The organism is Acinetobacter bohemicus ANC 3994, assembly GCF_000367925.1.
Classification (GTDB): domain Bacteria; phylum Pseudomonadota; class Gammaproteobacteria; order Pseudomonadales; family Moraxellaceae; genus Acinetobacter; species Acinetobacter bohemicus.
Genome location: NZ_KB849168.1, coordinates 110,521 through 168,191, shown reverse-complemented (window position 1 = coordinate 168,191; position 57,671 = coordinate 110,521). Strand labels below are relative to the sequence as shown.

General features: G+C 41.2%; 56 protein-coding genes (2 of these 56 only partly in view). 32 read left to right on the top strand and 24 right to left on the bottom strand.

From position 1 onward, the window contains the following. A protein-coding gene (locus tag F994_RS08530) for an AraC family transcriptional regulator (RefSeq protein WP_004649897.1) crosses the window boundary here: on the top strand, positions 1 to 227 show its 3' end. The gene continues 784 nt to the left of window position 1, outside the view; only the last 227 of its 1,011 coding nucleotides appear in the window; its start codon lies beyond the left edge, outside the window; its stop codon occupies positions 225 to 227. 143 nt (positions 228 to 370) lie between these two features. On the opposite strand, the gene truA is transcribed toward F994_RS08530, so the two are convergent. From truA to asd, 5 genes are all read right to left on the bottom strand, one after another. Beyond that, positions 371 to 1,168: a tRNA pseudouridine(38-40) synthase TruA gene (truA, locus tag F994_RS08525; RefSeq protein ID WP_004649896.1), complete on the bottom strand. Its 798-nt coding sequence runs from the start codon at positions 1,166 to 1,168 to the stop codon at positions 371 to 373. 12 nt (positions 1,169 to 1,180) lie between these two features. Beyond that, complete coding sequence (locus F994_RS08520; protein ID WP_004649895.1) at positions 1,181 to 2,149, bottom strand: asparaginase; 969 nt, start codon at positions 2,147 to 2,149, stop codon at positions 1,181 to 1,183. 48 nt (positions 2,150 to 2,197) lie between these two features. Next, the gene (locus F994_RS08515) at positions 2,198 to 3,520 is read right to left on the bottom strand and encodes a hypothetical protein (protein WP_004649894.1); all 1,323 of its coding nucleotides are present in this window, start codon (positions 3,518 to 3,520) and stop codon (positions 2,198 to 2,200) included. A gap of 70 nt (positions 3,521 to 3,590) precedes the next feature. Continuing rightward, the gene (locus F994_RS08510; protein WP_004649893.1) at positions 3,591 to 5,030 is read right to left on the bottom strand and encodes a FimV/HubP-related protein; all 1,440 of its coding nucleotides are present in this window, start codon (positions 5,028 to 5,030) and stop codon (positions 3,591 to 3,593) included. Between the two features lie 143 nt (positions 5,031 to 5,173). Continuing rightward, complete coding sequence (gene asd, locus F994_RS08505) at positions 5,174 to 6,295, bottom strand: aspartate-semialdehyde dehydrogenase (protein WP_004649892.1); 1,122 nt, start codon at positions 6,293 to 6,295, stop codon at positions 5,174 to 5,176. 184 nt (positions 6,296 to 6,479) lie between these two features. On the opposite strand from asd, the gene F994_RS08500 reads away from it, so the two are divergent. Further along, the gene (locus F994_RS08500; protein ID WP_004649891.1) at positions 6,480 to 7,607 is read left to right on the top strand and encodes an endonuclease/exonuclease/phosphatase family protein; all 1,128 of its coding nucleotides are present in this window, start codon (positions 6,480 to 6,482) and stop codon (positions 7,605 to 7,607) included. A gap of 397 nt (positions 7,608 to 8,004) precedes the next feature. On the opposite strand, the gene F994_RS08495 is transcribed toward F994_RS08500, so the two are convergent. The 3 genes from F994_RS08495 to F994_RS08485 all read right to left on the bottom strand — a co-directional run bounded on the left by F994_RS08495 (position 8,005) and on the right by F994_RS08485 (position 12,088). Next, positions 8,005 to 9,111: a glycosyltransferase family 4 protein gene (locus F994_RS08495; protein ID WP_004649890.1), complete on the bottom strand. Its 1,107-nt coding sequence runs from the start codon at positions 9,109 to 9,111 to the stop codon at positions 8,005 to 8,007. 33 nt (positions 9,112 to 9,144) lie between these two features. Continuing rightward, positions 9,145 to 10,080, bottom strand: coding sequence for an LpxL/LpxP family acyltransferase (locus F994_RS08490; protein WP_004649888.1), 936 nt, complete (start codon positions 10,078 to 10,080; stop codon positions 9,145 to 9,147). Between the two features lie 112 nt (positions 10,081 to 10,192). Continuing rightward, positions 10,193 to 12,088 carry an ATP-binding cassette domain-containing protein gene (locus F994_RS08485; RefSeq protein ID WP_004649887.1) on the bottom strand — a complete coding sequence of 632 codons (1,896 nt, stop codon included), beginning with the start codon at positions 12,086 to 12,088 and terminating at the stop codon, positions 10,193 to 10,195. Between the two features lie 33 nt (positions 12,089 to 12,121). Here F994_RS08485 and F994_RS08480 point away from each other — a divergent pair, with 33 nt between their 5' ends. The 13 genes from F994_RS08480 to F994_RS08420 all read left to right on the top strand — a co-directional run bounded on the left by F994_RS08480 (position 12,122) and on the right by F994_RS08420 (position 23,944). Further along, positions 12,122 to 12,367, top strand: coding sequence for a SlyX family protein (locus F994_RS08480; protein ID WP_004649886.1), 246 nt, complete (start codon positions 12,122 to 12,124; stop codon positions 12,365 to 12,367). Between the two features lie 98 nt (positions 12,368 to 12,465). Beyond that, a complete protein-coding gene (locus tag F994_RS08475) occupies positions 12,466 to 13,464 on the top strand; it encodes a hypothetical protein (protein ID WP_004649885.1) in 999 nt (332 codons plus the stop codon). A 70-nt stretch (positions 13,465 to 13,534) separates the two neighbouring features. Continuing rightward, positions 13,535 to 13,984 (top strand): ammonium transporter, encoded by a 450-nt coding sequence (locus F994_RS08470; protein WP_004649884.1) that lies wholly within the window; start codon positions 13,535 to 13,537, stop codon positions 13,982 to 13,984. A gap of 36 nt (positions 13,985 to 14,020) precedes the next feature. Beyond that, positions 14,021 to 16,660, top strand: a complete 2,640-nt coding sequence (gene topA / locus F994_RS08465; RefSeq protein ID WP_004649883.1) for a type I DNA topoisomerase — start codon at positions 14,021 to 14,023, stop codon at positions 16,658 to 16,660. A gap of 88 nt (positions 16,661 to 16,748) precedes the next feature. Beyond that, entirely contained in the window at positions 16,749 to 17,210 is a 462-nt protein-coding gene (locus F994_RS08460) for an NUDIX hydrolase (protein WP_004649882.1), read from the top strand. A gap of 133 nt (positions 17,211 to 17,343) precedes the next feature. Next, positions 17,344 to 18,102 (top strand): hypothetical protein, encoded by a 759-nt coding sequence (locus F994_RS08455; protein WP_004649881.1) that lies wholly within the window; start codon positions 17,344 to 17,346, stop codon positions 18,100 to 18,102. A gap of 131 nt (positions 18,103 to 18,233) precedes the next feature. Then, positions 18,234 to 18,806 (top strand): HdeD family acid-resistance protein, encoded by a 573-nt coding sequence (locus F994_RS08450; RefSeq protein ID WP_004649880.1) that lies wholly within the window; start codon positions 18,234 to 18,236, stop codon positions 18,804 to 18,806. A gap of 82 nt (positions 18,807 to 18,888) precedes the next feature. Further along, on the top strand, positions 18,889 to 20,043 hold the full coding sequence (locus F994_RS08445) for a glycerate kinase family protein (protein ID WP_034696983.1): 1,155 nt from the start codon (positions 18,889 to 18,891) through the stop codon (positions 20,041 to 20,043). 169 nt (positions 20,044 to 20,212) lie between these two features. Beyond that, on the top strand, positions 20,213 to 22,201 hold the full coding sequence (locus tag F994_RS08440) for an ATP-dependent helicase (RefSeq protein ID WP_004649878.1): 1,989 nt from the start codon (positions 20,213 to 20,215) through the stop codon (positions 22,199 to 22,201). Positions 22,202 to 22,297: 96 nt separating this feature from the next. Beyond that, on the top strand, positions 22,298 to 22,576 hold the full coding sequence (locus F994_RS08435) for an RNA recognition motif domain-containing protein (protein WP_004649876.1): 279 nt from the start codon (positions 22,298 to 22,300) through the stop codon (positions 22,574 to 22,576). A 44-nt stretch (positions 22,577 to 22,620) separates the two neighbouring features. Then, positions 22,621 to 22,983 carry an ASCH domain-containing protein gene (locus F994_RS08430; protein WP_004649875.1) on the top strand — a complete coding sequence of 121 codons (363 nt, stop codon included), beginning with the start codon at positions 22,621 to 22,623 and terminating at the stop codon, positions 22,981 to 22,983. 74 nt (positions 22,984 to 23,057) lie between these two features. Then, positions 23,058 to 23,561: a DUF6586 family protein gene (locus F994_RS08425; RefSeq protein ID WP_004649874.1), complete on the top strand. Its 504-nt coding sequence runs from the start codon at positions 23,058 to 23,060 to the stop codon at positions 23,559 to 23,561. 104 nt (positions 23,562 to 23,665) lie between these two features. Next, a complete protein-coding gene (locus F994_RS08420) occupies positions 23,666 to 23,944 on the top strand; it encodes a hypothetical protein (protein ID WP_004649873.1) in 279 nt (92 codons plus the stop codon). Positions 23,945 to 24,008: 64 nt separating this feature from the next. Here the strand turns inward: F994_RS08420 and F994_RS08415 are convergent, their stop codons facing one another. The 4 genes from F994_RS08415 to F994_RS08400 all read right to left on the bottom strand — a co-directional run bounded on the left by F994_RS08415 (position 24,009) and on the right by F994_RS08400 (position 27,883). Beyond that, positions 24,009 to 25,727, bottom strand: coding sequence for a cation:proton antiporter (locus F994_RS08415; protein WP_004649872.1), 1,719 nt, complete (start codon positions 25,725 to 25,727; stop codon positions 24,009 to 24,011). 141 nt (positions 25,728 to 25,868) lie between these two features. Beyond that, entirely contained in the window at positions 25,869 to 26,024 is a 156-nt protein-coding gene (rpmG, locus tag F994_RS08410; RefSeq protein WP_001205031.1) for a 50S ribosomal protein L33, read from the bottom strand. Positions 26,025 to 26,036: 12 nt separating this feature from the next. Further along, complete coding sequence (gene rpmB / locus F994_RS08405) at positions 26,037 to 26,273, bottom strand: 50S ribosomal protein L28 (protein WP_004649871.1); 237 nt, start codon at positions 26,271 to 26,273, stop codon at positions 26,037 to 26,039. Positions 26,274 to 26,434: 161 nt separating this feature from the next. After that, complete coding sequence (locus F994_RS08400; protein WP_004649870.1) at positions 26,435 to 27,883, bottom strand: coniferyl aldehyde dehydrogenase; 1,449 nt, start codon at positions 27,881 to 27,883, stop codon at positions 26,435 to 26,437. Between the two features lie 116 nt (positions 27,884 to 27,999). Between F994_RS08400 and F994_RS08395 the strand changes: the two genes are divergently transcribed. The 5 genes from F994_RS08395 (at position 28,000) to F994_RS08375 (ending at position 31,680) form a co-directional block, all read left to right on the top strand. Next, positions 28,000 to 28,701, top strand: coding sequence for a TetR/AcrR family transcriptional regulator (locus F994_RS08395; protein WP_004649869.1), 702 nt, complete (start codon positions 28,000 to 28,002; stop codon positions 28,699 to 28,701). A 78-nt stretch (positions 28,702 to 28,779) separates the two neighbouring features. Further along, entirely contained in the window at positions 28,780 to 29,646 is an 867-nt protein-coding gene (gene purU, locus F994_RS08390) for a formyltetrahydrofolate deformylase (protein WP_004649868.1), read from the top strand. Between the two features lie 209 nt (positions 29,647 to 29,855). Next, the gene (locus F994_RS08385) at positions 29,856 to 30,632 is read left to right on the top strand and encodes an energy transducer TonB (RefSeq protein ID WP_004649866.1); all 777 of its coding nucleotides are present in this window, start codon (positions 29,856 to 29,858) and stop codon (positions 30,630 to 30,632) included. A gap of 20 nt (positions 30,633 to 30,652) precedes the next feature. Next, a complete protein-coding gene (locus F994_RS08380) occupies positions 30,653 to 31,276 on the top strand; it encodes a MotA/TolQ/ExbB proton channel family protein (protein WP_004649865.1) in 624 nt (207 codons plus the stop codon). Continuing rightward, entirely contained in the window at positions 31,276 to 31,680 is a 405-nt protein-coding gene (locus F994_RS08375) for an ExbD/TolR family protein (protein ID WP_004649864.1), read from the top strand. Before F994_RS08380 ends, F994_RS08375 begins: the two co-directional genes overlap by 1 nt. 385 nt (positions 31,681 to 32,065) lie before the next feature. Here the strand turns inward: F994_RS08375 and msrA are convergent, their stop codons facing one another. The 5 genes from msrA to thyA all read right to left on the bottom strand — a co-directional run bounded on the left by msrA (position 32,066) and on the right by thyA (position 35,827). Continuing rightward, entirely contained in the window at positions 32,066 to 32,590 is a 525-nt protein-coding gene (gene msrA, locus F994_RS08370; RefSeq protein WP_004649863.1) for a peptide-methionine (S)-S-oxide reductase MsrA, read from the bottom strand. Positions 32,591 to 32,709: 119 nt separating this feature from the next. Then, the gene (locus tag F994_RS08365) at positions 32,710 to 33,171 is read right to left on the bottom strand and encodes an META domain-containing protein (RefSeq protein WP_004649862.1); all 462 of its coding nucleotides are present in this window, start codon (positions 33,169 to 33,171) and stop codon (positions 32,710 to 32,712) included. 101 nt (positions 33,172 to 33,272) lie between these two features. Next, the gene (locus F994_RS08360) at positions 33,273 to 34,334 is read right to left on the bottom strand and encodes an Lnb N-terminal periplasmic domain-containing protein (protein ID WP_004649861.1); all 1,062 of its coding nucleotides are present in this window, start codon (positions 34,332 to 34,334) and stop codon (positions 33,273 to 33,275) included. Positions 34,335 to 34,362: 28 nt separating this feature from the next. Beyond that, positions 34,363 to 34,875 (bottom strand): dihydrofolate reductase, encoded by a 513-nt coding sequence (locus F994_RS08355; RefSeq protein ID WP_004649860.1) that lies wholly within the window; start codon positions 34,873 to 34,875, stop codon positions 34,363 to 34,365. Between the two features lie 109 nt (positions 34,876 to 34,984). Then, a complete protein-coding gene (gene thyA / locus F994_RS08350) occupies positions 34,985 to 35,827 on the bottom strand; it encodes a thymidylate synthase (RefSeq protein ID WP_034696958.1) in 843 nt (280 codons plus the stop codon). 459 nt (positions 35,828 to 36,286) lie between these two features. Here thyA and F994_RS08345 point away from each other — a divergent pair, with 459 nt between their 5' ends. Then, complete coding sequence (locus tag F994_RS08345; protein WP_004649858.1) at positions 36,287 to 36,817, top strand: hypothetical protein; 531 nt, start codon at positions 36,287 to 36,289, stop codon at positions 36,815 to 36,817. Positions 36,818 to 36,931: 114 nt separating this feature from the next. Here F994_RS08345 and F994_RS08340 read toward each other — a convergent pair whose 3' ends face one another. From F994_RS08340 to F994_RS08330, 3 genes are read right to left on the bottom strand one after another with little or no spacing between them, the layout of a single operon-like run. Beyond that, a complete protein-coding gene (locus F994_RS08340) occupies positions 36,932 to 38,335 on the bottom strand; it encodes an efflux transporter outer membrane subunit (RefSeq protein ID WP_004649857.1) in 1,404 nt (467 codons plus the stop codon). A gap of 12 nt (positions 38,336 to 38,347) precedes the next feature. Next, positions 38,348 to 40,327 (bottom strand): MacB family efflux pump subunit, encoded by a 1,980-nt coding sequence (locus tag F994_RS08335; protein ID WP_004649855.1) that lies wholly within the window; start codon positions 40,325 to 40,327, stop codon positions 38,348 to 38,350. A 2-nt stretch (positions 40,328 to 40,329) separates the two neighbouring features. After that, positions 40,330 to 41,652 carry a MacA family efflux pump subunit gene (locus tag F994_RS08330; RefSeq protein ID WP_004649854.1) on the bottom strand — a complete coding sequence of 441 codons (1,323 nt, stop codon included), beginning with the start codon at positions 41,650 to 41,652 and terminating at the stop codon, positions 40,330 to 40,332. 654 nt (positions 41,653 to 42,306) lie between these two features. Here F994_RS08330 and F994_RS08325 point away from each other — a divergent pair. Then, the gene (locus tag F994_RS08325) at positions 42,307 to 42,756 is read left to right on the top strand and encodes a bacteriohemerythrin (RefSeq protein ID WP_004649853.1); all 450 of its coding nucleotides are present in this window, start codon (positions 42,307 to 42,309) and stop codon (positions 42,754 to 42,756) included. Here F994_RS08325 and holA read toward each other — a convergent pair. From holA to F994_RS08305, 4 genes are all read right to left on the bottom strand, one after another. Further along, positions 42,753 to 43,751, bottom strand: a complete 999-nt coding sequence (gene holA / locus F994_RS08320; protein WP_004649852.1) for a DNA polymerase III subunit delta — start codon at positions 43,749 to 43,751, stop codon at positions 42,753 to 42,755. The two genes, F994_RS08325 and holA, sit on opposite strands and share 4 nt — an antisense overlap. Positions 43,752 to 43,767: 16 nt before the next feature. Continuing rightward, positions 43,768 to 44,304, bottom strand: a complete 537-nt coding sequence (locus F994_RS08315; RefSeq protein ID WP_004649851.1) for an LPS-assembly lipoprotein LptE — start codon at positions 44,302 to 44,304, stop codon at positions 43,768 to 43,770. Positions 44,305 to 44,482: 178 nt separating this feature from the next. Continuing rightward, positions 44,483 to 47,107 carry a leucine--tRNA ligase gene (gene leuS, locus F994_RS08310; RefSeq protein WP_004649850.1) on the bottom strand — a complete coding sequence of 875 codons (2,625 nt, stop codon included), beginning with the start codon at positions 47,105 to 47,107 and terminating at the stop codon, positions 44,483 to 44,485. A gap of 149 nt (positions 47,108 to 47,256) precedes the next feature. Continuing rightward, positions 47,257 to 47,610, bottom strand: coding sequence for a DUF4124 domain-containing protein (locus F994_RS08305; protein WP_004649849.1), 354 nt, complete (start codon positions 47,608 to 47,610; stop codon positions 47,257 to 47,259). Between the two features lie 795 nt (positions 47,611 to 48,405). Between F994_RS08305 and F994_RS08300 the strand changes: the two genes are divergently transcribed. From F994_RS08300 to pilW, 10 genes are all read left to right on the top strand, one after another. Continuing rightward, the gene (locus F994_RS08300; RefSeq protein WP_004649847.1) at positions 48,406 to 50,133 is read left to right on the top strand and encodes an acetolactate synthase 3 large subunit; all 1,728 of its coding nucleotides are present in this window, start codon (positions 48,406 to 48,408) and stop codon (positions 50,131 to 50,133) included. Continuing rightward, complete coding sequence (gene ilvN / locus F994_RS08295) at positions 50,130 to 50,621, top strand: acetolactate synthase small subunit (protein WP_004649846.1); 492 nt, start codon at positions 50,130 to 50,132, stop codon at positions 50,619 to 50,621. The genes F994_RS08300 and ilvN overlap by 4 nt, the downstream gene beginning before the upstream one ends. A gap of 121 nt (positions 50,622 to 50,742) precedes the next feature. After that, positions 50,743 to 51,759 (top strand): ketol-acid reductoisomerase, encoded by a 1,017-nt coding sequence (gene ilvC / locus F994_RS08290; RefSeq protein WP_004649845.1) that lies wholly within the window; start codon positions 50,743 to 50,745, stop codon positions 51,757 to 51,759. A 280-nt stretch (positions 51,760 to 52,039) separates the two neighbouring features. Then, positions 52,040 to 52,846: an XAC2610-related protein gene (locus F994_RS08285; RefSeq protein WP_004649844.1), complete on the top strand. Its 807-nt coding sequence runs from the start codon at positions 52,040 to 52,042 to the stop codon at positions 52,844 to 52,846. Between the two features lie 468 nt (positions 52,847 to 53,314). Beyond that, entirely contained in the window at positions 53,315 to 54,598 is a 1,284-nt protein-coding gene (locus tag F994_RS08280) for a glycosyltransferase family 4 protein (RefSeq protein WP_004649843.1), read from the top strand. A 31-nt stretch (positions 54,599 to 54,629) separates the two neighbouring features. Then, entirely contained in the window at positions 54,630 to 55,181 is a 552-nt protein-coding gene (locus F994_RS08275) for a phosphatase PAP2 family protein (protein ID WP_004649842.1), read from the top strand. An 88-nt stretch (positions 55,182 to 55,269) separates the two neighbouring features. Then, positions 55,270 to 55,470 (top strand): Fe-S cluster assembly protein IscX, encoded by a 201-nt coding sequence (iscX, locus tag F994_RS08270; protein ID WP_004649840.1) that lies wholly within the window; start codon positions 55,270 to 55,272, stop codon positions 55,468 to 55,470. 119 nt (positions 55,471 to 55,589) lie between these two features. After that, positions 55,590 to 56,021, top strand: coding sequence for a nucleoside-diphosphate kinase (ndk, locus tag F994_RS08265; RefSeq protein WP_004649839.1), 432 nt, complete (start codon positions 55,590 to 55,592; stop codon positions 56,019 to 56,021). A 123-nt stretch (positions 56,022 to 56,144) separates the two neighbouring features. Next, the gene (rlmN, locus tag F994_RS08260) at positions 56,145 to 57,380 is read left to right on the top strand and encodes a dual-specificity RNA methyltransferase RlmN (RefSeq protein WP_004649838.1); all 1,236 of its coding nucleotides are present in this window, start codon (positions 56,145 to 56,147) and stop codon (positions 57,378 to 57,380) included. Between the two features lie 46 nt (positions 57,381 to 57,426). Next, positions 57,427 to 57,671 carry the beginning of a type IV pilus biogenesis/stability protein PilW gene (pilW, locus tag F994_RS08255; RefSeq protein WP_004649837.1) on the top strand. The gene runs 535 nt beyond the window's last position, so 245 of the gene's 780 nt are visible here — the first part of the coding sequence; its start codon is at positions 57,427 to 57,429; its stop codon lies off the right edge, out of view.

The window sequence follows — 57,671 nt, the reverse complement described above, 5'->3', positions numbered from 1 at the left end:
CCCCACGCCGTTTACGCACGCAGCTGAGTGAAGCGAATACCAGTTTTCAGCAAATTCTTTCGGATTATCGTTGTCGTTTGGCAAAAAAGCTGTTGGCGAATACCGCTGAAAGTGTGGAAAGAATTGTGTATTTAACTGGTTTTTCAGAACCGAGTACTTTCTATCGTGCCTTTAAGCGTTGGACCAATGAAACGCCTGTGGAATATCGCAAACGTAAGCAGCGTTAATTTTTTGGATTAAAAAATCCCCCTAAGTCCCCTTTTAATAAAGGGGGATTTTTCTAAACACTTTTTAAAGCCAAGAATTCCTCTCCTTTGAAAAAGGTGAGAAGCACAGCTTCGCAAGAGGGGAGGTCTAATAACTTGAATTATTATTCAGGCATATTTAACCAATGTGGGCCTAAAGGCGCTTTAGGTAAATCAAATTGTTCTGGGTAGTGTGCTTGAATAAAATATAAGCCATCAGGTGGGGCCGTAATGCCTGCTGCTTTACGGTTCTCAGCAGCAAAAATTGTGTCAATATGGTCAATTTCATACATGCCTTGTCCAACTTCGAGCAAGCATCCTACGATGTTTCGCACCATATGATGTAAAAAACCATCGGCTTGAATATCGAGCACTAAATAGCAACCATGACGAATTAAACGGCAATGGCTTACATGACGTACAGGTTGCTTAGATTGACAAGAGCTGGCACGAAAGCTTTCAAAATTATGCGTCCCTTCAAATTTTTTCGCAGCTTCAATCATTTTATCCACATCAAGTGGGTAATAGGCATGGGTGACTTGTTGATAAAGCAGTGCAGGTCGGCTAGCTGAATTGTAGATGACATAACGGTAACGTCGTGATTGTGCTTTAAAGCGAGCATGAAAGTCCGGTTCCATCGCTTTAATCCATTGGATGGCAATGTCTTTGGGTAAAGTGCTATTCGCCCCCATGAGCCAGCCCCGTATTGGACGAATCGCCGAAGTATCAAAATGTGCCACCATATTGGTGGCATGTACACCGGCATCGGTTCTTCCCGCACCATGAACAATAATCGGTTCATTGGCAATTTTACTCAGCACCGTTTCAATGGTTTCTTGCACACTGCGGACACCCGCTTGCTGGGTTTGCCAACCTCGATACTCAACCCCAGAAAACTCAATACCGACCGCAAAACGCTGCATACTTACCTCTATTTACATTGAATCATGCCAGTGGGCATGCCACTGGTCTACGCTGTCATATTGTAAATACATTTTCAGTGCTTTTGCATAAAGATCTGCATGACCTAAGCAATCACTGATGATGATATTGGCATGTTGTATCCACTCACTGATGGCATAGCGTTGGTCAATCGTGCCAAAAGGGACTTGAGTGGTCAGAATGATGGCGCAGCCCTGCGTTTGAATGGCCTGAAGTGTAGAGATGAACTCTGCATTGACAGCTAAATTGCCTGTACCAAAGCCTTGTAAGATCAGCGCATGAGGAGTTTGTTGTTGTAAATTTTTTAAGTTCGCAATGTGTTGCTCAATTGCTAGAGGTTGCAGCATGAAACTCAGGCAGTTAAATGTTGCTGCTCTCGCAATATCATGTTCATGCACGATATAGCTGTGCTGAATCGTTGCCAAATTTACTTGGGCATTTTGACCTGCAAAAGCATTTAATTCCGTTGTATGTTGTTTTAACGCCGTTTGCGCATGAAGCAGTTGGTGATGAAAGGCCAAATAGACACCCACTGGGGTGGTCACTACCGCATCCAGAGCAAAATTAAGGTTATCCATGGCATCGGTAAATTCGCGGGTCTGTGTAGCCGAGACATTTAATAATGGATATTGGCTTCCAGTCAGTACCACATGGGCCGATTGACCGATAAAGCGTGCCAGTGTTGCACTGGCATAGCTTAAAGTATCAGTGCCGTGAATCACGACAAAATGTTGATAATGTTTAAGTTGTAGGCTTTGGATCAGCTGAATGAGCTTAAGCCAGTCCGTTGCAGTGCAAGCGCTACTGTCTTTGATGCTGGGTGCAACAAAACATTCAATTTCAAGATTTAAAGGAAGAATGCGTTGTAACTGGGGGATAAAATCTTTAGCAGGCATTGGGCTAAGTGGCTCGCCAATACAGCCAAAGGTTCCACCCATATAAATTAAGGCTATTTTTTTCATAATAAAAAAGCAGTCAATGATGACTGCTTTATAGTAGAGCGAAATAACTTAAGATGCTATCTGATTGCGTAACTGATCGGCTTGTTGGCGTTGTTCAGGGGTATATTCAGCTTCATGTTCTATTAATAATTCATGTGCCGATTCAAAGGCGCCTAATTGAATATATTGTGCTGCAAGCTCTAAATTCAGGCTGATTTCATTCACATCAATCAGTTCAGGGAAGGAGAGCACGAGCGGATCATTTTGGTCTGCTTGAGATGCAGATGAACTGATATTGCTAATATCAAAACTTACACCTGAAGCTTTCACTGGCGCTGTTTCTACCGAAAGTGGTTCATTTGGCGTTACAGGTTCGAGATTAAAATCTAAACTCGGTTTAGTTTCTTCGGCGACCGTTTTTGCTTCAACAGCTGCAATAGTTTCTGTATGAGAGAAATCAAAATCAAATTCAGGTTTTTCTTCAACTGCTGCTTCAACTGCAATAGTCAGTTCAGCAGGTTGAGCAGACTGTTCTGCTACTGGTGTATCTAGGCTAAAGGAGAAATCTAAAGGTTGGATTTCTTCTACTACAGCTATCGGTTCTGGCTGTGGTGCAATGCTAGGTGTAGGGTCTAAAGATAAAGAGCTAAAGTCTAAAGGTTTAATTTCTTCAACTGTTGAGATTGGCGCTTCGGTTTTGGCAGTTTCGATAGGCGCTTGATCAAGAGAAAAGGTATTGAAATCTAAAGGTTTAATTTCTTCAACGTGATCGGTTTGGGCTGGACGTGTTTCTTGGTGTAGCTGATCAAAAGATGCAGCATTTGCCGTTACCGATGGCGCAGCAGAATTATTGCTCATGAGCGCATCGAAATCGGCAGTATTTTTTTGTTCAACTGCTGGTTGCGCTGACGATTCCATTTTGAAATCAATCGTATCTCTAGAGCTTGCCACTTTGTGGTCATGGGCCGCTTTTTTAGCCAGTGCTTGCTCTAAAAAATCGTCTAGTTCTAATGAACGTAAATGATTAATCAGTTGGTTAATGGCAAATTCATCTTTTTGTAAGATGTGAATATCGAGTAATAATAAATACAGCTCATGCTGTGAGTTGTCTTTATTTAATGCTTGATTAATCTGTGCTTCAGCAGCAAAAAAATTGTGTGCACTGATTAATGTGCCAATTTTATTGCGTACATCATCCGCTAAAGCAGTGGTCTTTTTCTTTTCCACCACAGGATCTGACACAATTTGAGTTTTTTGAGGTGTCTTTTTAGTTGCGCTTACTTTTTTCGCTTTCGCTGTTGAAGTTTGTTCCGCTTGTTTACCGGTTTCACGCTTTTTTAGGACAACTGCGATCACTAATAACAATATAAACGGAATCACATAAATCAGCATGTTTTTACCCCTTACAGGATTGAGTTGTTATCAATGAAACTCATCCAAAAAAATCAAATTGTATAACACTTTAGTGTGTTGGCTTTTTCTCTACTTGTTGTGCTTTCAATTGTTGTTGCAATTGGGCAAGACGAGTATTCAATAATTGAATTCTGTGATCCTTGTGACGCAATGCCAGTTCTAACTGTGTTACGTTTCTCTGTAATTTAACGGTTTTTTTACGAGATGTCATAACTTTTAATGATAACTCGTTTGAAGTTTGATTTCTTTCTGTGTTCTTCTTAGCAGAACCGCTGGCTGAATCTTGTTCTTTCTCTGCGACTAAGCTCATCTCCGCTTGATTTAAGCGATATTTGGCTTTACCCGATTGTTTAGAAGATGGATTTGTCACATTGGCGACACTGACTTTTTGCTCTTCTTTTTGAGGATTCCCAGTGTTGAGATTTAACGCAACGCCACGACGTAAACGATTGATATCACCTTGAATAAAGGCGTGTTCATTATTGCTTTTGATTTGTTTCATCACCTCGCCAATCGGACGATTTTGCTCAGTGGCTACACGTGAAGCGATGGCCCATAGAGATTCATTGGATTGCACCACATGCTTTGTGGTTGGTGCTGCCATTGCTGTGGCATTTTGATGTGGCGCAGGTTTTTGTGCAGCAGGGGATGCTTCTGCTTTTACTTTGGTTGCCGCTTGTTGCGCAGGGATATTTACTTTTTTAGGCTCAGCGACTTTTTGCGTCGGGGATTGCGCATATTGTTTGGCTAATGGGTCTGCGGAGAGCATTGTGTTGGATGCTTTTGGCTGATTTTTTACCGTATTTTGCTGTGCTGTTACGGTATTGGGTTTAACCGCTACGACATCCTTTGATGTTACGGCTTGAGTTGCCAGCATGGTCATGGATGAGACAGGCAATGGTGCAGAGCTGGTCACATTAAGGTTAGGTGGAGCAGTCTTGCGCACCATTAATGGTGCTTCGAATGATTGGTGTGCGATGGCTGCTACTTTTTTAATTTGATATTGCGTGCTTTCAGGGAGTTGCAAAGCAATCTCTTTTTCACTCACGATGCTGATTGGTGTTAACGGTTTTTCATTGCCTTGAGTACGTGCTTGAGTATTGGTCGTGCTGCGTTGCAGCGGCATTTTTATATGCTGCAATCGTGTCGCATTGCCTTCTTTAATTTTAATAATAATATTCAGTTCAGCTTCGGTGAGCGGACGTGAAGAGGTAATGGTAATCACGCCGTTACCCGAGCCATCACGACGGGTAAAGAAATTAAGATGTCCGGGAGGTTGATGTGTTACACCTAAAGAAAGAAGTTCATCGACTGTCGCTAAGCTGGCTTGTATTGGTGCATTAGGATCAGCTTGGCGAAAATTCATTTCGGCATAGAGTAATTCACCTGGTGCAGATTGAATCTGAATAGGATCAATCGTAATCGCATGAATATTCTGCGAAGCAATAATGGCTAAAATGGCGATCTTTAATTTTTTGTATGCAGTCATTTTAATCTTTAGCTCGGTTTTGTATCGCACTGCGAATGTTGTAGATTAACGAGATGTTGAAGAGTTGTAAAATATTAACATAAAGAATACATAAAAAAAGCCGATCACAATAGATCGGCTTTTGATTTTTAAATCTTTAGCAATTACGCATTTTGATATTCAATTAAGATGCGCAGCATACGGCGTAAAGGTTCCGCAGCCCCCCAAAGCAATTGATCACCAACAGTGAACGCGCCAAGGTATTCTTTACCCATATTGAGTTTACGTAAACGACCGACTGGAACCGTTAAAGTGCCAGTGACTGCAACAGGTGTAAGGTCAGTCATAGACGCTTCACGGGTATTTGGAACCACTTTTGCCCATGGATTGGATTGACGAATCATATCTTCAATTTCATCCAGCGGTACATCTTTCTTTAACTTCAATGTTAAAGCTTGAGAGTGACAACGCATGGCACCAATACGAACACAATGGCCATCAATCGGCACGATGATTTGTTGATTACCTAAAATCTTGTTGGTTTCAACTTGTGCTTTCCATTCTTCTTTCGACTGACCGTTGTCTAACTGTTTGTCGATATAAGGAATGAGTGAACCTGCTAATGGCACGCCAAAGTTTGTAGATGGGAAGCCTTCACCACGTTGCAAGTCAGCAATTTTAGAATCAATATCTAAGATTGGTGAACGTGGATCATCTAACAAATCTTTGGTGTTGTTATATAAATAACCCATACCTGAAATCAATTCACGCATGTTTTGCGCACCCGCACCCGATGCTGCTTGATAAGTCATAGCCGTCATCCACTCAACCAAATTGTTTTGGTAAAGCGCGCCCATGCTCATCAGCATCAATGAAACGGTACAGTTACCGCCGACGAAGGTTTTGGTGCCTTTGACTAAGCCGTCTTTGATCACGTGCATGTTGACAGGATCAAGCACAATGATGGCTTCATCTTCCATACGCAAGGTAGATGCAGCATCAATCCAGTAACCGTTCCAGTTTTCCGCTTTTAATTTCGGGAAAACTTCAGAGGTATAATCACCACCTTGACAGGTAATAATGACATCCATTTGCTTCAGACTATTAATGTCTGATGCATCCATAAGTGCTGGGGCAGTCTTACCACCAAAAGCAGGGGCTTCACCACCTGCATTACTGGTAGAAAAATAGAATGGCTCAAAATGAGCAAAATCATTCTCTTCAACCATACGTTGCATAAGGACGGAACCAACCATCCCGCGCCAACCGACCAGACCTACTTTCATGTCACTTCGCCTCGGTGCGTTAAAATAAAAAGGAGATTCGAGTGTATCAAAAGAGCGCACAACTGCAAGCGCTACACAATGAAAACAGCAATATTGTTGTGTAATATATCTTGTTTATGTTACATGCAAAACTGATATAAATTTATGAATCATGAAAGAATTAAGAATATAAGAGAAGCACATCATGATCTGGGTCGAAGCGTTAGCTGTTGTGGTGATTTGGTTGAGTTTTTGGTCACTGATTCCACGTGATGAATGGTGGTTTCGTGGTGCAGATTTTCCACGCTTACAAATTTTAGTTTTTGGGTTGATTGCTTTTGTGCTGCTGTTGGTCTGGGATCAGCCGTGGGATATCTGGCGTGAACTTATTTTTATTGCCCTGATTGCAGCACTGGCGTATCAACTTAAAATGGTGCTGCCTTATACCTTTATTTGGAAAAAGCAGGTCAAACAGGTTCGTCAAAATCAGTTGAATTCAAAGCAGCAAATCTCGGTGATTGTGTCCAATGTACTGACGCCAAATCAGCAATATCACTTGCTGATTGCACAGATTCAGCAACACCAACCCGATTTAGTCCTGACTTTAGAGTCGGATCAAATCTGGCAAAATGAACTGGCAGTGATTGAAAAAGATTATCCCTATCGTGTCCCTGTGCCCTTGGATAATTTGTATGGCATGCATTTATATAGCCGCCTTGAATTAAAAGATTCTGAAATTAAGTTCATTTTAAGTGATGAAATCCCCTCGATTCATACCACGGTGATTTTGCGTTCAGGCCAACCTGTGCAGCTTTATTGTTTGCATCCGAAACCGCCCAGTCCAACTGAAGCCAAAGATTCAACCTTACGTGATGCAGAATTGCTGATTGTCGGGGATCAAGTTAAAGATTTGGATCAAAGCTGTATTGTGATGGGCGATTTGAATGATGTGGCATGGTCACGAACAACACGGCTTTTTCAACGCATTAGTGGTTTACTCGATCCGCGTGTGGGGCGACATTATGTCAATACCTTTCATGCCGATTACCCGCTGCTCAGATGGTCTTTAGACCACGTGTTTCATAGTACTGATTTTGCTTTGGTCGAAATGAAACGCTTGCCTCATATCGGGTCGGATCATTTTCCAGTACATGTGGTTTTGCAAACGGGGCGTATTTTCGATCAGCTTCAAGAAGAGCTTGAACAAACTGATGCAGATGAACAAGAGGCGCAACAAGCCATTCAAGAAGGAATTGAACAAGCAGAAAAAGAAGAAAAAATGGTCACCGATGAAATTGCACAGGATTATAAAAATGAGACTAAAGTGCCTTAAAGGGATGATCGGGGGATTAGGGGAAAAGTGTACGAAATGGCTTACATTGATTTAGGTCTATGGCGAATAGTCCTGCTTTTAAATTTTACTTAGTATGCACACATCAGCCAAGGAGTTGGGAACGGAACATCCCATTATGGAAGACGATGCTGGTGGATAGTCATCATGGACATGATGCAGCAATGGATGGCCACAAGATAATAAAAACAAAATTTGAAAGCACAACCTTATAAACCCGAGTTTTGCAGGATGCAGAACTCGGGTTGTGTTTTTATAGCAGATGCTAAAAATAAAATTTCAGCGATGCCATAAAATTGAATTAATCACATGAGGCAGTGCTGATTTTAAAGAATCGAATATGGAACATTTTTTGATTGATGCAAGTCATGGAATCAACTTAATCTAAATTTAAAACATGTTTATATAAATTAATGGTTCGATCACACATCTCTTTTAAACTAAACATCGTGACAGGTTCAACGGCTTGAGGTTCATCGATATGCTGCTGAACGGCATGCAATAATGCAGCTTGATCACCTACGTCGATTAAACCTTGCGGATAAAGATGAGATAAAATTTCTGCTACACCACCACGATTCCAACCAATCACAGGTGTTCCCACCGATAAAGCTTCTAAAGCAGTACGTCCAAAAGTTTCAGCTTGATTGGATAAAGACAGCACCACATCGCTAAATGCCAGCCATTCACGTATATCTGAACGATGCCCAACAAAAGTAATCTTCTCTCGTAAGCCCTTAGATTGAATGTTGCTTTCCAGTTCTTCTAAATAGGCCTGTTTTTTAGCATCAGCGCCACCGACTACGACCGCATGCAAGTTTGGATATTGGTTTTGCAATTGTTGCATAAGTTCAATTAACGTTTCATGTCCTTTTAAACGGGTAATACGTCCAGGCAGACAAACTAGAAATTTATTTTCCAGTTGCGGGAAATCTTTAAAGGTTTGATTGATCCAGAGTGCAGAAGGTTGGTAACCGTGAGGAAATTCTTGCGGTGAAATACCGCGATAAATTCGGACAATATGTTCGGGCGGGCAGTTTTGATAATGTTCGGTAATATATTTCACCACACTGTCAGACACGGCAATGACTTTTTCTGCTTGCGTCATAATGGCACTATAACGATTGGTCGAATAAAAACCATGCACTGTAGAGATCAGATGCGGACGTTGATTGGCTGGAATACCTTTAAGGGCAAAATGCGTCAGCCAAGCCGGTACGCGTGAACGAACATGCACAATATCAGGTTGATGCTGCTGAATCAGTTTGCGCAATGGTCGGATTTGCCACAGGCTGGATAAAGATTTTTTATGAATGGCTAAACTCAGGTGCTGCGAGCCTTCCGCTTCAAGTTGAGCGACCAGACGTCCACCATTTGAAACAACAATTGATTCATGACCTGCTGCAATCAGTGCACGTGCAATTTCCAATGTGCCACGTTCAACGCCACCACTGTTTAATTCTGGAAGAAGTTGCATAATTTTCATTGGTATTCTCTTCAACTTTTTTTAAAGGTGGTGTTAGTAAATTTCGTCATAGCCTTCAGGGCGAGTTTTAAAACGGCGGTGGAACCACATATATTGAGTCGGTGCGATGCGCAGCTGATTTTCAATAATTTTATTTACCAGCGTGGCATCTTCAAGTTCATTGTCACTCGGGATGCTAGCGACCATAGGCTCAAGCAGTACATGGTAACGAGGGTCTTTAATGTCACCATCGCGATAGAAATACAAAGGCACGGCAACTGCTTTTGACATTTTAAGTAAACGACGATGTGCCGTGACTGTCGCGGCAGGTACGTCAAAAAAAGGCGCCATAATGCCTTGTTTTAAACCATAATCTTGGTCGGGACTATACCAAATGGCCTGACCATTTTTAAGATTTCGGATTAAGCCGCGCATATCATCATGGTCAATTTGATGGTCATAAATGGTGGCACGGCAGCGGTAAATGAGCATATCGAGGAGGGGGTTATTCTGCGGACGATACACAACACCCAGCTCAAAGTACTGTGCGCACAGATAGCCGCCTGCATCTAATAAGGTGGAATGTGTCCCCAGCAGTAACACGCCCTTGCCATCAGCTTGTGCCTGATGTAGATGCTCTAAACCTTCAATACTGACCCGATCTTTAAACCATTGTGGACAATACCACGCATTTAAGGTTTCAAAAATTCCCAGCATTTGATCGACAAAAACTTGTCGGGCATGCGCTTGGAGTTGTTCAGCTGTCCATTCGGGAAAACATACTTCTAAATTTCGAAGCGTGGTGTGACGACGTGATTTTAGTTTGTTAAATGCAATATGGCCTAAAAAAGTGGCTAAACGATGCTGAATTGCCCACGGTAAAATCGCCAAAATCATGAGGAAAATAATACCCATCCAGATGCCCCAATATTGTGGCAACAGAAATGACCATTGAAATGTACCCGGTTGATAGTTGGTTTTTTTACTCATTGTTTCGTGCGATGATCTGAATTAGACAGGAATGTAGTGTAGCACGAACATAATTCTGAAATAAAAAGGCATCTGTAGATATCTCTACAGATGCCCATTGAAACAGGATGAATTAATTGCCTTTCGACATGTTGTCTAATTCTTCCCAACGTTCTAATTTTTCAAGCAATAGCTCATCAATTTCAGCTAAGCGTGCAGAAATTTTTGCCGCAGCGTCAGCATCAGAGACAAACAATGAACCATCCGCAAGTTTTTCATTCAAGCTGGCTTGCTCTGTTTCTAAGGCTTCCATTTCAGCAGGCAATTGCTCTAAAGCCCGTTGATCTTTATAGCTAAGCTTTGCTTTCTTCGGCACAGCGGCTTCGGCTTTAGCCAGGGCTTTTTTCACATCACTTTTTTGATCAACCGCAGTTTGATCAGGGCGTTGTTCTAGATAGTCCTGATAACCACCGACGTACTCATCGATATGACCTTTCCCATCAAAGACCCAAGTCGAGGTCACGACATTGTCCATGAATGCACGGTCATGCGAGATGAGAAGTAATGTGCCTTTATAACCACCGAGCATTTCTTCTAATAGCTCTAAAGTCACCATGTCCAAGTCATTGGTTGGCTCATCCATGACGATTAAATTTGATGGCTTAAGCAGTAGTTTGGCTAACAGAATACGGTTACGTTCACCACCAGACAATGCTTTTACTGGGGTACGCGCGCGTTCAGGTGAGAACAAGAAATCTTGCAAGTAGCTGTAAATATGACGACGACCGCCATTTACATCGACAAAATCCGAACCTTCAGACACGTTGTCTTTAACCGATTTTTCAAGATCTAGTGCATTACGTAGTTGGTCAAAATAGGCCACTTCAAGTTGTGTACCTGTTTTCACTGTTCCACTATGTTCAAGTTCACCTAAAATGGCTTTGATCAGGGTTGTTTTGCCCACACCGTTGTCACCGACTAAACCAATACGGTCACCACGCAGCACTAATGCAGAGAAATCTTTGATAATTGGTTCTTGGTCGCCAAAAGCAACACTAAGATGTTCAATATCGAAGACCAACTTACCTGAACGATTGGCATCTTGCGTTGCCATGCTCACTTTGCCTTGTTGTGAACGACGTGCTTTCGATTCTTCACGTAAATCTTTCAGCGCACGAACACGACCTTCGTTACGGGTACGACGCGCTTTAATGCCTTGGCGAATCCACACTTCTTCTTCAGCTAAACGCTTATCAAATAACGCATTTTGCTTTTCTTCAGCTTCCATTTGTTGCGCTTTAAGATCAAGGTAACGTGTGTAGTTACCTTCATAGCTACGCAAAGTACCACGATCAAGCTCAACAATACGGGTGGCAATGCTGTCAACAAATGAACGGTCATGCGAAATAAACAGCAGTGTTAAGTTGTTTTGATCGAGGAGGAATTTTTCTAACCACTCAATACTTTCAACGTCCAAATGGTTGGTTGGTTCGTCGAGTAAAAGAACGTCAGGTTGCGTTAAAAGCGCACGTGCCAAAAGAACACGACGTTTACGACCACCCGATAAATCGGCTAGATCAGCATCTGGGTCAAGACCCATCTTGCTTAAGATAGAGTTAACTTTAGTTTCTAAAGCCCAACCATCCACTTGATCAAGTTTGTGCTGGAGTTCACCCATGCGGTCACAGGCATCCATATCACCCAAGACACATGCATCACTGGCTTCATGATAAGCTCTGAGGACTGTAGCGGCTTCACCTGCGCCATCTGCAACAATATCAGCAACTTTACCCGAGTCCATGGGTACATCTTGAGCCAGCATGGAAATGGTGATGCCATTTTGTATAGAAACTTCACCACGATCTGGTAGTAAACTTCCCTCAATGAGTTTAAGTAAAGTAGACTTACCTTCACCGTTACGGCCAATCAAACAAACTCGTTCACCGCGTTCCAAATTAAAGTTCGCGCCGTCGAGCAGGGAAGGTCCGCCAAACGCAAGTTGGACATCCCTTAATGTAATATAGGCCATACTGTTTCCTGAAATCCAAAGTGAGGACTTAAAATGACTAAACAAAAAAATCTTAATGATCAGGCGTCATTGTCCGCACCCTTAGAAGATTTGCAAGTGCGAATTACATTTTTAGATGATTTAGTTGAACAATTGAATGACCAAGTCACGCGTCAAAATGCCGAAATAGCTGATTTAAAGAAACAAATGCAGTTTTTGTATCAACGTATTGAATGTGCAGATTTATCTGATGGGATTGCTGCTTTTGATCCCATGAGTGATCGACCACCGCATTATTGAGTCAATCTTTATCGGTCTTTTTGCTGAATTGATTTGACCTTTTAAGCCAAGCTCGCTCTAATGCGTGCTCAAAGTTTGCTTACTTGTCTATTGAGATTATGTCCAACAAAGTCGTTCTTCTTGATCTTGAAAATAATATGCCAACGGCACAGCTGTTGCGCGACATTATTCAACACTATGCGGTAATTTACCTATTTAACTGCACCGGAAAATTTGAATATTCACTGGAAGATTTAACCGAGTTTTCAAGTTGGGTCAGCAGTGGCCAAGTGGTGATTTTAGAAACCGCAGAGGTCGATCAAAAAGAATTTGAATATGCTGTGGTGGTTGGACAGCTCATTGCCTTGCTCGAACCGGACACGTGTATTGAAGTCATTTCTGCCATGCCCAGCAGTGAAATGTTACTTGAAATGATGCAGTCTTCAGATATGAACTGTAGCCTGATTCACGTTCAGGCTGAGCAATCTTCTTTTAATTCAAAATATAAAATTCCAACTGTCGAGACAATTAAGCAAAAACCGAATCTACTGTTGGTGAAAAAATATTGTGATGTTTTGGGTGGAATGAAAGGAAAACCCAACTCGATTGAGAAACTTAAAAATTCGATCAGTAATATTTTGCAAGTGGCCAGTGAACAAGTCCAGCCTCTGATCGGTTTGTTGATTAACTTAAAAATTGTAAAACGCTATGATGAGCAAATTAGCTTTCGTAAAAAAGTGTTGAAACAATGGATGCAACTTGATTTAGATGCAGTGATGCCCTTAGAAGAAGTGCAAAATACGAGCGAAATTTTGGCTCAGCGGCAACGAGAGTCTGGGTCAGATGACGAGCTAGAACATTCAAATACGCTTCATCATGCACAAAAAGATTTGTTTAAAAATTTCTCGAAAATTGACCCTGTTCAGGTGGTCGTTGCGCGTAAATTACGTGAATTAAAATCAGACAAGCCGAAAGATATTTATGCTTTACGGGATTTGTTAGAACAAATTTTCCCAAAATCGGATGTTCGATTGTTGCTTAAAGAATTGATTGAGAAAGGATATATTTATTGGGATGGCAGTGAAGTACTGTATAGCCATGAAATGTTCCTCAATTAATTTCATCGCTGAAACTTGCGTTTTATATTCAGCTTATGCAACTCTAATAAAGGAATAACAAGGTTGTACTATGGAAAATACGGGTATTTGGGTAATTGGCTTCATTATTCTTTTTGTTTTAGGCTCTATTTTGGGTCTTCGCGTCAGTCCGCGAGAAAAAGCATTGGGAATGATGCGTGAGAAAGCGCGCAAGATGGGGTTGCATCCACGTTTAGTGGCGGCTCCCGATTGGACTAAAATTCCAATGGCCTCCTCAAGCCGTGCCAGTATGGTTGCCTATTACAGTGTTTTAATTCCGGATGCTCGTTTGCCCCTAATGCGTGCACGTGTTGAAGATCAACAGCTCAAAGTGGTGCAGGGGAATGATAAGTTTAACGCTTTACCCATTGCATTAAAGGGCATTTATGCTATTGATATGCAGGCAAACTGTGTAGGACTCTATTGGGATGAAGAATCTGACCTTCGAGCAACACAGTTAGATGACATTAAAACTTATTTACAGTCTTTGGCTGAATTTTAATTTATATACCTATTTAAACAGGAATGACGGTTGACTATGGCGAACGCTCCTCGGTCCACATCCAAAAGCACCACAGCAAAATCACCGAGTGCTGCGAAAAAACGTGCCTTAGTGATTGTGGAGTCGCCTGCAAAAGCGAAAACAATCAATAAATATCTTGGTCCAGATTACATTGTAAAATCATCAGTCGGGCATGTCCGTGACCTACCTACGGGTGGTTCTAAAAGTACAGAAAAAAAACCTGTATCACGCGTTAAACTGACCGATGAACAGAAAGCTGAAAAATCACAAATGGCCTTGGTCAATCGTATGGGTGTAGACCCTGAACACGATTGGAAAGCGCATTATGAGGTGCTTCCGGGTAAGGAACATGTAGTTGCGGAACTGAAAAAACTGGCATCGCAAGTCGATGAAGTCTATCTCGCAACGGATATGGACCGTGAAGGGGAAGCGATTGCTTGGCATTTAAAAGAAGTGATTGGTGGTGATGATTCACGTTATCAACGTGTGGTCTTTAACGAAATTACCAAAAATGCCATTCAAGAAGCCTTTAAGCATCCCTCACGTTTAGATATCGACAAAGTTAATGCCCAACAAGCACGTCGCTTCTTAGACCGTATTGTGGGCTTTATGATTTCGCCATTGCTGTGGGAAAAAATTGCCCGCGGTTTATCGGCAGGTCGTGTACAGTCGGTTGCGGTGAAATTGGTGGTTGAGCGTGAACGTGAAATTCGTGCCTTTATTCCTGAAGAATATTGGCAGGTTTTTGCAGACACCAAATCGAAAAAAGACGACATTCGTTTAGAAGCAGTGAAACAAGGTGGTAAAACCTTAAAACTGCAAAATAAAGCCCAAACCGATGCTTTATTAAAAATTCTCAATGATGCGGAATATAAAGTTTCTGTTCGTGAAGATAAACCCACCAAGGTTAATCCAAGCGCGCCGTATATCACCTCGACTTTGCAACAAGCGGCCAGCACGCGTTTAGGTTTTTCTGTCAAGAAAACCATGACCATGGCACAGCGTTTGTATGAAGCGGGTTTTATTACCTATATGCGTACTGACTCGACCTTCTTAAGTGATGATGCGGTCAGTATGGTCCGTGATCATATTGAAGCTGAGTTTGGGGCAAAATATTTGCCTGCGAAACCGAATAAATATGGCAATAAAGCCGGTGCACAAGAAGCCCATGAAGCGATTCGTCCATCCAATGTTGCGCTAAAAGGCGATAGCCTTGTGGGTGTCGATCGTGATGCACAGCGTTTGTATGACTTGATTTGGCGTCAATTTGTGGCATGTCAAATGACCTCTGCGGAATATTTATCTTCTACGATTTTGGTCGATGCCAATGGGGTAGAACTTAAAGCCAAAGGTCGTACCTTGGTGTTTGATGGTTTCACCAAAGTACGTGGTGCCAACAAAGCCGATGATGATGTGTTATTGCCTGCGGTTAAAGTCGGTGAAATTCTTAAACTTGAGAAACTTGATCCATCTCAGCACTTTACTAAACCGCCTGCACGTTTCACTGAAGCGTCATTGGTCAAAGAACTTGAGAAGAAAGGCATTGGCCGTCCTTCAACCTATGCGGCAATTATCTCCACCATTCAAGATCGTGGTTATGTGAAGTTGGATAACCGTCGTCTCTTTGCCGAGAAGATGGGCGAAATCGTGACCGATCGTCTTGATGAAAACTTCAATAACTTGATGAATTACGCGTTTACCGCTGATCTTGAAGGTCAGCTGGATAAAGTTGCGGATGGTGAGCGGAATTGGAAAGAGTTACTGGATAATTTCTACGGTGACTTTAAAAAACGTTTAACCACTGCACAAGGTGAAAACGGTATGCGCCGTAATCAGCCTGTGGAAGTGGATGCGGTGCATTGTAAAGAATGCGACCGTCCGATGCAGATTCGTACGGGAACAACGGGTGTATTCTTGGGTTGTTCTGGCTATAACTTGCCACCGAAAGAACGTTGCAAAGGTACATTGAATTTGACGCCTGTTGAGTCGCTAGCGGTGTTGTCGGATGATGACAGTGCAGAAACAGCCGATTTGATGTCGAAAAAACGCTGCCCAATTTGCGAAACGGCAATGGACAGTTATGTGATTGATGGTGGTCGTAAATTGCATATCTGTGGTAATAACCCAGATTGTGAAGGTTTTGAACTTGAAGAAGGTGAGTTCAAAATTAAAGGTTACGATGGTCCAAGCATTCCATGTGACAAATGTGACGGTGAAATGCAATTGAAGACCGGTCGTTTTGGACCCTACTTTGCTTGTACCAGCTGTGACAACACACGTAAAGTCCTGAAAAGTGGTCAGCCTGCACCACCGCGTGTCGATCCAATTAAAATGGAACACTTACGCTCAACCAAGCATGATGACTTCTTTGTACTTCGTGATGGCGCGGCAGGTTTGTTCTTGGCAGCAAGCAAATTCCCGAAAGTACGTGAAACACGTGCACCGAAAGTAGCAGAACTGCGCTCAGTTGCAGATCAGCTTGATCCGAAATATCAATTCATTTTACAAGCACCTGATGTTGACCCTGAAGGGAATCCTACCTTGGTGAAATTTAGCCGTAAAAATCAAGTGCAATATATTGGTTCTGAAAATGCTGAAGGTAAACAGACCAAATGGAGTCTGGTCTACCAAGATGGAAAATGGGTTGAAGCTTAATACTTCATTAAGTCAAAAATGCTAACTTCGGTTAGCATTTTTATTTCTAATTTTAAAAGTTCAAATGACCTTTTTTAAAGGAATGAATATGATTCCAATTCGCTCAATCATTGTCTCAGGGGTTGCCTTATCCAAAATAAATGGCGAGATAAAAATATTGCTCATGAAAAGGAATAAAGGTGGTTTTTGGTGCCATGTTGCAGGAAAAGTTGAAGTAGGTGAAAAGGGCTGGCAAGCCATTATCAGAGAATTTCATGAAGAAACAGCCATCGAGGTTCAACAATTATACAGTGCGGATTATTTGGAACAATTTTATGAAGCAGAGCTCAATGTCATTGAACTCATTCCAGCATTTGTGGTGTATTGTGAGGAAAATCAAAAAATAACCCTCAATGAAGAGCATTCAGAATATATGTGGTGTACTTTAGATGAAGCTGTAGAAAAGGTTAATTTTGATGGACAGAGAAAATTGTACCAATATGTCTGGAACAATTTTGTTAAAAGACCACCCTTTGAATTATTAAAAATAGATATACAGCGGCTTTCATAAATTCTCTTTATGCATCTTGTATTTTGATTGAAATAAGCATCAGTCTTATCTAAAGAGAAAAATAAATAGACTGCCACTGGTGATAAAAGAAACCAATGAATTAGATACTCATTTTGGGGATGGATTTTGCTTTATGTGGAAAAATATTCGAATTTTATGTTTGTTGATCGTTTTACTGATTGTCGCAGTCAATGCGTACCGTGACCAGAATCAGGATTGGAATAAACCCATCATTGTTTTATTACATCCTGTGAATGCGGATGGACAAGGGGCGACGCAACAATATATTCAGCAATTGTCAGTAAATGACCTGAGTGATGTACAAGAATATTTGAAACAAATGTCGACTCAGTACCGTAGGCAACCGATTTCGATTTATTTCCAAATGGGACGTGAGCTTAAACAGCGGCCCCCAAAAGTGCCTGAAAATGCAACGATGCTCGATAGTATTTTATGGAGTTTAAAATTCCGTTTTTATGCATGGAAGCAGCATGAAAGTAGCGATGGTTCACCCAGTGTAACGTTATTTTTAAATTATTATGATCCCAAACAAAGCAAAGAATTAAAGCATTCCACTGCTTTGCAAAATGGACGAATTGGTTCGGTCAATTTATTTGCGTCAAAAAAACAAGCAGAGCAAAACAAAGTCGTCTTGGTACATGAGTTATTACATGCCTTTGGTGCGACCGATAAATATGATTTAGCAACAGGAGTGCCACTGTACCCCATTGGCTATGCATATCCAAATCAGCAGCCGTTATTTCCACAAGCCAAAGCTGAACTTATGGCAGGGCATATTCCTGTGTCTGTAGACAAAAGCAAAATGCCAGATCATTTAGGACAGACGTTGATTAATGAAATCACGGCAATAGAGCTGGGTTGGCAAAAATAATCTAGATAATGCTGAATTTATCCACAGTTTTGAAAAAGTGCTGTGGGTAAAAGATGCAGATTTTAAACAGACAACAGTTTGAAAATAGTCAACAATAAATTTATTCCTAAACAAAAGACTTGAGAATAAGCATGAAAACAGTAGGAAATGATTTAGTTCGACATCAGCTGCATGAAAATCGAAAGTGGTATTTGGGTCTGGGAATTTTACTGACCTTGTTTGGCATTGTATTGTTGGCATCTTTACCTTTTGCAACGCTCTCGGCAGTATTTTTGTTTGGTGCGTTGATGATGATCGGGGGAATTATTCATTTCATTGCAGCATTCAAAATTTTTGATGGTGGCTTTCGTTGGTTGTGGGCATTGTTTGGCGTGTTGTATTTAGTCGCAGGATATTATGCGTTTACCACACCAGTCAAAACAGCCATTGTCCTGACCAATATTTTGGCCATTATTTTGATTGTCGCAGGCGTGATTCGTCTTTTTAATGCTTTTATTTTTCGTGCATTTCAGGGCTGGGGTTGGACGTTGTTTTCAGGTATTTTAACCTTGCTGACAGGGATTATTATTTTGATGTCACCAGAGGCACCTTTCTGGGTACTGGGTTTATTCCTTGCCGTGGATATTTTATTTCAGGGTATCAACTATTTGACTTTGGCTTCGTATATTAAAAGAGAAGTCCCGAAAAGTTCCGCAGATGTTTAACTCAAATTCGACCAAAGAGCGCTATATGCGCTCTTTTTTATTGCTTATGATAGAGGGAAATCCAACTACACAATTATGTCTTATGGCTAAAACCTTTGTTCTTGCACCAGATTCGTTTAAAGAAAGCCTGAGCGCTGAACAGGCTTGTCAGGCGATGCAGTATGGTATTGAAAAAGTATTTACTGATGCGACCTTTATTCATGTGCCGATGGCAGATGGTGGTGAAGGCACCGTGGATGCCTTAGTGGCCGCATTGGCGGGACAACAGATTTTCTGTGAAGTCACGGGGCCGTTACCGACACAAAAAGTTCAAACGTATTTTGGCTTGCTGGATGATGCTCAAACAGCTGTGATTGAAATGGCAAAAGCCAATGGAATTCATCTGCTGGAAAAATCACAGCGCAATCCTTTATTGACCACAACATTGGGAACGGGGGAGATGATTAAAGTTGCTTTAGATTATGGCGTTGCTAAAATCATCATTGGTTTAGGCGGTAGTGTTACCAATGACGCAGGTGCTGGCATGGCGCAAGCCTTAGGGGCAAAGTTTTATGATATCTATGGTGGTGAAGTTGCTGTCGGTGGTGGGCAACTGACACAAATTCATCGGATTGATCTTTCTGCTTTAGATGCTCGTTTAAAGCAGGTTGAAATCATGATTGCCAGTGATGTGAATAATCCTTTATGTGGTGAACAGGGTGCATCGTCTGTGTTTGGAGCGCAGAAAGGGGCAACACCTGACATGGTGAAACAGTTGGATCAAAACCTCAGTCATTTTGCTGATTTGGTTGAGCAGCAATATGGACTGGATATTCGAAATGTCGCAGGTGCGGGCGCAGCCGGTGGTTTAGGTTTTGCTCTTATGGCATTTGCCGGAGCAAAGATACGTTCAGGCGTGGAACTGGTAATTGAGCAAACCCAATTGGCTGAGAAAATTGCTCAAGCAGACTATGTCTTTACCGGTGAAGGTGGCATTGATTTTCAAACCAAATTTGGTAAAACACCATTTGGTGTGGCACAAGTGGCAAAGCGACTGAATAAACCTGTGATTGCTTGTGCAGGCTATGTGGGTGAGGGCATAGAGGAACTCTACGTAGAAGGTTTTACTGCGATTTTTGGTATTATGGATGGTGCCTGTGATTTGCAAACAGCTTTGGACAATGCTGAGAAGAATTTGCAAAGAACCTGTCAGAACGTGGCTAGACTTTTATCTGCTCAGCAGCCGAATCTTTCATGAGCTTAAACATTTGATTGGATTTAAGTTGCATGTGTAGATGGCGTCCATGCGACCTTGTTAATGATTGAATCTATGTGGTGTGAGATCTTCAGGCAATCAGGCTTTACTCAGCTTTTACAAAAGCGCTTATGCTACTATCGCACTTTTAAAATCTGAGATTTGAAATCGTATGTCACTCGCACAGCTCATTGATGAGTTAAACCCTCAACAAAAGCAAGCAGCAACAACCGAGACCAAACATAGCTTGGTGCTTGCAGGGGCAGGCTGTGGTAAGACCAAAACGATAGTGGCACGTGCAGCCTATCTGATTGATCAAGGTGTGCCAGCCAATCAAATCCAAATTCTCACCTTTACTCGCCGTTCAGCCAGTGAAATTGTTGCACGTGTCGAATTGGCTTTGGGCGAGCAAGCTAAAGGCTTACGTGCATCGACGTTTCATACCTTTTGTATGTATTTATTGCGCCGTATTCCTCAAGCATTTGGTTTGGAACAATTCACGATTATTGACCGTGATGACCAAATTATGATGTTTCGTTTAATTCGCGGTAAAGATGATAAAAACAACCCGAATCAACTGCCAAAACCAAAAGAACTTTGTGATCTGTATTCTTTTGCCCGTAATACCCGTCAAAAACTCAGCCTAGCGTTAGAAAAACAGCATCCTGAACATATCGTGTTTAAAGATCAAATTGCCGCAATTATGCAAGAGTACGAAGCACGAAAACGGGCACGTAGCTTCTTGGATTATGATGATATTTTGGCGATTGTGGCTTCGGCTTTAGAGCAATCTGAAGGCTTGGTTGACTATGTCTCTTCCATTTGCCAACACATGTTGGTCGATGAAATGCAGGATACCAATCCACTGCAATGGGCTTTGCTTGAGCCACTCAAAGATAAAGTAAGTTTGTTTTGTGTGGGCGATGATGCGCAATCGATTTACGGTTTCCGTGGTGCCGATTTTGAAAATATTCACCATTTTAAAGAGCGTGTGCCTGATGCGCAGATTTTTAAATTGGAACAAAATTACCGCTCGACCCAAGAAATTTTAGACTTGTCGAATTGGTTGCTGGATCAAAGTGAAATCAAATATGACAAACGCTTAGATGCACATCGAGGTGAAGGCGTTAAGCCGAAAATGCACATTTTCCCCAATGAATTTGATGAAGCAAAATGGATTGCGATTGACATCAAAGAGCGTCATTACTTAGCTGGAAATGCATGGCGTGACCATATGGTATTGGTGCGTTCAAGTTTTGCCGCACGTCATATCGAAGCCGCCTGTATTCAAGCCAATGTGCCGTATCGTTTTATTGGTGGCATGAAGTTACTTGAAACTGCACATGTGAAGGATTTATTAAGTCTATTACGTGTGATTGCCAATCCTTTGGATGATATTGCATGGATGCGCTTCTTGACGCTGTGGAATGGCGTGGGTGATGTGGGCGCAAGTCGTTTAGCACAACAACTTTTGCAACAAGCCGATATGGATGGCATTTTTGAAAAGTTGGAAAAATTTGCTCGGATTCCCGCACAGACGTTACTGATCATGAAGCAAATGAATGTTTTGCGCCATGAAGTCAAAGAGTCGGTCAGTCTCGGCATTCAAGCCATTGAAGCGCAGCTTGCTGAAAATTATAAAAAGGACTGGAATCGCCGTCAGGGTGATTTTGAGTTAGTGAAACAATTGGCGTCGAAACATTCACAGCTCAGTGAATTTTTAGAAGAATATGTACTTGATCCAGTGTCGATTAGTGAAATTGAACGCCAGTCAGAAGATGACGTGGTCACACTAATCACCATTCACTCTGCCAAAGGCACAGAACAGAAGATTTGTTATGTGGCCAATGTTACTGCGGGACAATATCCACATGCACGTGCGCAAGGCAGTTTTGATGATGTGGAAGAAGAGCGCCGTGTACTTTATGTGGCATTGACCCGTGCACAAAATGAATTGATTTTGACCAAGCAGAGTTTAAACCTTTGGGCACGTGATCAGGTCGATGAACAGGGTCGTAAAGTGGAAAGTTATTTTCTCAATGATTTAACCCGCAATTTATGCACCATGGAAACCCATCATAAAACCCGTCAACAAACGGTAAAAAGTGCTTTAATCGAACGCCAATCGATTAATTTAGATTTTGGCATTAATCTCGATTAAACTATCACAATTGCGTTATTTTGTTTTTATTGCGAAGTTCAAAAAGTCGAGTAGGCGAGTGCTTTTTGATGATTTTGCCTATTTAAAGGTTGTGAGATGAAAATTTTAGTTCGTAATTTAGAACGTACAGTAACAGAAGCTGAATTACTGAAGCTATTTCAAGAATTTGGTACTGTGAATGCGTGTAATTTGGTTTTAGACCCTGCAACAGGTAAATCTAAAGGTTTTGCCTTTGTTGATATGCCACATGGTCGTGAAGCCGTGAGAGCGATTAAAGGCTTAAATACGCTTCGTTTGCACGGACACGGTATTCGTGTAAAACAGGCCGAAAATAAGCCTGAAGCAAAAGCTGAAGTGAAGTCAGACGCAAAATAAAGATAAAAAAGGAGCGATGGCTCCTTTTTTATGGGTAAATGAAAATGAAAAGAAAATTTTCAGCACTCTCCATTGTGGCACCCAATGCTATGCGCATCGCACAGGGCACGAAAACTTTAGAGGTTCGCTCATGGCAACCTGAGCACCTGCCTTTAAAAGATTTATTGATTGTCGAAAATAAAACCTTTTTAAACCATACTGGTGCTGAAGAACTGGGTGTTGCGGTGGCGTTGGTCGATGTCGAATCAGTTCGCATCTGGCAACCTGATGAAGTTGAAGCCGCATGTGCACGTTATTGGGCAGCAGGTTATTTTGCTTGGCAACTGAGTCATGTTCGCCCCATCAAGAATCAGGTTGAAGTGCCTGCAAAGCGGAAAATCTATTTAATTGAAATGGATCATGCATAATTTTTATTGTGAATTGATGCAAATAAAGTTTAATCTTAGCTGTGTAAAAAACGTCAAAATTTAGGAATATCATTATGTCTCGTGTTGCTCGTTTCCATGCTGACCGTACCAATCAAAAACTGTATTTTGCACGTCTTTCATGTCAGCAAGCAGAGCAAATCGAACATATTCAACAAGTACAGGCACATCGTGAAGCTGCCGTCTTTCACTTGCATGGAGCGGTGTTGGCTTTTTTACAAGAATTGGTTCGTTATTATCGTTTAAATGATTTTGCACCGACTTTAAAGTCCATTGAAGAGCATATGGCCGCAAAGGGACAAGTTTCTCCAGAAGTGACAGTCATGCAGCAATTGGCAAAACACGGTTTTATTGCAGAATTAAAGCGTGCATATCGTATGTGTCAATATGCACCTGAACCGAGTGCGCCAGAACCAGAAAATGAAACATCATCAAATTTAATTATTAAAGTGACGCAAACGCCGCAAGCATGGCTGCCTGATACCAAAATTTTACGTGAATGGCACCGTGATTTAACCCAGCTGATTGATGGTTTTCGTAACGAAATGGTTGAGTTTTAATCTTTGCGATCTACTCTTGAAGTTTTTAGCATTGACCTTATATAAATAGTCTACGTAATGCAAAGTGCAACAGCCTTTGCCACCATGTTGAACATGGAGGATATATGTCTATAGAACAGTTGAAAGAATTATTTGGTAATCAAGAAGCGATTTTAGAATTGGTTCAACTTGAAGGTGGCGAGTTGGCATTGCGAAATGCAGGCTCTGAAAAAGAACCCTTAGTTAAAATTCAGTTTAATGATGAAGTGAAGATGCTGTTGGGCGATCAGATGCCAGTGATTGCACAACATATGGTGCAAGCTGCTTTATATGCTTTGATGGAAAAGCAAGTCAATGAATTACATGCAGAAATAGTGGATGAACAACCTCAGTATTTGAGTTGATTTTTTCCTATAAAAAACGCACCAATGAGTGCGTTTTTTATTACAAAATTTTTATCACAAAAATCTAATGTGTCGGATCTTGATGATGCGCAATCTGGATTTGATTGAGAATATGATTGGTCATATTTTTTGCCATTTCCTCTTTGGCAAAATACACCTCACCAATCGCCTCACGACGAATCACTTCCGCTTCCTCCTTGCTTTCAGCACAGACCAGCACCTGAATTTGCGGATTCAAGGTTTTGGCAATATCGACAATTTTATGAATATCTAAAATATCCATAGGTGAGAGCACCAGCAAACGCGCATGTTGAATATGCGCCTGAATCAGTACGCCTGCTTCTGTGGCATGACCCGAAACGGCGGCAATGCCTTTCTCACGTAAATTTTCGACAATTTCGCGGTTTTCTTCCGCAATCACCACTTTAATGCCATCTTGCATTAAGGCACGTGTAATACGACGCCCCACTTCACCGTGACCGACAATGACCACTTGATCGCGTAAATATTCTTGAGAGACTTCATCGGGCAGCATAGAGAGTGGATCACCACTACGTTCGAGTAAGCGTGCCAAGTGTGAGCGCTCTCGAATCCAGTTTTGAATGGGTTCGATCGCAGAAAACACAAAAGAATTTAAGGTGATTGAGATCAGTGCACCAGCAAGAATTAGATTTTGACCTTCCAGTGATAAGAGGTGTAGAGACACACCCAAGGTCGCCAAAATAAAGGAGAACTCACCAATTTGTGCCAGACTGGCACCTACAGTTAAGGCGGTATTGATTGGGTAGCGGAAGAACAACACCAATGCCATGGCCGCAATGGTTTTACCAATCATAATAATCCCAACCACAGCAAGTACATGCAGCGGTTGTTCAAGCAAAATTCTTGGGTCGAACAACATGCCGACTGAAACAAAGAATAGAATGGAGAAAATTTCACGTAGGGGTAAGGTTTCTTCTTCAGCACGGTGACTAAAGTCCGACTCTTTGACCACCATCCCGGCAAAGAAGGCACCGAGTGCCATGGATACGCCAAAAACTTTATAGGCACCAAAAGCAATGGAGACCGCGGCAGCAACGACAGTGAGGGTAAAGAGTTCACGCGAACCTAGGCGCGCGACAATTTGCATAATAAAGGGCACTAAGCGTTTGCCAATAATCAACATAAAGGCAATAAAACCCGCAACTTTAAGCAAGGTAATGGCTAAGGTCATCCAGATATTTGCAGTAGGATCAGATCCTGCAATTGGGGTGCCGCCCAGTAAAACGGCTGTGGCAGGCAGGAGAACCAAGACCAGAACCATCACCAAGTCTTCAACCAATAACCAGCCTACGGCAATTTTCCCGTTGACGGAATTGAGTAAACCCCGGTCTCCTAAGGCTTTGAGTAAAACCACAGTACTGGCACAAGAAAGACTTAAACCAAAGACCAAGGCAGAACCAAAACTCCAGCCCCACATCATGGAAATGCCTATTCCCAGTAAGGTTGCTACAGCAATTTGTAAAATTGCTCCGGGTAGTGCAATGCGACGTACCTGCATCAAATCACTTAAGGAGAAATGCATACCCACACCAAACATAAGGAACATGACCCCAAGTTCAGCCAATTGGTTGGCAAGATGCATGTCGGCGACGATACCGGGTGTATTTGGACTCAGAATAATACCGGCAATCAGATAGCCAATCAGGGGAGGGAGGCGTATACGAGCGGCAATATAGCCAAAAACAAGCGCAAGTCCAAAGCCAACGGCCAATAATATAATGAGATCTATGTCATGAGGCACTAAAAACTCCTTAAGCCTACGTTAAGGGTAAAAAGGATAAGCACAAAAAATGCCAAAAGATTATTTTAAAGTTTATCAAGTGGGGCAAAAAAAATGCAAAAAAAAACGACCCAAAAGGTCGTTTTTTTAAAAAAGCAAAAATTATTTAATTTTAGCTTCTTTGAAAATTACGTGTTGACGGATTTTTGGATCAAATTTTTTGATTTCCATTTTTTCCGGCATAGTACGTTTGTTCTTAGTAGTGGTATAGAAATAACCTGTACCAGCTGAAGAAACTAGACGAATTTTATCACGCATGGTTCAGACTCCTTAGATCTTTTGACCTTGAGCACGAAGGTCAGCAACAACCTTTTCGATACCCAATTTGTCGATAATACGCATACCTTTAGTGGTTAAACGAAGACGTACAAAACGTTTTTCGCTTTCTAACCAGAAACGGTGGTGATGCAGGTTCGGCTCGAACCGGCGTTTGGTTTTGTTGTTTGCGTGCGATACGTTGTTACCAACGATTGGACGCTTGCCGGTAACTTGGCAAACCTTAGACATGGTGAACTCCATTGCTAGACAGCACCGATTGTGCGCTAGTCATTAAAAGTAAACGGATGAAATCATTCAAGGGGCGTTTTATACCAAAAATACGCTTAAAAGACAAGCGAATTTAATAAAAACGCAGCATGATTATGTGTGATAGATCATGCCTTGATCAGTTATCGAAGAAGGGTCTTTGAAATTAGTCGATGAATCGGCTTGTTAAACGGTGGAAGAATAAATTTTAAGCTATACAGCTTAGGATTAGACATCACTGACCGTTCATGTGACAAACTGAAGAAACCTTCTGGACCATGATATTTCCCCATACCTGAAGCACCGACCCCACCAAAAGGTAAGTCATCTTGTGCAACATGGGTCAAAACCGTGTTTTGTCCGAAATGCCCTGAATGGGTACGCTGTGCGACATAATCAGCACGCGCTTGATCAAAGTCGAAGTAGTATAATGCAAGTGGACGAGGACGGCTATTAATAAACTCAATAACATCGTCAATTTGATCATATTCTAGAATAGGTAGAATCGGGCCAAAAATTTCTTCTTTCATAATCTGCATGTCTGTGGTTACGCCTGTCAGTAACGTTGGCGCAATTTTCCGAACTAAGCTTAAGTTTTCATGTGCAGGATTAATTTCAATAATTTTAGCACCCTGATTGCGGGCATCTTCTAAATAACCTTGTAGGCGATTGTATTGTTTGTCATTGATAATAGAGGTGTAGTCTTGATTATATTCAATATTGGGATACATCTCTGCGACACAGGCACTATAGTGTTCAATAAATTCAGCCGTTTTGCCTTTTGGGAGGAACATATAGTCGGGTGCAACACAGGTTTGCCCTGAATTCCATAATTTACCCGCAGCCAGACGTTGTGCGACATCTTGTAAATCGATAGAGGGATGAACCAATACCGGTGATTTTCCACCAAGCTCTAAAATAACAGGCACTAGATTTTGTGCTGCTGCGGCCATGACCGTTTTGCCAATTTCGGTGGAACCAGTGAAAATAATTTTATCGAAGGCTAAATGGCTAAAAGCATCGGAAATTTTCCCACCACCATTGATGACTGCGACCAATTCAATCGGAAATGCTTCATTGAGCGCTTTTTCAAGCACCTGACCAAACTCGCTCGATGCACTTGAGATTTTGATCATGGCATGGTTACCAGCCGCAATGGCACAAATAAGCGGGCCAATAGACAACAATAAAGGATAGTTCCAAGGGGTAATAATGCCTACAACACCTAAAGGTTGATATTGCACCCAAGCTTTTGCCGGTTGATGAATAATTCCAACATGGCGTTTCGAAGGTTTCATCCAATGGGTCAAATGCTTGCTATAATACTTAATATGTTCAAGACAGGTGAGCAGTTCCCCGATTTTGGTTTCACCAATGGAACGGTTACCATAGTCTTGATTAATTGCTTCAGCAAATTGATCTTGATACTTAACTAAGATACGCTTTAGACGTGCTAAACGATCAATGCGTTCTTTTGCTGTTGCTAAAGGATGGCGTTGATAGGCATATTTTTGTTGTTCTAGCACATCATGTAAGTGCTGAATATCAGAAGAATGTGGTGTCATTGAAGTTGTTTTTGTTTGACTGTTCATGACCGATTACCATTAAATAAAAAGCGATTAATTTATTTTTTAGAGTAAAAGCTCTAAATAGTCAAGTTACTTTATGTGTTAGCTAGCTAACCTATTGAATGAATGGTTACTTTAGGATGTCTCACTCCAAAACGGTGAAAACCAAAGAACGTATTTTACAGCTCAGCTTACAGTTATTTAATGAGCGCGGTGAGCGTTCTGTGACAACAAATCATATTGCAGCTGAACTGAATATGAGTCCGGGTAATTTGTATTACCACTTTCGTAATAAAAATGAAATTATCAAAGAGTTGATGGAGCAGTATCAAAAAGAAACTTTGGAAATGCTTGCATTACCAGATGATCGCTTGCTTGATGCCAATGATAAGATTCGTTATTTTCAAGTGCTGAGCAGTCAGCTTTGGGCTTATCGTTTTCTGCATCGTGATGTTTATCATTTGGTTGAAAATAATGAAGATTTTCGCAAGATGTATCCACGGTTTGCCGGTCAGGTGATGCAGCAGGGGCAGAAAATTTATAAAGCCTTTGTCAATGCCGGATTAATGCAAATGACGGACTCGGAAATTGAGGCCCTCATTATTAACTTGTGGATTGTTTTGACCAACTGGACCAACTTCTTATATATGTCGGGTCATATTACCGATTCAAATACTTTAGAAGAAAAGTGGGTTTGGCAGGCCTTACGTCAAATGGTGTTCCTAGAAGGGGCGTATTTGCGTGGTGAAAGTCGTCAAACTTATGAACATTTGCTGGAAACGCTAGGGCCTTCAGAACTTTTTGAGAGTTTATCCTCAAGCAAAAATCACGATGCTCCATAGCCTATTTAGAAAGCCTTAAAAAAGCGTTAGAATGCTCGGCTTGTTTTTCAATTTAACTGATTAGTGATATAAACCAACATGAATATGACCACTGCTAACACAGCACGTTTACTGATTACTTGCGAGGACAAACCAGGGATCGTGCAAGCTGTATCGAGTTTTTTGTATCATCAAGGCGCAAATATTACCGCACTTGATCAATACGCGACTGAAGCTCAGGGCGGGCGTTATTTTATGCGTGTTGAGTTTGAACTGGATAACTTGCAAAGCCGTAAAGAAAGTTTAACCCACACTTTTGCCAGCAATGTTGCCGAGCGTTATAACATGCATTGGCGTTTGGCGTTGGTGAGTGATGTTAAAAAAGTTGGCGTTTTAGTTTCTAAAGTCGATCATGCTTTGCTTGAGCTGTTGTGGCGTCATGCGCGTGGCGGTTTACCGTGTGAAATTACCACTGTGGTTTCAAATCACGAAGATTTACGTGAATCAGTTGAAAATTTTGGTATTCCTTTTGTCGTTGTCCCTGTAAATAAGGACAATAAAGAAGAAGCTTACGCAAAAATTGATGAGATCATGCAGGGCAACGACTTACTTGTGCTTGCGCGTTATATGCAAATCTTAAGTGAAAGCTTTGTTTCTAAATGGGAAATGAAGATTATTAATATCCATCATTCATTTTTACCCGCCTTTGTCGGTGCCAACCCGTATAAGCAAGCCTATGAAAAAGGGGTGAAACTGATTGGGGCAACAGCACATTATGTGACGGCTGATCTGGATCAAGGTCCAATCATTGAGCAAGATGTAGAACGGGTCAATCACGATTTTACCGTTGATCAATTACGTGAACTTGGACAGGATGTCGAGCGCAATGTTTTGGCGCGTGCGGTGAAATGGCATCTTGAAGATCGTATTATTGTGGATGGTAATAAGACGGTTGTTTTCCAATAATTTTTTTAAAATGATCAATTCAAAAGGTATGCTTTAGGCATGCCTTTTTTGTTTTTGATTCAAAAAACTCATTAAAACTTTCCAATTAATAGTTGCAAATGAAAACACTTCTCATTTATTATTGGGCTACTTTAATTGTACTAACCGATGAGTTTGATTGTTTAAGTCTTTATTGATCGACAATCGCTTGAATTAGGTAACTGATTTTAATGAGTCAATCTTCTGCTCTACATATGCAAACTCCCAATCCGATTAAAAAGAAAATTATCACCGCACTTATTGCTGTGGTGGTCGGTCATATGGGCGTTTTATGGGCGGTGGGGCAAATGAAGACCCCGGAACTCAAATCGATTGAGAAAGAACCCTTAAAAGTTCGTTTTGTTAAAATTCAAGAGCCACCAAAAGAATTACCTCCAAAGCCTAAAGCTGAACCGAAAAAAGAGAAGCCGAAGCCTAAAGAAGTAAAACAAGTTAAAATTGTAGAAAAACAACTTCCTCCACCGCCGAAAAAGGTCGAGAAAGTTCAACAAGTTAAAAAAGCAGAAACAGCAAAACCAGTTGTGAAACCCGTTGAGGCGAAACCAACCCCATCTCCAGTTGTAACGACCACTGTTTCTGAAACAAAAGTGATTAAATCTGCACCAGCGCCTGCACCTGTTGCACCCCCAGCGCCATCAACACCGCCTTCCCCGAAAAGTGTATCGATTGGTGACTCTGGTGCACAGTGGAGTCGTACGCCTAAACCGTTATATTTCGATAAAGACTTAGACGGTCAAACGCGTACAGCCATGGTGTATCTAGAAGCGAATGAAAAAGGAGCGATTACTTTGGTACGTATCGTACGCTCAACGGGTCTTCCAGCTTTAGATGAAAAGATTTTACGCGCAGTGCGTAGTTCCAAATTCAAACCGTACAAAGAAAATGGCGTGGCTTCTCCAATTAAGACTAACCTACCATTTGAATTGGCATTCAATCCACGCGGCTAACATTTATTAGGAGTTCGAGTATGAATTTTTCAGTTTATTGGCAACATGCCGATGCAGTGAGTAAAACCCTGTATTTCGTGTTATTGGCAATGTCGATTACGACATGGACGATCTTCGTTTTACGTTTGATGGGGACTCGCCAACTGAAGCAACAAGCTTATGCTCAACTTTCTCAAGCGTTAAGCAAGTTAAAAGCAAAATTTGCTCCTCTTAATTTTGAGCAACGTAAAGCTGTTGCAGAACAAGCTTTATTGCGTCAAATTTCTGCTGAAAAAGCACAGGCTGAAAAAGGCGTTGCCGTTCTAGGTACGATTGCTTCATTGGCACCTTTTGTCGGCTTATTTGGTACTGTCTGGGGTATTTTCCATGCCTTGGTTGCGGTAGGTAAAAGTGGTCAAGCCGGTTTAGCACAAGTTGCAACACCTGTCGGTGAAGCGTTGATTATGACCGGTTTAGGTCTAGCAGTCGCTATTCCTGCGGTACTGGCTTATAACATTTGTGCACGTGCGAACCGTAGCTTTGCACATGAGTTACAAGACCAAGCACACGGTTTATTAATTGACACTATGTTGCAACAAGATTCTGCTGCACAAAAAGTAGAAGCGAAAGCAACACAACAAGGTTTAGTTGGAGGTCAAGCTTAATGGGCTTTCAATTGGGTGAAGACAACGATGCAGGCATGAATGAGATGAATCTCATTCCACTCATCGATATTATGTTGGTATTGATGATCATCTTCTTGGTGACAGCAACCGTTGCTAACCCATCAATTCCATTAACCTTACCAAAAACCACAGCGGAAATTACTCAGCCGCCGCCTAAAGCAATCACCGTGAGTATTAATGCCAACGGTGAAGTGGCTTGGAATGCCGAAGTAATTAGTTTAGATGAGTTACAAACGCGTTTGAATGAAGCGGGTCAAGCTGAACAGAAGCCAACGGTTCAATTACGTGCAGATAAAGAAGCACGTTATGATACTGTTGCACAAGTCATGTCACGTGCGAGCGAAGCCGGGCTCAGTGATATTGCTTTCCTCAGTGATAACTAATCTGATTATTTAAAAAGTGACCTCAAAGCCTAATGTCAGTCAGCTAAGGAGTTTCGTCATCACCTCCTTAGCTTTTTAGTTCTTCACAACGGAGTCTTATATTTTTAAATCAAATACTTGGAGCTCATCTATTACTTTGGATAAGCCCAAAGTAATCAAAGGCATTGTCATCCGCAAAACTCGTCAAATCCCTTTTATTGATTAATAAATCGCAGAAACTGTATTTTCCCAAATGTAGTCTTGCCTCGAACAGTTGCGGATGACGTTTCCACGTATCGAATAACATCATGAATTTAAAAAATAAAATGCCAGTCAATTTCTTAATTGACTGGCATTAACCTCAAGGTCGCTTTTTTTATCGCTCAAATTTGCCCCAAAATAGACTTTATTCAGACTTCAGTAGGTTTTGAAACTTACTGCGTAATTTCATTAATTTTGGTGGAATCGCAAAGTTACAGTAGCCTTGTGCTGGATTGCGGGCAAAAAAGTTTTGGTGATATTCTTCAGCAGGGTAAAATTTTGGTGCAGGGCTTAGTTCAGTCACTATATTTAAACCCTCCGCTTTGAGTCGATCAATGCTTTGTTGTGCTTGCTGTTGCTGTTCATCATTGAGGTAATAAATCACAGAACGATATTGTGTACCGATGTCATTGCCCTGACGATTTAACGTGGTTGGATCATGAGTGGTAAAGAACACATCTAAAAGTTGTTCAAAGCTAATTTGTGTTTCATCATAATCAATCAAAATGACTTCTGCATGGTTGGTGTCGCCGCGACAAATATCGTCATAATTGGGATGGTCGGTATGACCACCTGCATAACCACTGACGACTTTTTGCACACCTTTAAGCTGTAAAAATATGGCTTCGACACACCAAAAACATCCACCACCAAATAACGCTTGTTGCATGGTTTTATCCTGTATTTGTTTATTGTTTTTTAATATAGGGACTTTTTATGAAGCTACAATGTCTTTATTGATGATTAAAAGTAAAAAGCCTGACTGAACAGACTCTTTATCGCCGCGATTTAGCGCGGTTGAACTGAACTTTTAAACTGAATCAGGACATTGCCATGACGATCAAGCAGTTTGAGTGTTTTACCAAATACTTGATAGTTCGCCACTTGATCTAATGCTTGGTTAAATTTTTGCGAGACATTGTTGTTGTCTAAACATGCCATTTTTGTTCCGGCCATTTGACTCAAGACCAAGGTATCTCGTCCAGCTTCATAGCTGCCCATAATACGATTACAGCCATCTGCGCCAGTTACGCGCTTTGTTGCTGCATCAAATTGTAAGCTTGGAATGTTGTGTGCGGTCGGTGTGGTTTTAATTTCGGTATTGCCAAGATGTGTTGCAATCCAAGTTTTGTTTTGCAATTGAATTAAGTTTGCAGTTTCAATGGTCGCAGAGGCATTGGGCACCGTTTCACAACCTGTAACAGCCAGAGTTGCAGCAATGATGCTGATCGCTAATAATTTTTTTAACATTTTCATGTCTCATTTTTTAATTTAACTTCTAGGCTATATAAGCAAAAAAAGATGGATTTAACTAGCTTTAAATGTATGTTTTTTATTTTGAAGTTGCAATTTTACTGCGGATTCTCGATTTTTCTTTGTGGTAAATTTTGTCGAATAAGCGCTGAATATTGTGTGCTAGAAAGATGATTTAATTCGCTGACCCGTGGGTTGATATGTGCTTTTTCATACCACTGTTTCATGCTAAGGTCATGTGAAATCGCGTTTAAGTCATAAAGATAATTGGGTAAATAACCTGAAGCCAGTAGACGATAATCGGTCGGTAAATGCTGTTTAGATATCGCTTGCACCATATCAAAGACCAGCGTGGTGCAGTTACTGGTGAGGGTGTTATACCATTTGGGTTGTTGTTTTAAGTCATTGGCTTTGTGCAGGTATTGTTCAAATAAAGCGCGACTTTCCGCTTTCGACATGTTGATGGGAAAGAAATAGACCTGTTCACCACGGCTATTACTACGCGTATAAATTAAATCTTTTTCATCCGCAGCCACAAGACTGAGTTCATATTTTCTAAAAAAACCACCAAGGGTCGAAAATTCTTCATTTTTTTCTTTGCGAATTTCTATCGAGAAGGTCAGTGGTGGCGTATTGGCAAAATCAAAACTCACCAAGGTATGGGCAATGCGTGGTCCCATCCAGTAGGAGGTAATGATATTGACTCCTGTGATTTGTTTTAAATCAAACTGGCGAGATTCCCAGTGCTCATCATAACTGCCGTCTGCATGCCAATTAAAATTACGCACATTGTGTAAGGTGACGAGGTCGCCTTGTTGTTCATAGGAAAGCACTTGCGCAACTTCGGGATTCCAGTCACGATCTGGTTTGGCTTCTAAGCCGAAATACCAGTATAAACCGCAGAGCAAGCCAAGCATATATAGCAAGATATCGGTGTGGCGGCTAAAGAAAGCTTGGGTGGCATAAACTCCAACAATACTGAGTGCAAAAGCAATCCAGATGCCAATCAGTATACGGGTCATCAACCCACCCAAAGGTTCTTGAAACCATAAAGCAAGACACAGCCAAATAGAGGACAAAATAACAAACAGACTGAAAATGGAATGTAGTAGTGCCATGCCCAAAGCAGCAAAAAATTCTGTTTTTCCAATATTATGCATATTTGACTGTGATAAATAATGCTTTGCTTTATTTTCGATACGTTGCGAACTCGAAAGCAATCCCTGTTTTGTCGTCAATATGTTGTTCCGCTGAGGCCTTTTTAAATTCAGCGGGAATTTCTGGATAATAGGCATCGCCTTGAACATCAAGTTCGACATGGGTTAATTCTAGTCGGTCCGTAATATGCATGGTTTGTTTGAAAATTTCACCACCGCCAATAATAAAAATGCTGGTCGGTTTTTCAGAAGCTTGCACATCAGCAACAGCTTGAGTTAAAGCGTCTTCAATTGAATACGCGACTTTAGTGCCTTCAAATGACCAGTTGTGGTCACGGGTAATGACCCAGTTGACTCGGTTTGGCAGGGTGCGTCCCATAGACTCTAGCGTTTTACGTCCCATGACCACGACACCACCTTGGGTGATGGCTTTAAAGTGTTTGAGATCAGCAGAAATATGCCAAGGTAAATCATTTGCTTTACCAATGCAGCGTTGTTGATCCATGGCTACAACGTGAACAACTTCTAAATTTTGGAATGTCATAAAGCTCGCCTTATTTGACTGTATCCCCCATTTGTTTTATCCAAGTCCCCCTTTTTTAAAGGGGGATTTAGGGGGATTACGAATTTAGTAGAATGACTAATTAGAAAAATTAAACCGCAACAGGGGCTTTAATACCCGGATGTGATTGGTAATCGACAATTTCGAAATCTTCAAATTTAAATGCGAAGATGTCTTTGATTTCTGGATTTAATTTCAGTTGGCACAGTGGCATTGGCTCACGGCTTAATTGTAATTGTGCTTGTTCAAAATGGTTCACATATAAATGTGTGTCACCACCCGTCCAAACAAATTCCCCCACGTCTAAACCACAGACTTGGGCAATCATATGAGTAAGGAGTGCGTAGCTGGCAATATTAAATGGAACGCCTAAAAACACGTCTGCACTACGTTGATACAATTGGCAAGAGAGTTTGCCGTTCTGCACAAAGAACTGGAACAGGGTATGACACGGTGGCAGGGCAACATTGCCCGCTTCATTTGGATTCCAACCCGAGACAATTAAACGACGTGAATTTGGATTGGTTTTAATTTCGTTGATTAACCATTCAATTTGGTCAAAACCATCTTGCTCATATAGGCCATCCGCTTTTTTCGTCGCACCAAAATTACGCCATTGATGACCGTAAACGGGACCAAGCTCGCCTTCAGGACGACCAAAACGCGCCGTTTGTTCTGCGGTTGACCATTCATCCCAAATTGAAACTTTGTTGTCTTGGAGGTATTTAACGTTGGTGTCGCCTTTGAGGAACCATAATAATTCAATCGCGATGGAGCGAAAATGAACTTTTTTGGTGGTCAATAACGGAAAACCTTGAGCAAGATTAAAGCGCATTTGATGACCAAATACAGAACGTGTACCTGTTCCAGTACGATCGCCTTTGTCGCCACCGTTGTCGAGGATGTGTTGTAAAAGGTCTAAATACGCTTTCATAAAAATTCCAAAAAGTTGAGTTCCCCTAAGCACAAACCAAGTCATTTAAGGCCTGTTGCGAAAGGATCATCTAAGTCGAGTTAACCTAGCAGTCTATACTAAAATGAGGGCTTTTTTAAGCGTTAAGCATGGGCAATTGGGCTGAGGCGAGGGGCCAGAAAGACCGAATTTGAATGTCATATTACTCAGTCATGGGTTGGGATATTGAGAAAAAAGACCTATTACTGCGCTATTTTGGGAGTGAACTTTTTTGCAGATGAATTTAATTTTACTTTTACAGTACTAAAAATAAATTAAAAAATAGCCAGTTAGCGCTTCTGTGTTAACAAAGACAAAATATCTTACATATTTTATATGAAAAATTAACATTCTGGCATTACCATTCACAGCTCATAAATAATCAAGTATGTGTATTGCAAACGGTAAGTGCAGTGCTTAAAGAGAAATTAGAGGTTTGGAATGATTTATGATCAACATGTGGATATGCACGATATTCATGCACCTACAGCAACAGAAATCATTATTCGTTCAAAAGCAGGTCAAAGCTATAAATCTACAGTAAATCCAGATGCGATCATCAGACCAGAAAAATCAAAAAATAAAAACTATACCTCTGGCAGTGCGCAGCGAATTGATATTGATAAATTCACCCAAAGATTGCAAAGTATCACCAGTCAAACCAGTTCAAAAAAATGCGCAAAAAGTATCAGGGTGGCTTTGGAGTCAGCCGGTGCTCAGTTCAAAAGCCATCCGATTGCTGCTTCGGATTGGGGCAACACCTTGATGAAAATTGGTTATCGACAAATTAATCCTAAGTTTGATGCACCTAAACAAGGGGATATTTATATTATTCGCCGAACCAATAAACATACCTATGGTCATATTGCTGGCTTTACTGGTACGCAATGGGTGTCCGATTTTAGACAAAAAAGTTATGATGTTTATAAAGAAAGTGGTTTGACTTACCAATATTATCGTCCTGATTTTTAATTGCTGAAAGATCAGTAAATCGTTTAAATAACAAAAGCCCCAGTTGGGGCTTTTGTTATTTAAACTGATCAAATGATTGTGCCCAAGGGCACTTTTTTTATTGGGGCTTTAAGTTTAAGGCAACTGTTTGATTGGACTACCACCTAAAGCCTGCATCAAGGTGACATAGGCATTGTATTGGCTTTGTTTGGTTTGCACCAAGGACAACTGGGCATTGCGCGTGGTGGCTTGCGCATCTAATAGATTTTTAAGTGCTATTGCGCCGTTACGATAACGCACTTCAGTTAAGCGCTCAGTTTTTTCAGCAAGTTGAACATTACGTTCTTGCAGCGCCACTTGTTGATTAAGTTCGGTGCGTGCCGACAACGCATTTTCAACATCAGCAAATGCCTGATACAAGGTTTGACGATATTGAAGAATCGATTTTTCATAGTCCAAATTACTGATTGCCAAATCTTTTTTCATATCGTTATATTGTAAAAACGGTAAGCTGAGACTTGCACCTAAAGTTAAAGCTGGATTTTGTAATAGATTGCTTAACGATGTACTGGATGAACCTAAATTGCCAGTCAAGCTGATGGATGGGTAGTAACTGGCTTTGGTGGCATCTTTAGTGGCTAAGCTTTTACGTAACCGTAATTCGGCAGCTTGTAAATCTGGACGACGTGCCAGCAAGTCCGCAGGTAAGCCTGCTGCAATGCTGGGCAGCCCAATACGCGGTAAGCGGGCAGGTTCTTGAATATTGAGTTGCTGTACGGGCATGTGCAGTAAAACGGCCAGAGCGCTACGTGCTTCTACGCGCTGTTGTTCAATTTGACTTAAAGTTGCTTTTTGGCTTTGCACCGCTTGTTCCGCAGAGGTCAAGTCTAAACCTGAAACGGCACCTGCACGATATTGGGTCCGCACCAGTTCATAGGTTTTCTGTGTACTGGCTAGATTTTGCTGCGCAATTTGATAACGCTCATTTAGATAACCCAATTGCCAATATAAATTAGCAGTGGTCGCAATTAAGCTTTGTGCGGTACTTTGCAAATCCTGTTCAGTGGCTAGTGCTTCCCAACGTGTTGCTTCGGTTTGGTTTGCCAGTTTTCCAAACAAGTCCAATTCATAGCTGACCCCACCGCTCAGTGACAAGCCACGCGAAGAATCATCACCTGAATTTAGTTCAATATTGTGTCCCGCAGAGATACTTGAGTTGACACGTGGGCCTTGTTTGTTTTGCGCTAAGCCTGCTTGTAAGCGTGCTTGCTGTAAATTAATCCCTGCAACGGCTAAATCAGTATTACTGCTGAGAACTTGATTGACCAATTGATTGAGCTGGGGATCGCCAAACAAAGTCCACCATTGATCTGCATAGATATTAGCATGCACTTGTTGGCTCACGGCTTTGCTGTTTTGAAAATGATTTGGCATGTTTACACTCGGTTGTTGATACGGTGTTTTCACCACCGCAGCGCAACCGAACAGTGAGCTACTCAACATCAGGGCTGTAGCAAGTTTGCTAAAATTCATCTGCATTTCTGAGTATCCTTATTCGCGAGAAAGTGCATCCACAGGATTTAACTGTGCTGCATTACGGGCAGGGATAAAACCAAAGATAATCCCAATCATGCTTGAACAAACAAAGGCTGCAATAATAGAGGTGGTTGAATAGGCCATTTGGAAGGTGTCTCCAGCAAAGTGACTAATCAGTTGTCCAATGCCTAAAGATAAAAGTACACCTAAGATGCCGCCTAAAATACACACCAATACCGCTTCAATCAGGAACTGTTGCAAGATGTCACTTTGCCGTGCCCCAACCGCCATACGCACGCCAATTTCTTGAGTTCGCTCAGTCACCGAAACTAACATAATATTCATCACGCCAATTCCCCCGACAATCAGTGAAATCACCGCAATTGCAGAGACGAGCAGGGTCATAGTTTGTGTGGTTTGCTGAATGGTTTCCCGAATACTGTCCGAGTTCTGGGTAAATACATCTTGCGCGCCATGACGTTGCACCAGTAGGTTTAGGATGGCATTTTCTGCGGCAGCACTTGGGTATTCATCCTTAACACGGACAATGATGCTACGGACATTCGACTGTCCCAGCATACGGCTCATCACGGTTGAGTAGGGTAAGTACACATTTAGGCTGTCGGAATTTCCCATCATCGATTTTTGCGCTTCAATCACGCCAATAATACGACTTGGCACACTGCCCAAAAGGATGACTTGACCGACAGGGTTCGTCCCATCGCTAAAGAAAGTTTTTTGGGTATTGTTATCAATCACCACATCTTGCGCACGTTCAGTCACGCCTTCTTTGTCAAAAGCTTGCCCAGATTGAAAGGTCATACCTTTGACATAGAAAAAGTCTTCACTCACCCCATTCACGGTGGCTGATGCCTCAGTATCTTTAAATCGGGCAGTAACGCTACTGGTGACGGAAGGACTGACACCATCGACATAAGGCTGTTCAGCTAAAGCTTCGCCATCGGCAGGAACCAAGGTTTTAACTTGGGCTGTTTTGGAGTTATCGCCAAAGCCACGACCTTGGAATACGGTAATAGTATTAGTGCCTAAGCTACTAATATTTTCTAAAATCTGCTTTTGTGAGCCATTTCCAAGTGCCACCACTGAAACGACCGATGCAATACCAATAATAATCCCAAGCATGGTCAGGAAGGTACGCATACGGTGGGCATTCATGGCCAATAATGCCATGCGGAATGCTTCAGCCAATCGATCTGCCGCTGAACGCCAAGAAGGCGTTTTCTTTTGTGGCGTACGATCGAGTTGCTGTTGCTCAAGTACTTCACCATCCGACTCAGGGATATTGACGCGATCGGAAATAATATTACCGTCACTAATTTCAATAATACGTGAGGCATTTTTCGCCACGTTCATGTCATGGGTAACAAGGATGATGGTATGACCTTGGGCATTGAGTTCACGTAAAATACGTATCACTTCAATGCCACTGTTTTTGTCCAATGCACCAGTCGGTTCATCGGCTAAGATCACATCGCCGCCGTTCATTAATGCCCGAGCAATCGAAACACGTTGTTGTTGACCACCTGAAAGCTGACTTGGGCGGTTTTGAGTTTTTTCAGCTAAACCTAAGTCAGAGAGCAGCTGGGTCGAGCGTTGTTGCCGTGCAGAAGCATCGACCCCTGCATAAATAGCTGGAACTTCGACGTTGCCCGCGGCAGTCAAATCTCCCAGTAAGTGGTAACGCTGAAAAATAAAACCAAAATATTCACGACGTAGTTGTGCGAGTTCATCGGCTTCTAATTTGCGTGTTTCACGTCCTTTGACCTGATAACTGCCCGATGTAGGTTGATCTAAACATCCGAGAATGTTCATCAGTGTTGATTTACCCGAACCGGATTGCCCAACAATGGCGACCAGTTCTCCAGCGTAAATCTCTAAATTGATGCCCTTTAAAATCTGAATGGTACTTTCCCCAGCAGGGAATTCACGCGTCAGATCTGTGACCTTGAGCAAAGGTGGTTGATTTTGACTCATGATTACATTCTCATTGGACCAGCGCCTGCGCGGTTACTACGTTTTGCCGCATCATTTGAGGTATCTGAAGCATCGGCAATCACCACTTGATCACCTTGTTTTAAGCCTTTGATGATTTGGGCGGTGACGCGATTATTTAAGCCCACCAATACCGCTTGTGGTTTTGCTGTTCCATCAGCTTGAACCACGCGAACCATAGATAAAGATGCTTTACCTTGTTCGATGAGGGATTTTTCTTCCGCAGAAAGCGCTAGACGTTTCGGACGATCCGTCTGAGCTTGATCAGTTGAATTTTTTGCTGTTTGATCTTTTGCTGTATCGCTACGTTTACCTTGAGGGCGGTTTGAGCTTTGTATTGCAGCAGCAGGGATGGTTAATACGTTTTTGGCTTCACTGAGGATGATATAAACTTGTGCTGTCATATCAATACGTAATTTGCCATCTTCATTGGGTACATCAAATAATGCATTGTAATAAACCGCAGTGCTAGACGATGACGTATTGCTGCTTTCGGTATTAATTGAGTCAGGTGCAGGTTCGACTTGGCGTAATTTTGCATAATGTTTTTTATCGCTATTGCCCAAAGTGGTGAAATAAACGATTTGACCTTGTTCAACTTTCATCACATCGGCTTCGGAAATTTCAGCCTTAACGGTCATGGTGTCAAGTTTTGCTAATTTAACAATTGTTGGCGCACTTTGGTTGGCATTTACGGTTTGACCTTCCTCAGTCACAATCGCAACAATTGTTCCGTTCATAGGCGCAACAATTTGGGTATAGCCCAAATCTTCTTTGGCTGTTGCAAGCGTTAAGCGAGATTGTTCAATTTGTGCATTAATTGCCAAAATATCCGCTTGTGCTGTTTTATAGCTTGCCAATGCGGATTCTAACTCTGCACGAGAGGTTGCATCTTGTGCATACATGGCTTGTTGACGCTGATATTCAGATTGAACTTTCGCTAGATTGGCTTGTTTGACTGCCAATTGTGCTTGTTGGTTTTTAATACTGGCTTCAGCCGTTTTTAAATCATTTTCCTGACGAATCGAATCAATTTGGGCAATCAGTTGACCTTGTTTGACTGGGTCACCTAATTTGACATACATTTTTTTCACCTGACCTGAAACCTGTGCACCAACGCTGACCATTTTGGTCGCTTCAAGTACACCTGTGGCAAGCACAGAATCTTCAATATCGCCGCGGCTGACTTCACTGCTAATGTATTGTGGTGGTTGTTCTTTGGGCTTTAAGAAAAACCATGTGGTCACGGCAATCGCAAGAAGACAGACCACAGCAACGATTATTTTGGATGGTTTTATTTTTGGCATAATGATCGTAAGAATTCAAAAAATTGAATAGAGTATAAAAGTTAAATAAGGATAAAACGTGAACTTTTTAAAAACAAATGAGAATTGTTTTCTATTAGGAGGCTTTCAAAAAATTGTTAAAGATCGAATAGGTCAGCTTCTGCATTATACTTTGACATGATTATTGGGAGAGCGAGACTGATATAGCAAAGCGTGATTTTATAAAAATAGCCTGTGACCTAAAGCAAGTTTAAATTCGAGATTAAAAATACTTTTTTGAATGATCTTAATAAAACCTCGCGCATATTTTTTAAATCAATCATTAAAAATATTGTTTGTATCGTCAATGTTCTCAAAAGCCTTATGCTGAGCAGGCACCTTTGAAAAACAGCTTAAACTGTAGAAAGTGCAATGAATTTATATTGCCCAAATCGTATCGGGTTGTTGAATCATTCTATATCGAGCATCTGGTTTCTGATTTTGTAATGTGAATAATTGGGTTGGTCATTTTCTATAAGTGTCTTAAAAATCTATGTTTTATCTATAGATTTAAATAAAAAAAACTTGTAAGATTAAAACCATAAAATAATTATGGGATTGATGATAAAAAACATTAAGCATCATAATTGTACGAAAAATCATTACTTTAATATGGAAAATTGTGAGGGGTGAGAGATGGAATGGAATGAACGTTATAATATTGGAATCGATGTCATTGATAATCAACATCGCCAAATTTTAGATTATATTAATGCATTAGAACACATTAGAATAAGTGGGCAGCGCGATAAAATTAAAGAAGTTTTAGATGATTTAATTGATTATACCCAGTCACATTTTAGCTTCGAAGAAAACTTACTTGAACAAGTGAGTTATCAGTATTTACCTTCCCATAGAGGTATACATGAATTATTTGTTAAAAGACTAAATGATTATCGACATAAATTTGATCAGGGGGAATCTATTGAAAATGAGTTGTATCGATTACTGTCAAAGTGGTTGATTAATCATATTCAACATGATGATCAAGATTATGTCGATGCGGTGCGTGATAATATGCTGCATTATTTACGTGCACAAGAACAGAAAAAAGGTAAAAGTTGGTTTTCACGTTTTTTCAACTAAGTCGTCGATGATAAAAATAACGTTTTACCACACATGCTGCTAATGGCTTGTAAGACTAGATGTTCAGGGTTTTCTTTGGACATCCCTTTAATCGTGGCATCTATACGTAACAATAGGGCAGGCCAAGTCAGAAAACAGTTCGGGTTCAGCCGCCTAAGGGCTTGTTGATATTGACTGACTTTATTTTTCCAAATGCCCAGTTGTAAGGCATTTTGTGGTTGCTCAAACAATTGCATCAGTAAGCGCATTTCTTTGCTAATGCTCCATAAAATCAGACTCATGGGTTCCCCTGAGGCAACCAAATATTGAAAAATTTTAACTGCTTGCGCTAAATTTCCAGCAAGAAGTGCATCATTTAAGTCGTAGGTGGTATAGCGAGATTGATCCTGTAAACATGAGTACAAATGATCAATCTGAATGATATCCACATCGGCAAAAGTATCACTGACCCGCATGAGACTGTTTTTTGCCGCCAGTAGGTTGTGCTCATGGTGCTGTTCAAGCCATTGCCAAGCATCGTTGGCCAGTTTAATCCCGAGCTTTTCTGCCTCAATGCCTAAAATCCGTTGTCGATCTTGCGGATAGTTGGCCGTCAGAGGCACAGTGACGCCATTGGCATCGACCACTTGGAAAAAACTGGATTTTAAACTGCTGCTGTCTTGTTTAGGCATCACCACCAGCAACAGGTTTTGCTCATTGTGTTGAATGTAGTGTTTCAACAGTTTGAGACTACTGGCATCTGGCTTGATGTTGCCATGCACTTCAATCGCCAATTGATTGGAAAAGAGCGATAAGCTATTTAAAGCATTAAAGACAGTTTTCCAGTCACTGACATTGCTAATGTCGTAGCGTTGCCGTTCAATTTCTTGTTTGTGCCAACTTTGACGAAAAGCATCCAGTAAATTTTGTTCCAGTAATGGCTCTTGACCATACATAATCCAAGCGCCGCGAGCTTCATCAACACGTTTCAGTGCTTGTGGATAGTCAAGTTTCATAACTGCAAATCTATATTTAAGGTTGTGTTGCTGGAAGGGTCGGTTTGGTCACAATTTTGGGTAAACGATTAGATGAAATCTGACGCACAATTTGCTGTGCCACATCATCCACGATTACTTGGTTTAAAAACTTTTGTTCTTGGTCGTCGGTGTTCACGGTCGCTACATTATATTGATAGCTACGTGAAGCGGTAATGGTCCGAGGCTCCGTCACGGGATGGCCTTGTGCATCTTCAATACGGAAAGTCACGGTTAAACGCAGTAAGGTTTCTACCAATTTACCGTTCAGCTCATGACGTTGTGGTGTGTACTCCAGTACGCGTAACACATAGGCATCCGGATTATTACTTAGCTGAACACCGGTTGCACCTAAGTAAATCGCCAGTTTTTCGTGTAATTCTTCTGTGTTATTTGGCAGTGCTAAACTCATTTTAGAGTACGCGGCAGGAGCAGTCGTTGGGTTCATGCCTTTTAAATGAAAACCACAACCGACTAAGCTGGCACTTAGACCCAAAGTTAATACAACCGCTGCAACACGTTGAACTAAGTGCATGCTTTTTCCTCTGTTTTATCCCAAAGATGGGTAAATGAATTTCTGAGTTGATTGTAAAGTCAAAGCCCGTTGATTGACAACGGGCTTTGTTTGGCTTTTGTTTAGAAATCCCTCCCGACCTCCCTTTGAAAAGGGAGGAGTTCCCCTCTTTAATAAAGAGGGGTTAGGGGAGATTGAATTAAACCACCAAATTGACTAATTTATTTGGCACCACAATTTCTTTCTTGGTTGGACCGGTTAAGAATTGTTGTACTTCAGGCAATGCTTTGGCTTGAGCCAAAATATCTTCTTTAGAGAGATCAACAGACACTTCCAGCTTGCCACGAAGTTTACCATTGACCTGTACCACAATGGTTTGCGTGTTGCGGGTTAGCGCAGACTCATCCACAACAGGGAATAGGGTTTCAGTTAACTCAATACCGAACTGAGCCAATAAGGTCTGACTTAAATGTGGTGCAAATGGTGCAAGCAAAGTGAGCAAGCTAATAATGGCATCACGTTCAACCGCAACGTCATTATCATCGTTGGCTTCAAATTTATTGCAGGCATTCAATAATTCCATTTGCGCGGCAATGGCCGTATTGAAAGCATGACGACGTTCAATGTCATCACCCACTTTTTGAATGGTTTCGTGGGTTTTACGACGTAAATCTTGTGCCGCTGATGACAAATTCGCAGCATCAATTGCAGCGGCATGGTTGTCTTTTTCCAAGAAACCTGTGGTTAAACGCCATACACGTTTTAAGAAACGGTTTGCACCTTCCACACCGGCATCAGACCATTCAAGCGATTGATCGGGTGGGGCCGCAAACATCATAAATACACGTGCAGTATCTGCGCCGTATTGATCAATAATCGATTGCGGGTCGATGCCGTTATTTTTCGATTTCGACATTTTTTCTTGACCGCCAACCACAACGTCTTGGCCGTCACCTGTATATTTAGCAGAAAGAACACGACCTTTTTCGTCTTTTTCTAATTCAATATCCGCAGGATTAAACCACGTTTTCTTACCTGATTCGGCTTCACGGTAGAAGGTATCAGCTAAAACCATACCTTGAGTCAGCAAGTTAGCGAAAGGTTCATTGCCTTCAACGACGCCTTCATCACGCATCAATTTATGGAAGAAACGGGCATACAATAAATGTAGGATTGCATGTTCCACACCACCAATATATTGGTTGACTGGTAGCCATGATTTTGCAGCTTCAGGTTTAACTAAACCACCGGTGAAATCTGGAGATGCATAACGAGCATAATACCAAGATGACTCTACGAACGTATCCAAAGTATCGGTTTCACGGCGTGCATCTGCACCACAACATGGACATTGGGTTTCATAAAATTCAGGCATTTTATTGAGTGGATTACCTGAACCATCTGGCACCACGTCAGTTGGTAAAATTACTGGAAGTTGTTCTTCAGGTACAGGTACTTGACCACAAGTTTCACAGTTGATCATTGGAATCGGACAACCCCAATAACGCTGACGCGAAACACCCCAGTCACGTAGACGGAACTGAACTTTAGTATTTGCCAGTTGTTGTGGTTCTAATTTTGCAATAAACGCATCAAATGCAGCTTGGAAATCTAAACCATCAAATTCGCCAGAATTAACCAGTTTACCTTCTTTCGAGCCATACCATTCTTGCCACTCAGTTGCAGAAAATTCAGCATCGTCTGCACCTTTGGCATCGATCACTTGCTGGAGGGTTAAACCATATTTGTTGGCAAATTCGAAATCACGTTCGTCGTGTGCTGGAACTGCCATCACCGCACCTGAACCGTATGACATCAATACATAGTTCGCAATCCACACTGGAACTGCTTCACCCGTTACAGGGTGTTTCACAGACAAACCAGTAGCCATGCCTTTTTTCTCGGCAGTGGCAAGATCCGCTTCAGCTACTGAACCCATACGGCATTCTTCAATAAATGCAGCCAATTCGGGATTTGTTTCAGCCGCTTTAAGCGCCATTGGATGTTCAGCGGCCACCGCAACATACGTCACGCCCATCAAGGTGTCACCACGTGTGGTATAAACCGTTAAATCATCAGCATAGATTTCAGGGTTCGCAGATGGAAAGGTGATTTCCATGCCTTGTGAACGACCAATCCAGTTGCGTTGCATGGTCAAGACTTGTTGCGGCCAACCATCTTTAAGCGAATCTAAATCGTCTAATAATTCTTGTGCATAATCGGTAATACGGAAGTAATACATTGGAATATCACGTTTTTCAACCAATGCACCCGAACGCCAACCACGACCATTTTCAACTTGTTCATTGGCAAGCACAGTCTGATCGACAGGATCCCAATTTACCGTTGAAAGTTTGCGATAAATCAGCCCTTTCTTATATAGCTGTACAAATAACCATTGTTCCCAGTGATAATATTCTGGCGTACAGGTCGCAAATTCACGATCCCAATCGACTGACAGACCCAATTTTTTTAACTGGTCACGCATATAAGCGATGTTTTCAAAGGTCCATTTTGCAGGGGCAACTTGGTGTGCAATCGCTGCATTTTCCGCAGGCAGACCAAAAGCATCCCAACCCATCGGTTGCAGGACAGTTTCACCTTTGAGACGGTGGAAACGGCTAATCACGTCGCCAATGGTATAGTTACGCACATGACCCATATGCAGCTTGCCACTTGGATAAGGGAACATCGAGAGGATATAACGATGTTTACCTTCTACAGTGTCGGCAACTTTAAAGGCTTTGCGAGTTTCCCAGTCTTGTTGGACAGTGGATTCAATCGCGCTCGCTTGATATTCAGGGTCAATGTGAGAAATAGTCATATACGTATATTAAGAACAATGGTTAAAAAGTTTGTTACACAGCATAGCGCAAAATGCACTAAAAAGTGAATTTTGCGCCTGACATAAAGCAGAAAATATTGAAGTTTTTAAACAGCAAAAATTATTCCATTGTTGAACCCCGAAATTGATTACTCTTTCGCAGCGGGTGCCTTACTTGGATTGGCTATCTCTCGTACCACAGCTTCAGCCGCATTTGCCGCAGCCAGTCCAACATTGACATGATTTTGCGCTTCTTTTGAGGCATGATTTCCTTCAGCTGTTTCTGTCGCAGAATTTTTAGCCTGTTGTGTGTGGTTATTTGAACCGTATGTCGCTATTTTCCCTTTTTTTTGTGCAGATTTGGGTGGTGGGGTTGCGGTGTAATGGGTCGAACCTTTTGCATCCACCCATTTGTAATATTCTTTCGCGAAGCTGCTGGTCGAACTTAGGCTGAAGCTCAAGCATATCGCCATGAATCCAAATTTGATAAAAGCTGATGACATGGGAAAGAAGTCCTTGTTGTAATAATGAGTGAAGGCTGAGTATGAAATTTAATCAAAATTTCAGTTCTATATTTTATATGCTTTTTATTAATTTACAGAAAAAAAGATAAACGGAGCAATCTAATTAATGATTGCATTAGGCATAAATCAACACTCAGTGAACGCTCATTTTTAAAGCATAAATCGTTAAGTTTTAATTCATTTTTGATCTGCTTATTCATATTCTTAAATGAAAACAATAGCCATCTTTTGAGTAACAGGCGGTGTTATTTAACTTTCCATCATATGCATATAGCTGAAAACCAATAAAACATTAAATTTATTTATTTAATTTATAATATTTTTTTATTAATGGGGCTTGAGGGGTGATGGGGTTGCTGGTTTTTCAAATAAAATTGCAAATGAAAAATCAAACCTGAAAGTGAGAGCTTAGCTTAAAAAATAAACGGTCTGTAAATAAACAGAAAAAAGCCAATTTTTAAACTTGACTTTAATAGGCGAAACCACAAAAATGCGGACTGTAGTTTTATATGCGTTTATTTGATCACCCTTCGAATCAGCGTCATTTTAGCAATGGACTTCTTCTCTAGCCGAGAAGCTGAACAAAGCCAACAAAATATGTTTACCCCAACATGTTTTAGACCCCATATTGCTCAAACAGCAGTCAGGTCAGATTTTTTTCCTATTGCTATGAAAACTATGAAATTTGTGTGCTATAACAATGCAGACAGTTAATGAATTAACCACTACAAATGCCCTCCATTTGTTAGTGAAAAAAGATTAGGGTGAATCACGTTGGAACTTTTATCTGGTGGTGAAATGCTTGTTCGCGCATTGGCGGACGAAGGCGTTGAGCATGTTTTTGGATACCCAGGCGGCGCAGTATTACATATTTATGATGCGCTCTTTCAACAAGACAAAATCAACCATTACCTTGTACGTCATGAGCAAGCTGCTGGTCATATGGCAGATGCTTATTCACGTGTAACAGGTAAAACTGGTGTTGTTCTCGTCACATCAGGCCCAGGCGCAACCAATACTGTAACGCCAATTGCAACGGCATATATGGACTCAATCCCAATGGTGATTTTGTCTGGTCAGGTTGCAACACATTTAATTGGCGAAGATGCATTCCAAGAAACAGACATGGTGGGTGTTTCTCGTCCGATTGTGAAACACAGTTTCCAAGTGCGTCATGCAAGCGAAATTCCTGCTATTATTAAAAAAGCATTTTATATTGCCTCTTCAGGTCGTCCAGGTCCTGTGGTGGTTGATATTCCTAAAGATGCAACCAATCCTGTCGATAAATTCGCTTACGAATATCCTGAAAAAGTGAAGATGCGTTCTTACCAGCCACCTCATCGTGGTCACTCAGGTCAAATTCGTAAAGCCATTGAAGAATTAATTGGTTCTGAACGCCCAATCATTTATACCGGTGGTGGTGTTGTTCAAGGCAATGCAGCTGAATTATTGACTGAGCTTGCTCATCTTCTAAATTACCCAGTAACCAACACCCTGATGGGCTTAGGTGGTTTCCCGGGTGATGATGAACAGTTTGTTGGTATGTTGGGCATGCATGGTACCTATGAAGCCAATATGACCATGCATAATGCAGACGTTATTTTGTGTATCGGTGCGCGTTTCGATGACCGTGTCACCAACAATCCTGCAAAATTCTGTCCAAATGCAAAAGTAATTCATATTGATATCGACCCAGCGACGATTTCAAAAACCATTATGGCGCATATTCCAATCGTGGGTGCAGTAGAACCTGTACTGCAAGAGATGTTGGTTCAATTGAAACAAATGAATGTTTCTAAACCAAATCCTGAAGCGATTGCGGCTTGGTGGTCTCAAATCAATGAATGGCGCAAAGTTCATGGCTTACGTTATGACGCGGGTACGAATGGTGTAATGAAGCCACAACAAGTGGTTGAAGCAATGTATAAAGTGACGAACGGTGAAGCGATCATTACTTCAGATGTTGGTCAGCATCAAATGTTCGGCGCGAACTACTATAAATACAAACGTCCACGTCAATGGATTAACTCTGGTGGCCTAGGCACCATGGGTGTGGGCTTGCCGTATGCAATGGCGGCAAAACTTGCCTTCCCAGAGCAGCAAGTAGTATGTATTACAGGTGAAGCATCGATTCAGATGTGTATTCAAGAATTATCAACCTGTAAGCAGTATGGCTTAAATGTGAAAATTCTGTGCTTGAATAACCAAGCTTTGGGCATGGTGAAACAATGGCAGGATATGAATTACGAAGGTCGTCATTCCAGCTCTTATGTTGATTCACTGCCTGATTTTGCCAAACTCATGGAAGCGTACGGTCACGTGGGTATTCAAATTGACCATGCCGATGAGTTGGAATCTAAGCTTGCTGAAGCGATGGCGATTAATGATAAATGCGTGTTCATTAATGTCATGGTTGATCGTACTGAACATGTTTACCCGATGTTGATCGCGGGTCAATCTATGCAGGATATGTGGTTAGGAAAAGGAGAGCGTACGTCATGAGACATATTATATCGGTACTCGTTGAAAACGAAGCTGGTGCGCTTTCTCGTTTAGTCGGTTTATTTTCTCAACGTGGTTATAACATTGAGACTTTAAATGTTGCACCGACTGAAGATCCAACCATGTCGCGTTTGACTCTCACCACGTATGGTGATGACCATAAAATTGAGCAAATCACCAAGCAACTGAATAAATTGGTTGAAGTGGTGAAAGTGGTTGATTTGTCTGAAGGCGCGCACATTGAACGTGAACTCATGTTGATTAAAGTAAAATCACTTGGCGCGGCACGTGCAGAGATTAAACGTACGGCCGATATTTTCCGTGCGCAAATTGTCGATGTCACACCAACGACCTATACCATTCAAATTGCCGGTACAACTGAAAAGCTCGATGGTTTTATTGATGCGCTTGCAGAAAATACTATTCTTGAAGTGGTGCGTTCAGGTGTTTCAGGTATCGCACGTGGCGAAAAAGTTTTAACGATCTAACAGATTTTAATTTTATTCACACATTCTACTCATCTTATTAGGTGAGGTTCCAAGTCAATGAATACCAATAACATCATTGGCTTGGATAAAAGGAAACAAAAGCATTTAAGCGGAGACAGCAATGCAAATTTTTTATGATAAAGACTGTGACTTATCGATCATCCAAGGTAAAAAAGTAGCAATCATTGGTTACGGTTCACAAGGTCATGCCCATGCGCTTAACCTGAAAGACTCTGGCGTTGACGTAACTGTAGGTTTACGCGCTGGTTCTACTTCTTGGAAAAAAGCTGAAAATTCAGGTCTTAAAGTATCTGAAGTTCCTGCTGCTGTTGCTCAAGCTGACGTGGTAATGATCTTGACTCCAGATGAGTTCCAATCACAGCTTTATCGTGACGTGATTGAACCAAACATCAAGCAAGGTGCAACTTTAGCATTTGCTCATGGTTTCTCTATTCTTTATAACCAAGTTGTACCACGTGCTGATTTAGACGTAATCATGGTTGCGCCAAAAGCACCAGGTCACACAGTACGTTCTGAATACCAACGTGGTTCAGGTGTACCTGACTTAATCGCAATTCATCAAGATGCTTCTGGTAATGCACGTAATCTTGCGCTTTCTTACGCTTCGGGCGTAGGTGGTGGTCGTACGGGTATCATCGAAACTTCATTCCGTGAAGAAACTGAAACTGACCTTTTTGGTGAGCAAGCAGTTCTTTGTGGTGGTGCGGTTGAATTGGTTAAAATGGGTTATGAAACGCTTGTTGAAGCGGGTTATGCTCCAGAAATGGCGTATTTCGAATGCTTGCACGAACTTAAATTGATCGTTGATTTGATGTTTGAAGGCGGTATTGCGGACATGAACTATTCAGTATCGAACAATGCTGAATATGGCGAATATGTAACGGGTACTGAAGTAATCAATGAACAGTCTCGTGAAGCAATGCGTAATGCATTGAAACGTATCCAATCGGGTGAATATGCGAAAATGTTCATTAACGAAGGTGCGTTGAACTACCCATCAATGACTGCACGTCGTCGTCAAAATGCTGCACATGGTATTGAAGTAACAGGTAACAAGTTACGTGCGATGATGCCTTGGATTCAAGCGAATAAAATCGTAGACAAAGAAAAGAACTAAGTTCTAATTTCTAAGTTAAAAAGCCCTTGTTTTATAACAGGGGCTTTTTTTTATACAAAGTTGTGCTTTTCCTCCTTCAAAGTTGTGCTTTTTTTCCTTGCGCTTCATTCAAAGCAGTGCTTTGAATTCGCTCATACCTTGGACTCAAGCAAAAAAAATCGTAGATAAAGAGAAAAACTAAGTTTTTTATTGTGTATTGATTAAAAAAAGACCGCTGATTGGGGCGGTTTTTTTGTGCTACATTACGCATAACAGTTTGCTTTGTTGAGTGTATTGAATCATGAAAACGAAATTGTTGCTTTGTATCGCTACTCTGATTTTTTCCAACTTAAGTCGTGCTGAAATAGTGAATGCGACGGAATTAAAGCCATTCAGTAATGTTCGTGTTTCTATGCAACGCATGTTGCATTCGAAAGAGGATCGCTATTTTCTCAGTTTATATGCGGGCATTTGGAATCCACATGCGACTTTATACGACTTTGTTTATCAGCAGGAGATTAATTTAAAAGGACTACAAAAAGGCGATCAGTTGATATTGAAGTCTGTTGACTCAGCTAATCTTGAAAATGGGCAATATCAATTTACAGGGCTACTTGATTCCAATACCGGTGATCTTAAGGCGCTGCTTTCAAAATCTGATCATAGTTTTGAGCAGTCCATTCAGTTTGAGCCTGTAATCAAAATTTCAAATAAACCCAATTTTATTTTTAAATTTTATGGTCTAGACAACCTGAATGAATCCTATAGCACGGTACTTAAACAGCTCGATGTCGTGAATAAAAATAACAATACGGTTGCACAAAGTTTGACAGGATTTACTGCATTTCCAAAAAGTATTGGTTATATGGATATTAATTTTGATGGGTATTATGACATTGTATTGTCCGATATTTCACAAGGCCGATCGATTAAGGATAAACGTTATATTTATTGGATGTACAATCCAAAAACACAAAAATTTCAACGTTCTCCTCAACTTGAAAAGATCGTAGGGTTTCCTGATTTGCACGGAGAAAAGCAGCAAATTGATTTTGGAAATGGGCAGTTATATCAAGTCGAAAATGGCTTGTTAAATCGGATTGAATAGTCACTCTGGTCTAGTCTAGATCTAGCGTTTAGGCATAACGCGATAAAGATTAATCTGTCGTAGATTGATTTGAGGTACTACAAGTAAGCGTGATAATTCATTTTTTATTAAAAATACTTTTATGATTTAAGTTAATGTTTAGTTGACTGGTATAGATAAAAATGTGAAAACACTTGTACTTGAAGCAGATAAGAAAATATATAGAGTGTCTAGCTTTAAATAGCTTGGAATTAAAAAAACAGGACTTTTTTCTAAGCATCTGGTAAAGCCAGATTTTTGTTTGGTGTTTATGAACCCGTTCAGGCTGAGAAGAACAAAAAGCCTTAGAAATGCAGGTGTGAATCAGTGTGTTTGGATTTGTCTTGAATGTTGAAGCCATCAGACATGTCAATAAAGTGTCATCTAAAAATCATCAAACTGAAAGAAACAACATCTAAACTCATTTTAAAATAACGATATAGGTGTTGTATGACAAATTTGTATGCGACCAGCCTGCTCAAACAACAAGATTTTCCTGAAAGTTTTCAATTTTATTTTAAGAAAAGTAAGCAAGATCATGCACGTGAGGAGATACAAGTTTTACAAGACTTGGTTCGACCACGGCTAAAAATAGCCATCGTCACAGAAACATGGTCGCCAGAAATTAATGGTGTCGCACTCTCTTTGTTACAACTCTGTAAAGGACTGCAAAAACAAGGTCATAAAATCTTATTGATTCGCCCTGAACAAAAGCAGTCTTGTCAGGAATTTTTGCCCAATAAAGAATGTTTAGTCAAAGCCCAATCGATTCCTAAATATCCATCTTTGCAATTTGGTTGGCCGCAATTTTTAAAGGTCTCCAATGCATTGGACGCTTTTGCACCGAATGTGGTGCATATTGTGACAGAAGGACCCTTAGGTTTAAGTGTTTTACAGGCGGCAAAAGCCAAAGGAATTCCTATTTCAAGTGGCTTCCATTCGCCTTTTCAAGAGTTTAGTCGGTTCTTTGATTTGGCCTTTCTGGTGAAGCCGATTCAGCATTATTTACGTTGGTTTCATAACAATACACAAATGACCTGTATTCCAAGTAAAGAGACAGAATATATTTTAAGACAGTTTGGTGTGTCTTGCCCGTTGGTGGTTGTGGGACGTGGTGTGGATATTGCATGTTTTTCTTCAGAACATTACTCGAATGTGTTGCGTCAACAATGGAAGGCCACTTTAGAAACCACGGTCATGCTTTATGTGGGCAGGTTATCGCCTGAAAAGGAAATTGATGTTGTGGTGAATGCTTATCTGGCAATGAAGCAAAGAGCGAAACAGGATATAAAATTGGTTATTGTGGGTGATGGGCCGGATCGTGGTCGTTTAGAAACGCTATGCCAAGGGAGTGATGTTATTTTTACAGGAGTTTTAACCGGTTTGAATTTGGCGCAAGCGTATGCAAGTGCCAATGTTTTTGTTTTTGCCAGTCAGGTTGAAACCTTTGGCAATGTGGTACTTGAGGCGATGGCAAGCGGTTTACCTATTATTGCTTATGATTATGCGAGTGCGCATTTACATGTTAAGCATGCTGAAACAGGGTGGTTAAGTCCCTTAAGTGATGTGAGTAGTTTGATTCAGTCAATCTATGCCTTACCTAATAATCAGCAGTTGAAATCTATGGGGCTTTTAGCCCGAAAAACGGTACAGCATATTGGTTGGCAATATCCGGTACATCAGTTTGAGGAAGCATTGTATGGGGTGGTGAAGGAGATACAAATGACATCCTAAATTTTAAGCCGACGCTTAAAGGAGAATCATGATGAATTTAAAAAAAGTAAAAATAACGGTGCTGGATCTGGATTTAAAAGGTTGCGTATATTTAAATCATTTTTCACACTCACAAACGGTCGCTTATTTTTTTAAAATCATTAGCCGTTTGGGTGATGGTTTATTTTGGTTGACGATGTTGGCTGGTCTTTGGATGTTGGAAGGGTTATTTTATCTGGTACAGCTGTTTTATCTCATCATGAGCGGTTCTATCGGAACGCTGATTTATAAAATTTTAAAACAAAAAACCACACGTCCTCGACCTTATCAAGTGCATCAAGTGATTCGATTACAAGAACAACCACTGGATCACTTTAGTTTTCCATCGGGTCATACTTTACATGCTGTCATGGCAAGTACGGTGTTGGGCTATATACAGCCGATGTTGCTGATTCTAATGTTACCTTTTACCATTTTAGTTGCCATATCACGGATGGTGCTCGGTTTGCATTATCCAAGTGATGTCTTGGTGGGTGCATTGATTGGTGTGGTCATTGCCAGTGGAATTATTTGCGCTGCACCCTTTTTAAATATCATCTTATAAAAATGTGCGTTTTAAAACCGAAAAACTCTTTTTCGATTTTAGGAATTTGTTAAAGTAGCAGTATTCATTTTAGCGCTAAGGAATACCTATGGGTTTACGTTGGACTGACACCATTGATCTTGCCATTGAACTTTCGGAAGCACATCCGGATGTAGATCCACAATGGATTCGCTTTACCGACTTACATGCATGGGTGTGTGCATTGCCAGATTTTAGTGATGACCCGACCAAATCGACAGAAGGCCTGTTGGAAGGGATTCAAATGGCATGGATTGACGAAGCAAACTAATCCCCAGCTTTTCTGCATGTTGAAAAAAGCATTTTTTTTACATATCAAAAGCAGAAAATTGCCCATTATTCGGTATAATGCGCAAAATTTTAACGTCAAATTGACCTAAGGAGCCAATCATGGCTATTGAACGCGCTTTATCTATCGTAAAACCTGATGCTGTTGCTAAAAACAATGTTGGCGAAATTTTTGCTCGTTTTGAAAAAGCGGGTCTTAAAATTGTTGCAACTAAAATGAAACATTTGACTCAAGCTGAAGCTGAAGGCTTCTATGCTGAGCATAAAGAACGTGGTTTCTTTGCTGACCTAGTTGCATTCATGACTTCTGGTCCTGTTGTAGTTTCTGTTCTTGAAGGCGAAAACGCTATTCTTGCACACCGTGAAATCCTTGGCGCAACAAACCCTAAAGAAGCTGCTCCAGGTACAATCCGTGCAGACTTCGCTGTAAGCATCGACGAAAATGCTGCGCATGGTTCTGACTCAGTTGCATCTGCTGATCGTGAAGTTAACTACTTCTTCGCTCAAACTGAGATCTGCCCACGTACTCGTTAATTCGAAGTATTCAAACCAGATAAGTGTTATTATACTTATCTGGTTTTTTTATTCTCTGAATAAAGCTTTGCTCACATATTGAGCTTCTCCTTTCATCTTTAGACATGGTTTAGGTAATTACACATGAGTACTGAAGTAGTCGCTACAGCAGCAATTTCTGCTGAACAGCCACAATCTCCATCCGCTCCGACGCAGCAAAATACTGTTACGAAAGTGAACTTACTTGGCATGTCACGTCTGCAATTGGAAAAATTCTTCGAAGATATCGGTGAAAAAAAATTCCGTGCGGGTCAGGTGATGAAGTGGATTCATCAATTTTTTGTGACTGATTTTGCTGAGATGACCAATATCTCAGGCAAGTTACGTGAAAAACTCGAAAAACTTTGTGAAATTAAAGCACCAGAAGTCGTGCATAAAAATTATTCTAAAGATGGTACGCGTAAGTGGGTGTTTCGTGTTGGAGAAGGCGACGGCTCATTGGTTGAAACCGTTCTGATTCCTGCAGAACATCGTAGTGGTTTACGTCGGACGTTATGTATTTCTTCACAAGTTGGTTGTGCATTGGATTGTTCATTCTGTTCGACCGGTAAACAAGGTTTTCAGCGTGATTTAACCCCTGATGAAATTATTGGCCAATTATGGGTAGCAAACTATTCCTATATGGAAGATGTGCCTGTTGCTGACCGTGAGCGTTCAGTGACCAATGTGGTGATGATGGGTATGGGTGAGCCTCTACTCAATTATGACGCAGTCCTCAGCTCCATGCGCATTATGCTCGACGACTTTGCTTATGGTATGTCTAAACGCCGTGTGACTTTGTCAACTTCAGGTGTAGTGCCAAAAATTGATCAGTTGGTCAAAGATATTGATGTTGCTTTGGCAATTTCATTGCATGCGCCAAATGATGAATTGCGTAACGAATTGGTACCTATTAATAAAAAATATCCGTTAGAGCAATTGATTGCTGCGTGTCAGCGTTATATTGCCAAAGACGGTAATGAAAGTTCACGTAAACACGTGACCATTGAATATGTCATGTTGGATGGCGTGAATGATCATCCTGAACATGCACAGCAAATGATTAAGTTGTTAAAGAACTTGCCGAGTAAAATTAATTTAATTCCATTTAATCCATTCCCGCATGCCCCGTATGGTCGCTCAAGTCGTAACCGTATTATTTCTTTCCAAAAAACTTTGTCTGATGCTGGTTTTGTGTGTACGATTCGTCAGACACGCGGTGATGACATTGATGCTGCATGTGGACAGTTAGTGGGTCAAGTGGCCGATCGTACACGTCGTGCGGAACAGTGGAAGAAAAAAGTAGCGCAGCAGAATGAGATTATGCGCTCGCAAGGATAATAAAGGGGGATGCCAATTGAGAAAGCCCACATATAAATTAGCATTTATGACAGCAATAGCTTTGTCTGCTATTTTTATGACTGCTTGTCAAACACCGACAACAACAATGGGTAAGAAAGACCCTGAAAAGGCTGTTAAAGTTCGTACTCAATTGGCAGCCGAATATATTAAATCTGGGGAGTTGGATTCGGCAAAACGTGCTTTAGATCAAGCACTGGATATCGACTCTCGTGATTCAGCAGCCAATATGATGATGGGAATTTTACTGCAACAAGAGGGCAGTAAAACCAG

Excerpts from the sequence above, each read along its gene's own strand:
- F994_RS08325 (WP_004649853.1), top strand. The coding sequence starts at position 42,307 with ATGGAATGGAATGAACGTTATAATATTGGAATCGATGTCATTGATAAT.
- F994_RS08500 (WP_004649891.1), top strand. The coding sequence starts at position 6,480 with ATGATCTGGGTCGAAGCGTTAGCTGTTGTGGTGATTTGGTTGAGTTTT.
- F994_RS08475 (WP_004649885.1), top strand. The coding sequence starts at position 12,466 with ATGTCCAACAAAGTCGTTCTTCTTGATCTTGAAAATAATATGCCAACG.
- F994_RS08515 (WP_004649894.1), bottom strand. The coding sequence starts at position 3,520 with ATGCTGATTTATGTGATTCCGTTTATATTGTTATTAGTGATCGCAGTT.
- F994_RS08385 (WP_004649866.1), top strand. The coding sequence starts at position 29,856 with ATGAGTCAATCTTCTGCTCTACATATGCAAACTCCCAATCCGATTAAA.
- F994_RS08395 (WP_004649869.1), top strand. The coding sequence starts at position 28,000 with ATGTCTCACTCCAAAACGGTGAAAACCAAAGAACGTATTTTACAGCTC.
- msrA (WP_004649863.1), bottom strand. The coding sequence starts at position 32,590 with ATGCAACAAGCGTTATTTGGTGGTGGATGTTTTTGGTGTGTCGAAGCC.
- purU (WP_004649868.1), top strand. The coding sequence starts at position 28,780 with ATGAATATGACCACTGCTAACACAGCACGTTTACTGATTACTTGCGAG.
- thyA (WP_034696958.1), bottom strand. The coding sequence starts at position 35,827 with ATGAAAGCGTATTTAGACCTTTTACAACACATCCTCGACAACGGTGGC.
- F994_RS08460 (WP_004649882.1), top strand. The coding sequence starts at position 16,749 with ATGATTCCAATTCGCTCAATCATTGTCTCAGGGGTTGCCTTATCCAAA.
- ilvN (WP_004649846.1), top strand. The coding sequence starts at position 50,130 with ATGAGACATATTATATCGGTACTCGTTGAAAACGAAGCTGGTGCGCTT.
- F994_RS08485 (WP_004649887.1), bottom strand. The coding sequence starts at position 12,088 with ATGGCCTATATTACATTAAGGGATGTCCAACTTGCGTTTGGCGGACCT.
- F994_RS08360 (WP_004649861.1), bottom strand. The coding sequence starts at position 34,334 with ATGCATAATATTGGAAAAACAGAATTTTTTGCTGCTTTGGGCATGGCA.
- F994_RS08480 (WP_004649886.1), top strand. The coding sequence starts at position 12,122 with ATGACTAAACAAAAAAATCTTAATGATCAGGCGTCATTGTCCGCACCC.
- F994_RS08280 (WP_004649843.1), top strand. The coding sequence starts at position 53,315 with ATGACAAATTTGTATGCGACCAGCCTGCTCAAACAACAAGATTTTCCT.
- rlmN (WP_004649838.1), top strand. The coding sequence starts at position 56,145 with ATGAGTACTGAAGTAGTCGCTACAGCAGCAATTTCTGCTGAACAGCCA.
- F994_RS08365 (WP_004649862.1), bottom strand. The coding sequence starts at position 33,171 with ATGTTAAAAAAATTATTAGCGATCAGCATCATTGCTGCAACTCTGGCT.
- F994_RS08425 (WP_004649874.1), top strand. The coding sequence starts at position 23,058 with ATGTCTCGTGTTGCTCGTTTCCATGCTGACCGTACCAATCAAAAACTG.
- F994_RS08445 (WP_034696983.1), top strand. The coding sequence starts at position 18,889 with ATGGCTAAAACCTTTGTTCTTGCACCAGATTCGTTTAAAGAAAGCCTG.
- F994_RS08435 (WP_004649876.1), top strand. The coding sequence starts at position 22,298 with ATGAAAATTTTAGTTCGTAATTTAGAACGTACAGTAACAGAAGCTGAA.
- F994_RS08380 (WP_004649865.1), top strand. The coding sequence starts at position 30,653 with ATGAATTTTTCAGTTTATTGGCAACATGCCGATGCAGTGAGTAAAACC.
- F994_RS08520 (WP_004649895.1), bottom strand. The coding sequence starts at position 2,149 with ATGAAAAAAATAGCCTTAATTTATATGGGTGGAACCTTTGGCTGTATT.
- F994_RS08440 (WP_004649878.1), top strand. The coding sequence starts at position 20,213 with ATGTCACTCGCACAGCTCATTGATGAGTTAAACCCTCAACAAAAGCAA.
- F994_RS08490 (WP_004649888.1), bottom strand. The coding sequence starts at position 10,080 with ATGAGTAAAAAAACCAACTATCAACCGGGTACATTTCAATGGTCATTT.
- rpmG (WP_001205031.1), bottom strand. The coding sequence starts at position 26,024 with ATGCGTGATAAAATTCGTCTAGTTTCTTCAGCTGGTACAGGTTATTTC.
- rpmB (WP_004649871.1), bottom strand. The coding sequence starts at position 26,273 with ATGTCTAAGGTTTGCCAAGTTACCGGCAAGCGTCCAATCGTTGGTAAC.
- asd (WP_004649892.1), bottom strand. The coding sequence starts at position 6,295 with ATGAAAGTAGGTCTGGTCGGTTGGCGCGGGATGGTTGGTTCCGTCCTT.
- topA (WP_004649883.1), top strand. The coding sequence starts at position 14,021 with ATGGCGAACGCTCCTCGGTCCACATCCAAAAGCACCACAGCAAAATCA.
- F994_RS08450 (WP_004649880.1), top strand. The coding sequence starts at position 18,234 with ATGAAAACAGTAGGAAATGATTTAGTTCGACATCAGCTGCATGAAAAT.
- F994_RS08315 (WP_004649851.1), bottom strand. The coding sequence starts at position 44,304 with ATGCACTTAGTTCAACGTGTTGCAGCGGTTGTATTAACTTTGGGTCTA.
- F994_RS08375 (WP_004649864.1), top strand. The coding sequence starts at position 31,276 with ATGGGCTTTCAATTGGGTGAAGACAACGATGCAGGCATGAATGAGATG.
- F994_RS08510 (WP_004649893.1), bottom strand. The coding sequence starts at position 5,030 with ATGACTGCATACAAAAAATTAAAGATCGCCATTTTAGCCATTATTGCT.
- F994_RS08335 (WP_004649855.1), bottom strand. The coding sequence starts at position 40,327 with ATGAGTCAAAATCAACCACCTTTGCTCAAGGTCACAGATCTGACGCGT.
- F994_RS08330 (WP_004649854.1), bottom strand. The coding sequence starts at position 41,652 with ATGCCAAAAATAAAACCATCCAAAATAATCGTTGCTGTGGTCTGTCTT.
- F994_RS08400 (WP_004649870.1), bottom strand. The coding sequence starts at position 27,883 with ATGAACAGTCAAACAAAAACAACTTCAATGACACCACATTCTTCTGAT.
- F994_RS08355 (WP_004649860.1), bottom strand. The coding sequence starts at position 34,875 with ATGACATTCCAAAATTTAGAAGTTGTTCACGTTGTAGCCATGGATCAA.
- F994_RS08430 (WP_004649875.1), top strand. The coding sequence starts at position 22,621 with ATGAAAAGAAAATTTTCAGCACTCTCCATTGTGGCACCCAATGCTATG.
- holA (WP_004649852.1), bottom strand. The coding sequence starts at position 43,751 with ATGAAACTTGACTATCCACAAGCACTGAAACGTGTTGATGAAGCTCGC.
- F994_RS08495 (WP_004649890.1), bottom strand. The coding sequence starts at position 9,111 with ATGAAAATTATGCAACTTCTTCCAGAATTAAACAGTGGTGGCGTTGAA.
- truA (WP_004649896.1), bottom strand. The coding sequence starts at position 1,168 with ATGCAGCGTTTTGCGGTCGGTATTGAGTTTTCTGGGGTTGAGTATCGA.
- F994_RS08420 (WP_004649873.1), top strand. The coding sequence starts at position 23,666 with ATGTCTATAGAACAGTTGAAAGAATTATTTGGTAATCAAGAAGCGATT.
- F994_RS08455 (WP_004649881.1), top strand. The coding sequence starts at position 17,344 with ATGTGGAAAAATATTCGAATTTTATGTTTGTTGATCGTTTTACTGATT.
- leuS (WP_004649850.1), bottom strand. The coding sequence starts at position 47,107 with ATGACTATTTCTCACATTGACCCTGAATATCAAGCGAGCGCGATTGAA.
- iscX (WP_004649840.1), top strand. The coding sequence starts at position 55,270 with ATGGGTTTACGTTGGACTGACACCATTGATCTTGCCATTGAACTTTCG.
- F994_RS08345 (WP_004649858.1), top strand. The coding sequence starts at position 36,287 with ATGATTTATGATCAACATGTGGATATGCACGATATTCATGCACCTACA.
- F994_RS08285 (WP_004649844.1), top strand. The coding sequence starts at position 52,040 with ATGAAAACGAAATTGTTGCTTTGTATCGCTACTCTGATTTTTTCCAAC.
- F994_RS08470 (WP_004649884.1), top strand. The coding sequence starts at position 13,535 with ATGGAAAATACGGGTATTTGGGTAATTGGCTTCATTATTCTTTTTGTT.
- F994_RS08305 (WP_004649849.1), bottom strand. The coding sequence starts at position 47,610 with ATGTCATCAGCTTTTATCAAATTTGGATTCATGGCGATATGCTTGAGC.
- F994_RS08275 (WP_004649842.1), top strand. The coding sequence starts at position 54,630 with ATGAATTTAAAAAAAGTAAAAATAACGGTGCTGGATCTGGATTTAAAA.
- ilvC (WP_004649845.1), top strand. The coding sequence starts at position 50,743 with ATGCAAATTTTTTATGATAAAGACTGTGACTTATCGATCATCCAAGGT.
- ndk (WP_004649839.1), top strand. The coding sequence starts at position 55,590 with ATGGCTATTGAACGCGCTTTATCTATCGTAAAACCTGATGCTGTTGCT.
- F994_RS08340 (WP_004649857.1), bottom strand. The coding sequence starts at position 38,335 with ATGCAGATGAATTTTAGCAAACTTGCTACAGCCCTGATGTTGAGTAGC.